At 67.3% G+C, this 57,249-nt stretch carries 56 protein-coding genes and 1 pseudogene (1 of these 57 only partly in view); 21 read left to right on the top strand and 36 right to left on the bottom strand.

What is annotated here, in order from left to right; all coding sequences use genetic code 11:
* From ACTHL4_RS04945 to ACTHL4_RS04935, 3 genes and pseudogenes are all read left to right on the top strand, one after another.
* Positions 1-841, top strand: a pseudogene (locus ACTHL4_RS04945) (DUF3427 domain-containing protein); it begins 2,230 nt to the left of the window's first position.
* A 270-nt stretch (positions 842-1,111) separates the two neighbouring features.
* Complete coding sequence (locus tag ACTHL4_RS04940; RefSeq protein WP_440281625.1) at positions 1,112-1,843, top strand: MBL fold metallo-hydrolase; 732 nt, start codon at positions 1,112-1,114, stop codon at positions 1,841-1,843.
* The gene (locus tag ACTHL4_RS04935) at positions 1,798-2,703 is read left to right on the top strand and encodes a DUF4262 domain-containing protein (protein WP_440281624.1); all 906 of its coding nucleotides are present in this window, start codon (positions 1,798-1,800) and stop codon (positions 2,701-2,703) included. The genes ACTHL4_RS04940 and ACTHL4_RS04935 overlap by 46 nt, the downstream gene beginning before the upstream one ends.
* 144 nt (positions 2,704-2,847) lie before the next feature.
* On the opposite strand, the gene ACTHL4_RS04930 is transcribed toward ACTHL4_RS04935, so the two are convergent.
* From ACTHL4_RS04930 to ACTHL4_RS04900, 7 genes are all read right to left on the bottom strand, one after another.
* Complete coding sequence (locus ACTHL4_RS04930; protein WP_440281648.1) at positions 2,848-4,047, bottom strand: Ig-like domain-containing protein; 1,200 nt, start codon at positions 4,045-4,047, stop codon at positions 2,848-2,850.
* A 198-nt stretch (positions 4,048-4,245) separates the two neighbouring features.
* Positions 4,246-4,404 (bottom strand): hypothetical protein, encoded by a 159-nt coding sequence (locus tag ACTHL4_RS04925; protein ID WP_440281623.1) that lies wholly within the window; start codon positions 4,402-4,404, stop codon positions 4,246-4,248.
* A gap of 94 nt (positions 4,405-4,498) precedes the next feature.
* On the bottom strand, positions 4,499-4,855 hold the full coding sequence (locus ACTHL4_RS04920) for a hypothetical protein (RefSeq protein WP_440281622.1): 357 nt from the start codon (positions 4,853-4,855) through the stop codon (positions 4,499-4,501).
* Entirely contained in the window at positions 4,852-5,553 is a 702-nt protein-coding gene (locus ACTHL4_RS04915) for a dienelactone hydrolase family protein (RefSeq protein WP_440281621.1), read from the bottom strand. The genes ACTHL4_RS04920 and ACTHL4_RS04915 overlap by 4 nt, the downstream gene beginning before the upstream one ends.
* Before the next feature lie 13 nt (positions 5,554-5,566).
* On the bottom strand, positions 5,567-7,927 hold the full coding sequence (locus ACTHL4_RS04910) for a xanthine dehydrogenase family protein molybdopterin-binding subunit (protein ID WP_440281620.1): 2,361 nt from the start codon (positions 7,925-7,927) through the stop codon (positions 5,567-5,569).
* A gap of 29 nt (positions 7,928-7,956) precedes the next feature.
* Positions 7,957-8,427, bottom strand: coding sequence for an HNH endonuclease family protein (locus ACTHL4_RS04905; protein ID WP_440281619.1), 471 nt, complete (start codon positions 8,425-8,427; stop codon positions 7,957-7,959).
* Between the two features lie 329 nt (positions 8,428-8,756).
* Complete coding sequence (locus ACTHL4_RS04900) at positions 8,757-10,103, bottom strand: HNH endonuclease (RefSeq protein WP_440281618.1); 1,347 nt, start codon at positions 10,101-10,103, stop codon at positions 8,757-8,759.
* 161 nt (positions 10,104-10,264) lie between these two features.
* Here ACTHL4_RS04900 and ACTHL4_RS04895 point away from each other — a divergent pair, with 161 nt between their 5' ends.
* Positions 10,265-10,738, top strand: coding sequence for a DUF6328 family protein (locus ACTHL4_RS04895; protein WP_440281617.1), 474 nt, complete (start codon positions 10,265-10,267; stop codon positions 10,736-10,738).
* 87 nt (positions 10,739-10,825) lie between these two features.
* Here ACTHL4_RS04895 and ACTHL4_RS04890 read toward each other — a convergent pair whose 3' ends face one another.
* Positions 10,826-11,296, bottom strand: coding sequence for a hypothetical protein (locus ACTHL4_RS04890; protein ID WP_440281616.1), 471 nt, complete (start codon positions 11,294-11,296; stop codon positions 10,826-10,828).
* Positions 11,297-11,326: 30 nt separating this feature from the next.
* Entirely contained in the window at positions 11,327-12,748 is a 1,422-nt protein-coding gene (locus tag ACTHL4_RS04885) for an amino acid permease (RefSeq protein WP_440281615.1), read from the bottom strand.
* Positions 12,749-13,208: 460 nt separating this feature from the next.
* Between ACTHL4_RS04885 and ACTHL4_RS04880 the strand changes: the two genes are divergently transcribed.
* Positions 13,209-14,039, top strand: a complete 831-nt coding sequence (locus ACTHL4_RS04880; RefSeq protein WP_440281614.1) for a hypothetical protein — start codon at positions 13,209-13,211, stop codon at positions 14,037-14,039.
* 415 nt (positions 14,040-14,454) lie between these two features.
* A complete protein-coding gene (locus tag ACTHL4_RS04875) occupies positions 14,455-14,631 on the top strand; it encodes a hypothetical protein (protein ID WP_440281613.1) in 177 nt (58 codons plus the stop codon).
* A gap of 63 nt (positions 14,632-14,694) precedes the next feature.
* Here the strand turns inward: ACTHL4_RS04875 and ACTHL4_RS04870 are convergent, their stop codons facing one another.
* Together ACTHL4_RS04870 and ACTHL4_RS04865 are read right to left on the bottom strand one after the other, a co-directional pair.
* Positions 14,695-15,963, bottom strand: coding sequence for an amidohydrolase (locus tag ACTHL4_RS04870; protein ID WP_440281612.1), 1,269 nt, complete (start codon positions 15,961-15,963; stop codon positions 14,695-14,697).
* A gap of 56 nt (positions 15,964-16,019) precedes the next feature.
* Positions 16,020-17,552 (bottom strand): AbgT family transporter, encoded by a 1,533-nt coding sequence (locus ACTHL4_RS04865; RefSeq protein ID WP_440281611.1) that lies wholly within the window; start codon positions 17,550-17,552, stop codon positions 16,020-16,022.
* A 237-nt stretch (positions 17,553-17,789) separates the two neighbouring features.
* Here ACTHL4_RS04865 and ACTHL4_RS04860 point away from each other — a divergent pair, with 237 nt between their 5' ends.
* A complete protein-coding gene (locus ACTHL4_RS04860; protein ID WP_440281610.1) occupies positions 17,790-18,776 on the top strand; it encodes a D-cysteine desulfhydrase in 987 nt (328 codons plus the stop codon).
* Positions 18,773-19,438 (top strand): aspartate/glutamate racemase family protein, encoded by a 666-nt coding sequence (locus tag ACTHL4_RS04855; RefSeq protein WP_440281609.1) that lies wholly within the window; start codon positions 18,773-18,775, stop codon positions 19,436-19,438. Before ACTHL4_RS04860 ends, ACTHL4_RS04855 begins: the two co-directional genes overlap by 4 nt.
* Here ACTHL4_RS04855 and ACTHL4_RS04850 read toward each other — a convergent pair.
* Positions 19,422-20,294 carry a LysR family transcriptional regulator gene (locus tag ACTHL4_RS04850; RefSeq protein ID WP_440281608.1) on the bottom strand — a complete coding sequence of 291 codons (873 nt, stop codon included), beginning with the start codon at positions 20,292-20,294 and terminating at the stop codon, positions 19,422-19,424. The genes ACTHL4_RS04855 and ACTHL4_RS04850 overlap by 17 nt on opposite strands.
* Positions 20,295-20,400: 106 nt before the next feature.
* A complete protein-coding gene (locus ACTHL4_RS04845; protein ID WP_440281607.1) occupies positions 20,401-20,595 on the bottom strand; it encodes a hypothetical protein in 195 nt (64 codons plus the stop codon).
* Positions 20,596-20,714: 119 nt separating this feature from the next.
* On the opposite strand from ACTHL4_RS04845, the gene ACTHL4_RS04840 reads away from it, so the two are divergent.
* From ACTHL4_RS04840 to ACTHL4_RS04825, 4 genes are all read left to right on the top strand, one after another.
* Complete coding sequence (locus tag ACTHL4_RS04840) at positions 20,715-21,311, top strand: HNH endonuclease (protein WP_440281606.1); 597 nt, start codon at positions 20,715-20,717, stop codon at positions 21,309-21,311.
* Between the two features lie 389 nt (positions 21,312-21,700).
* A complete protein-coding gene (locus ACTHL4_RS04835; RefSeq protein ID WP_440281647.1) occupies positions 21,701-23,383 on the top strand; it encodes a DNA/RNA helicase domain-containing protein in 1,683 nt (560 codons plus the stop codon).
* A 20-nt stretch (positions 23,384-23,403) separates the two neighbouring features.
* Positions 23,404-23,688, top strand: coding sequence for a hypothetical protein (locus tag ACTHL4_RS04830; protein ID WP_440281605.1), 285 nt, complete (start codon positions 23,404-23,406; stop codon positions 23,686-23,688).
* 466 nt (positions 23,689-24,154) lie between these two features.
* Positions 24,155-24,817, top strand: a complete 663-nt coding sequence (locus tag ACTHL4_RS04825; RefSeq protein ID WP_440281604.1) for a nuclease-related domain-containing protein — start codon at positions 24,155-24,157, stop codon at positions 24,815-24,817.
* Here ACTHL4_RS04825 and ACTHL4_RS04820 read toward each other — a convergent pair.
* Both ACTHL4_RS04820 and ACTHL4_RS04815 read right to left on the bottom strand, forming a co-directional pair.
* Positions 24,814-25,005 (bottom strand): NrtR DNA-binding winged helix domain-containing protein, encoded by a 192-nt coding sequence (locus tag ACTHL4_RS04820; protein ID WP_440281603.1) that lies wholly within the window; start codon positions 25,003-25,005, stop codon positions 24,814-24,816. The genes ACTHL4_RS04825 and ACTHL4_RS04820 overlap by 4 nt on opposite strands.
* A complete protein-coding gene (locus ACTHL4_RS04815) occupies positions 25,002-25,274 on the bottom strand; it encodes a hypothetical protein (protein WP_440281602.1) in 273 nt (90 codons plus the stop codon). The genes ACTHL4_RS04820 and ACTHL4_RS04815 overlap by 4 nt, the downstream gene beginning before the upstream one ends.
* A gap of 7 nt (positions 25,275-25,281) precedes the next feature.
* Here ACTHL4_RS04815 and ACTHL4_RS04810 point away from each other — a divergent pair, with 7 nt between their 5' ends.
* On the top strand, positions 25,282-26,016 hold the full coding sequence (locus ACTHL4_RS04810; protein ID WP_440281601.1) for a T3SS (YopN, CesT) and YbjN peptide-binding chaperone 1: 735 nt from the start codon (positions 25,282-25,284) through the stop codon (positions 26,014-26,016).
* A 278-nt stretch (positions 26,017-26,294) separates the two neighbouring features.
* Positions 26,295-26,519: a hypothetical protein gene (locus ACTHL4_RS04805; RefSeq protein WP_440281600.1), complete on the top strand. Its 225-nt coding sequence runs from the start codon at positions 26,295-26,297 to the stop codon at positions 26,517-26,519.
* Here ACTHL4_RS04805 and ACTHL4_RS04800 read toward each other — a convergent pair.
* The 5 genes from ACTHL4_RS04800 to ppc form a co-directional block, all read right to left on the bottom strand.
* The gene (locus tag ACTHL4_RS04800) at positions 26,483-27,499 is read right to left on the bottom strand and encodes a glycine betaine ABC transporter substrate-binding protein (RefSeq protein WP_440281599.1); all 1,017 of its coding nucleotides are present in this window, start codon (positions 27,497-27,499) and stop codon (positions 26,483-26,485) included. The two genes, ACTHL4_RS04805 and ACTHL4_RS04800, sit on opposite strands and share 37 nt — an antisense overlap.
* The gene (locus ACTHL4_RS04795; RefSeq protein ID WP_440281598.1) at positions 27,499-28,311 is read right to left on the bottom strand and encodes an ABC transporter permease; all 813 of its coding nucleotides are present in this window, start codon (positions 28,309-28,311) and stop codon (positions 27,499-27,501) included. Before ACTHL4_RS04795 ends, ACTHL4_RS04800 begins: the two co-directional genes overlap by 1 nt.
* Positions 28,311-29,567, bottom strand: a complete 1,257-nt coding sequence (locus tag ACTHL4_RS04790) for an ATP-binding cassette domain-containing protein (RefSeq protein ID WP_440281597.1) — start codon at positions 29,565-29,567, stop codon at positions 28,311-28,313. The genes ACTHL4_RS04795 and ACTHL4_RS04790 overlap by 1 nt, the downstream gene beginning before the upstream one ends.
* Entirely contained in the window at positions 29,567-30,208 is a 642-nt protein-coding gene (locus tag ACTHL4_RS04785) for an ABC transporter permease (protein WP_440281596.1), read from the bottom strand. The genes ACTHL4_RS04790 and ACTHL4_RS04785 overlap by 1 nt, the downstream gene beginning before the upstream one ends.
* Before the next feature lie 449 nt (positions 30,209-30,657).
* Positions 30,658-33,441: a phosphoenolpyruvate carboxylase gene (ppc, locus tag ACTHL4_RS04780; protein ID WP_440281595.1), complete on the bottom strand. Its 2,784-nt coding sequence runs from the start codon at positions 33,439-33,441 to the stop codon at positions 30,658-30,660.
* A 141-nt stretch (positions 33,442-33,582) separates the two neighbouring features.
* Between ppc and ACTHL4_RS04775 the strand changes: the two genes are divergently transcribed.
* The 5 genes from ACTHL4_RS04775 (at position 33,583) to ACTHL4_RS04755 (ending at position 36,187) form a co-directional block, all read left to right on the top strand.
* Positions 33,583-33,900: a hypothetical protein gene (locus tag ACTHL4_RS04775; RefSeq protein ID WP_440281594.1), complete on the top strand. Its 318-nt coding sequence runs from the start codon at positions 33,583-33,585 to the stop codon at positions 33,898-33,900.
* Positions 33,897-34,205 carry a DUF4031 domain-containing protein gene (locus ACTHL4_RS04770; protein WP_440281593.1) on the top strand — a complete coding sequence of 103 codons (309 nt, stop codon included), beginning with the start codon at positions 33,897-33,899 and terminating at the stop codon, positions 34,203-34,205. Before ACTHL4_RS04775 ends, ACTHL4_RS04770 begins: the two co-directional genes overlap by 4 nt.
* A 57-nt stretch (positions 34,206-34,262) precedes the next feature.
* Positions 34,263-34,727, top strand: coding sequence for an SRPBCC family protein (locus tag ACTHL4_RS04765; protein WP_440281592.1), 465 nt, complete (start codon positions 34,263-34,265; stop codon positions 34,725-34,727).
* Positions 34,728-34,746: 19 nt separating this feature from the next.
* Positions 34,747-35,163: an HIT family protein gene (locus tag ACTHL4_RS04760; RefSeq protein ID WP_440281591.1), complete on the top strand. Its 417-nt coding sequence runs from the start codon at positions 34,747-34,749 to the stop codon at positions 35,161-35,163.
* Positions 35,164-35,338: 175 nt separating this feature from the next.
* The gene (locus tag ACTHL4_RS04755) at positions 35,339-36,187 is read left to right on the top strand and encodes a universal stress protein (RefSeq protein ID WP_440281590.1); all 849 of its coding nucleotides are present in this window, start codon (positions 35,339-35,341) and stop codon (positions 36,185-36,187) included.
* Between the two features lie 8 nt (positions 36,188-36,195).
* Here ACTHL4_RS04755 and ACTHL4_RS04750 read toward each other — a convergent pair whose 3' ends face one another.
* From ACTHL4_RS04750 to ftsZ, 15 genes are all read right to left on the bottom strand, one after another.
* Complete coding sequence (locus tag ACTHL4_RS04750) at positions 36,196-38,328, bottom strand: S9 family peptidase (RefSeq protein ID WP_440281589.1); 2,133 nt, start codon at positions 38,326-38,328, stop codon at positions 36,196-36,198.
* Between the two features lie 145 nt (positions 38,329-38,473).
* A complete protein-coding gene (locus ACTHL4_RS04745) occupies positions 38,474-39,286 on the bottom strand; it encodes a carbohydrate ABC transporter permease (protein WP_440281588.1) in 813 nt (270 codons plus the stop codon).
* A 92-nt stretch (positions 39,287-39,378) separates the two neighbouring features.
* Positions 39,379-40,362: a carbohydrate ABC transporter permease gene (locus ACTHL4_RS04740; protein WP_440281587.1), complete on the bottom strand. Its 984-nt coding sequence runs from the start codon at positions 40,360-40,362 to the stop codon at positions 39,379-39,381.
* The gene (locus tag ACTHL4_RS04735) at positions 40,355-41,659 is read right to left on the bottom strand and encodes an ABC transporter substrate-binding protein (RefSeq protein WP_440281586.1); all 1,305 of its coding nucleotides are present in this window, start codon (positions 41,657-41,659) and stop codon (positions 40,355-40,357) included. Before ACTHL4_RS04735 ends, ACTHL4_RS04740 begins: the two co-directional genes overlap by 8 nt.
* Positions 41,660-41,759: 100 nt before the next feature.
* Positions 41,760-45,326 carry a DNA polymerase III subunit alpha gene (gene dnaE, locus ACTHL4_RS04730; RefSeq protein WP_440281585.1) on the bottom strand — a complete coding sequence of 1,189 codons (3,567 nt, stop codon included), beginning with the start codon at positions 45,324-45,326 and terminating at the stop codon, positions 41,760-41,762.
* A gap of 199 nt (positions 45,327-45,525) precedes the next feature.
* The gene (locus tag ACTHL4_RS04725) at positions 45,526-46,356 is read right to left on the bottom strand and encodes a hypothetical protein (RefSeq protein WP_440281584.1); all 831 of its coding nucleotides are present in this window, start codon (positions 46,354-46,356) and stop codon (positions 45,526-45,528) included.
* Positions 46,357-46,777: 421 nt separating this feature from the next.
* Positions 46,778-47,707, bottom strand: coding sequence for an RluA family pseudouridine synthase (locus ACTHL4_RS04720; RefSeq protein WP_440281583.1), 930 nt, complete (start codon positions 47,705-47,707; stop codon positions 46,778-46,780).
* Entirely contained in the window at positions 47,700-48,365 is a 666-nt protein-coding gene (gene lspA / locus ACTHL4_RS04715) for a signal peptidase II (RefSeq protein WP_440281582.1), read from the bottom strand. The genes ACTHL4_RS04720 and lspA overlap by 8 nt, the downstream gene beginning before the upstream one ends.
* The gene (locus tag ACTHL4_RS04710) at positions 48,329-49,222 is read right to left on the bottom strand and encodes a TraR/DksA family transcriptional regulator (protein WP_440281581.1); all 894 of its coding nucleotides are present in this window, start codon (positions 49,220-49,222) and stop codon (positions 48,329-48,331) included. The genes lspA and ACTHL4_RS04710 overlap by 37 nt, the downstream gene beginning before the upstream one ends.
* 255 nt (positions 49,223-49,477) lie before the next feature.
* Positions 49,478-50,545: a DivIVA domain-containing protein gene (locus ACTHL4_RS04705; protein WP_440281580.1), complete on the bottom strand. Its 1,068-nt coding sequence runs from the start codon at positions 50,543-50,545 to the stop codon at positions 49,478-49,480.
* Between the two features lie 91 nt (positions 50,546-50,636).
* On the bottom strand, positions 50,637-50,915 hold the full coding sequence (locus ACTHL4_RS04700; RefSeq protein ID WP_440281579.1) for a YggT family protein: 279 nt from the start codon (positions 50,913-50,915) through the stop codon (positions 50,637-50,639).
* A gap of 69 nt (positions 50,916-50,984) precedes the next feature.
* Positions 50,985-51,491 carry a cell division protein SepF gene (locus ACTHL4_RS04695; RefSeq protein WP_440281578.1) on the bottom strand — a complete coding sequence of 169 codons (507 nt, stop codon included), beginning with the start codon at positions 51,489-51,491 and terminating at the stop codon, positions 50,985-50,987.
* A gap of 65 nt (positions 51,492-51,556) precedes the next feature.
* On the bottom strand, positions 51,557-52,267 hold the full coding sequence (locus ACTHL4_RS04690) for a YggS family pyridoxal phosphate-dependent enzyme (RefSeq protein WP_440281577.1): 711 nt from the start codon (positions 52,265-52,267) through the stop codon (positions 51,557-51,559).
* Positions 52,260-53,012: a peptidoglycan editing factor PgeF gene (pgeF, locus tag ACTHL4_RS04685; protein ID WP_440281576.1), complete on the bottom strand. Its 753-nt coding sequence runs from the start codon at positions 53,010-53,012 to the stop codon at positions 52,260-52,262. Before pgeF ends, ACTHL4_RS04690 begins: the two co-directional genes overlap by 8 nt.
* Before the next feature lie 50 nt (positions 53,013-53,062).
* Positions 53,063-54,355: a cell division protein FtsZ gene (gene ftsZ, locus ACTHL4_RS04680; RefSeq protein WP_440281575.1), complete on the bottom strand. Its 1,293-nt coding sequence runs from the start codon at positions 54,353-54,355 to the stop codon at positions 53,063-53,065.
* Positions 54,356-54,700: 345 nt separating this feature from the next.
* Here ftsZ and ACTHL4_RS04675 point away from each other — a divergent pair, with 345 nt between their 5' ends.
* On the top strand, positions 54,701-55,705 hold the full coding sequence (locus ACTHL4_RS04675) for a TlpA family protein disulfide reductase (protein WP_440281574.1): 1,005 nt from the start codon (positions 54,701-54,703) through the stop codon (positions 55,703-55,705).
* 105 nt (positions 55,706-55,810) lie between these two features.
* Positions 55,811-56,305, top strand: coding sequence for a hypothetical protein (locus tag ACTHL4_RS04670; RefSeq protein ID WP_440281573.1), 495 nt, complete (start codon positions 55,811-55,813; stop codon positions 56,303-56,305).
* 186 nt (positions 56,306-56,491) lie between these two features.
* Here ACTHL4_RS04670 and ACTHL4_RS04665 read toward each other — a convergent pair whose 3' ends face one another.
* On the bottom strand, positions 56,492-57,058 hold the full coding sequence (locus ACTHL4_RS04665; protein ID WP_440281572.1) for a LuxR C-terminal-related transcriptional regulator: 567 nt from the start codon (positions 57,056-57,058) through the stop codon (positions 56,492-56,494).
* Between the last annotated feature and the right edge of the window lie 191 nt (positions 57,059-57,249).

The following is a 57,249-nucleotide window of genomic DNA, read 5'->3' as shown; positions in this document are numbered from 1 at the left end:
GCGGTCCGGTCGCTCGTGGACCCGGCTGCGTCGAGAATCAGAATTCGAGACACGACCGAAAGGTCCTCGTGAGGATGAACTCACCAAGCGTGGTCGGTCGTTGACCCACATCGGTGACCGACCCCGCGCATCGCTCTACGGTTCGATTCTCCGCAACGGCATCGACGCAACATGGACCCCGACCGAACGTCGCCTTGCTGAGATGCTCTTCTTCACGTTGTGGCCCGGCGGTGGCGGATTCAACAGCATTGCGGAAGGCCTGCGGTCGCTGGCCACAGACATCGTGGCTACCGACGAACTGTCGACCATCGTGGACCTCAGCTTCGAAAGCGCACGACGAACGACCTACGGGCTCACGGGCGATCTCACTGCGGTGCCGCTTCAGGTACACGGACGCTACCGGAGGGAGGAGGTTCTCGCGGCGCTCGGAAATGCAAGCCTCCCGAAGCCGCCGAATAACTTCCGAGAAGGCGTATTGTGGGTGCCCGACCTCAACATCGATGCCTTCTTCGTGCAGCTGAAGAAGTCGGAGGCGGCGTTCTCCCCGACGACCATGTACCGGGACTACCCGATAAGTCCGACCTTGTTCCATTGGGAATCCCAGAGCCGCACGACCATCTCATCTCCGACCGGGCAGCGCTACCTCAACGGGACGAGCAACGTTCTACTCTTCGTGCGTGAGTCCGCCGAGGATGAGTACGGCACCGGGGCGCCATACCTCTTTCTGGGGCCCGCCAGCTACGTCAAACATGAAGGCGAACGTCCGATCTCCATCACCTGGGAACTCGCGACACCAATGCCCGTCGACTTCTTCATCGAAGCGAAGGTCGCCGCGAGCTAGTCGGTCCGCCTTCTCGGGCTGGAGCGCAAGCCAAGACTCGCCGCCCGATGCCCAAAGCTCCGTCATCTTTCGGAAGGGGCTCGTGACGCACACGGTTGTGGTGCCGAAGTCGACACGCCGGAGAGACCGTCATACCTCGAGTAGGCCCTCAAAGATGAAAGCGACAAACTTCCCGAGCATCACATCCTCGCACGTGGCCCATCTGACGAGTGCAGACTCGTTGCGATTCCGCGCGTCCCGGACGCCGACACGCGCGGAACAATCGCACCCATGAAACTGCATCAGGTCATGACCAATGTCTTCCTCGTGGAGGGCATAGCGTCCAACTGGGTCCTCGTGCGTGACGGCCGAGACCTCACGCTTATCGATGCGGGCTATCCGAAGGACATTGACGGACTCGTCGCGTCGGTGGCGCAACTCGGTCACCGGATCGAAGACATCCGCGGTGTGCTCATCACGCATGCGCACGTCGACCATATCGGCGCCATACCGGCGCTGCTGGCGCGGCACGCGGTCCCGACCTACGCCGGCGAACACGAGTTGCCGATGCTCGAGGGTGAACGGCACGAACAGGCCACCACGTGGGACGTCATCTCCCGGTGCTGGCGGCCGCGTGTTGCGAAGTGGGCGGTCACGATCGCGCGTGCTGGAGCCCGGACCAGCATCCAGCTACCGGAAACCCGAGCGCTGCAGGCAGACTCGCGGTTGGACCTGCCCGGCGCACCGCGCGCAGCGGCGTGTCCGGGCCACACGTCCGGCCACACCGCGTACTTGCTCGGGGAGACCGGCATCGTCGTCACCGGCGACGCGCTGATCACCGGCCATTCGATCGTCGCGCGCACCGGACCGCAACTCGTGCCCGCGTTCTTCAGTCACGCCCCGGCTCAGATGAACGCCGGACTTGATGCGCTGGCGAGGCTGGACGCCGACACCGTCCTGCCCGGGCACGGCCCGGTATGGCGAGGGCCGTTGACGACCGCCATCGAGCAAGCCCGCAACTGACCTGTGGACAAGCAACTCCGTGGCCGGCCTCGTCTCCGGTACAAAAGGGGTCATCGGATCGAGGAGGCGCAATGTCAGCCGACAACGAGCAGTGGATCGGGCCACTACCGGCGGCACCAGGTTGTGACTGCCACATCTGCCGGCCCGACGAGGACTACGACGCGCAGGATCGTCGCGTCATCGACACCGTGCTCGAACACGGCTGGCAAGTCATCATGGTGGCCGATGACATCGGGTGCGACCGCCCTGATCACCATGACTGGGAGGGGCCCGAAGACCCCGACCCCATGCCGGCGTTCGCTTACACGATCGGCCTCGGGCACCGAACGGGGCATCCGGAGTTGCTGATGTCGGGTCTCGACACCGGCCTCATGCATCACTCGCTCAATGCCGTCGCTCGGCGGATCATGGGCGGGCTTCGCCTCCGTCCAGGGGACGCACTCGAGGATGTCCTGGCCGGAGTTCCGGTGGCAGTCGAGGAAGCCAGCGATGCCGCCCTCCGGGAGACCGTCACGTGGTCCGGCTGGTTCCACCGTCGCAAACCGGACGCGCTGGCGATCGTCTGGCCCGATCGCAATGGCGTGTTCGCGTGGCAACCGGGGCCCCCGACATACTCGATGAGGTCCAGCCGCGCCGATGGCGTGTCCCCATCCGGCACACGGGCGGTCTGGCGGTCGATCCGGCCTGGGACTTCCCGGTCCTGCCGGACCACCGAGTGTTCTCTTGCACGCACGTCGTCGACGGCGGCGGAGCCGTCCTGTGGGCGGCCCGGCAATCGGATGGGGTCCGCGGCGAGGACTGGAGCGTTCACTGCGGCGCGGCCGGCCACGAGCCCGACGACATACGACTGGTGCACCTAGCTCGTCTGATCCGCTCGGCGCCCAGTCTTCGTGGACTCAGCAGGCTCGGGCTCGACACCGAGGCGTGCCGCCAAGGACCCGACTCTGCCTGGGAGACAGCCACACTCGCCACGTGAACCGTCCACTTCCGGTCTGCTCAATCGCTCAAGTCAGCGCCGACATGGCCTGCCACTGCTTCCACGACAACGCCCAGTCGTAGAGCTCGGTGCGGGTGTCGGCCAGCTTGACGTCGGTGCCGCGCACGTCGATCGGGTCACCGTAGATCGCGGTCTGGTAGTACGCCTTGCCGTCCGCCGGCGACAGGTTGATGCAGCCGTGCGAGACGTTCGTTTTCCCTTGGTACTGCACGGTGTCCGGGTTGGCGTGGATGAACTGGCCGTTGTTGTTGAACCGCACCGCCCAGTGCTCGATCTCGTCGTAGTGGAACAGCTTCGACTTCATCTCGATCGTCTCCTTCTTGTCGGTGACGATGTTGATGCCGGTCCGGGTGTTGCGGCGCGGGTCGGAGTCGAGGCCGTATGACGCGGGGTAGGTCGCTACCTTCGCGCCGTCGCGGTAGACCACGATGTTGTGCGTGCGGGCATCGGCGATGACCACCTGCGACCGGCCGATCGTGAAGTGCCAGTCGAGGTCCTGCACGCCGGTGACACCGCCGCCCCAGTCCAGGTGTGCCAGCGGCAGCACGACGTGGACCTCGGTGTGCGCCGGCCAGTACTCCTTGGTGCGGAAATGCACCGCCGAGTTGGGCGCGTTGTCCGGCAGCCAGGCCCACGACCCGACGGCCGGCTGCCACGCGGCGTTCGAGCCCACCGGGCGCATCAGCACCTGCAGGTGCTTCTCGACAGCGGCCCGGTCGGTGACCTTGGCTCCGAACTCGACCGCGATCGGCGCCGCGATGCCGACGACCTTGTCCACACCGATGTTGGCGGTCGCGCGAACCGTGCGGGTGGCGGGTGTCGACGTCACGGTGCCCTCGCTGCTGGCTCCGGCGGGCGTGACCGCCGTCCAGGACCAGGTCGCCCCGGGGCCGATCGGTCCGGCGCTGACCCACGACCGCGCATCCGGAGCCAGGGTCCCCTCGACCGCAGCGCCGTCGGCATCCTGCACCGAGAACGATCGCAGCGGTGCGGACGCGGCGAGCGTGACCGGCGCGCCGAACGCCACCGAGCCGCCCTGCAGCCCGGCGACCGTCATGGCCGCTGGTGGCGGCGGCGCCTTCGAGGTGGTCGGCGCGGGACGCGTGCCCAAGGGAGCGGTCTTCCCGGATGCGCCGGTCCCCTGCGCCGTATGGCGGTCGCCGCACGACGCGACGCCCATCGTCGCCGCGGCGAAGGCAGCACCCATCGCCACCCGTCGACTCACTGCACCGGACACGCCATACCCCCGAGGTTCTCGAGCACTTGCACTCGCCAACGTATGACGCGCCCGGCCCGGATTCGAAATGGCACGCGCCGCTCACAGCGAATCGACATCCAATCGTCACCGCCCTGATAGCCGCCCCTCCTGCCGGACAGGCAGTGCCAGCCTCGAACCACTCATCCGTCATCCGGCCGCCGGCATCTCGACTCCGAGCCAGCGGTAGCCGATGGACGGAGCTGTCGTGGTGACCCACTCCTCATCGGTCCACTCGGCCCGGTGGTTGTCGCGGTTCTCCCGGACCTTCGCGATGAACTCGTCGCGGTCGATGCGGACGATTCGCATGGCGTTCCTCCTGCTTCTGCCCGGCGGTTCCGGACTCATCAGCGAAGACGGCGCCGGAAGAAGTATGTCAATGCAGCAGATTCCGCGACGCGAGCTAGCCTTTCGTGCCGAGCTTCCACCACGCCCACGCCGCGGTGCCGCCGGCGACCGCGGTGACCACCAGCGGTATGACGCTGCCGCCCTCCCGTTGCGCGTACTGGCCGCGGACCGTGCCGGCGGAGCGCCAGGACAGGATCGACCGGTCCGACTGCGCGGACAGCACCGCGGTGTTGCTCTGGAACGAGCCGGTCGAGAACATCGACATCGCGGAGCCGAACGACAGCAACGACGCGAACGAGTCGACCGATCCCACCGAGAAGGCCGACTGTACGGACCCGATCGAGCAGAACGACTCCGCCGAGCCGATGCTGAGCACCGAGTTGCGTGAGGCCAGCGACCATCGTGAGGTCATCGCCCGGCCACCGGCAGCTCGGTCGCGAGAAAGTCCACGGTGTTGCGCCAGGCCGCAGCCGAGGCTTCGGCGTGGTGGAACATCGGGTCGGGGTTGTCGAAGGCGTGGCCGGCGCCGTCATACGTCTCGAACCGCACGCCGTCACGGGAGACCGCGGCACGGATACGTTCGACGGTGTCGGTGGTCAGGTAGTCGTCGGCGAGTCCGAAATGATGCAGGCTCGGTGCAGTCACCTTGTCCGCGAGGTCGAGCAGGCCCGGGATGGCCGAGCCGTAGTAGCTGACGAGGACGTCGACGTCGGTGGACGCGGCGACGTTGAAGGCCAGGCCGCCGCCGAAGCAGAAGCCGAAGACGCCCACTCCGCCGTCGACGTGCTCGTCGTCGCGTGCGGCGGCGACGGCGCAGATCCCGTCGGCGACGGTGGTCAGCCAGTCGAGGCTGTTCATCAGCCCCATCGCCTGTTGCAGCACGTCGTCGCGGGTGTCGTCGATCTCCGCATCGTCCAGGCGCCAATAGATCTCGGGCACCAGCACCACGTAGCCGAGGTCGGCGAGATCGCTCGCGCGTGCCTTGATGTAGTCGGTGACGCCGAAGATCTCCTGGAAGAGCACGAGTCCGGGCCCGGTGCCGGCCCCGGGCAGGAAGCGCAGGCCCGGCATCGAGCCGTCGTCGGTGGGTATGTCGATCCGCTCGCTCATTCCAGCAGTGTCCTCAGATCCCGGCGGCGTTGTCCACGCCGCCGCGCACGGGCAAGTCGTCGAACACCGGCGGCGGGTCCCGCCACAGCTGCGGTGCGGCGCCTGATCGGGCGTCCTGGATGGCGCGCCATACCCGTTGCGGGGTGCACGGCAGGTCGATGTGGCGTACGCCGAGGTGACTCACGGCATCGACGACGGCATTCTGCACGGCCGGCGTCGACCCGATGGTTGCCGACTCGCCGATTCCCTTCGCGCCCAATGCATTCAGTGGCGTCGGTGTCATGGTCGACGCGGTCTCGAAGTCGACCAGGTCCATGGCGCTCGGCATGGCGTAGTCGGCCAAGGTGGCCGTCATCGGTTGCCCGTCGGCGTCGAAGACCACCTCCTCGTAGAGTGCCTGCGCGATGCCCTGCGCGAGCCCACCGTGCTGCTGGCCCTCGACCAGCAACGGGTTGAGCACCCGGCCGCAGTCGTCGACCGCGACGTGCCGCAGCGGCCGCACGTGGCCGGTCTCGGTGTCCACCTCGACCACCGAGACGTGCGCGCCGAAGGGGAAGGTGGCGCCCTCCTGAGTGACGTCGAGCCCGACGCTGAGCTCCTCCCCCGCCTCCCGGGCCGCGACGGCCACCTCGGCCCAGGTCACGGTGACGTCCGGCACCCCGGTGACACCGAAGGTGCCGGCGTCGGTCAGTTCGGTGTCGTCGACCGCGGCCTCGAGCAGCGACGCGGCATGCCGGCGGGCCCGGTCACGCACCGCGACCGCCGCCGATGAGACGGCGCTACCGCCCAGCTGCAGCGACCGCGACCCGCCCGTCCCGCCGCCGCGTGGCACGACGGCGGTGTCCGACTGGACGTAGCTGATCTTGTCCATCGGGATGCCGAGCGCGTCGGACACCAGCATCGAGAAGGCCGTTGCGTGCCCCTGCCCGTGCGCGGACGTGCCCGAGGAGACCGTTGCCGTGCCGTCGTCGTGCACCGTCACCGAGCCGAATTCGGAGCCGCCGCCGGGTGCGGTGACCTCGACGTAGACGGCGACCCCGATGCCGAGCTGCACCGGGTCGCCGGTGTCGCGGCGCACCGCCTGCTCCTTGCGCAGTGTGTCGTAGTCGGCCAGCCGCAATGCCTCACGCAACGGCAGGTCGTAGTCCCCCGAGTCGTAGGTCGCACCCATCGGTGTGGTGACCGGAAAGGTGTCGGGGTCCAGGAAATTCCGGCGACGCAACTCCACCGGGTCGATGCCGAGCTCGTCCGCCGCGATGTCCATCATGCGCTCGATGTGCGCGGCGGCCTCCGGGCGGCCCGCGCCGCGGAACGCGCCCATCGGGGCGGTGTTGGTGACCACGGTCGCGGCGTCATACGCGACCACCGGGACGTCATACACGCCGGGCACCATGAGGGCGGTCATGTGGATCGGCAGGGCACCGCCGAAGCCGGCCCAGGCACCGGCGTCGCCGATCACCCGCGCGCGCAGTCCGGTGATCGTGCCGTCGCGAGTGAGACCGAGCTCGTAGTAGCCCACCTGGCCGCGACCGTGCATGGATTGCAGGTTCTCCGAACGGGTTTCGACCCAGGCGATGGGTGCGCCGAGGGCACGGGCCGCACCGATGACGGCGGTGTGTTCGGCGATCAGCCCGGCCTTGCCGCCGAAACCACCGCCGACGTGCGGAGCGATCACGCGCACCCGGTCCTTGGCGACGTCGAACTCGGTCGCGACCATGTACTGGAAGCCGTGCGGCATCTGCGTCGAGACGTGTATGACGAGGTCGTGCTGCTCCGTCCCGGCCGGTTCGACCACGATCGCGTTGCCCTCCATCGGCATCACGGCGACGCGCTGGTTGAGCAGCCGCGCGCGTACGACGATGTCGGCGTTGCCCAGTGGATCGCCTTGTGCCGCCGAGCGATTGCCCGCGACGAGGTTGGTGCCGAGCTCGGGGAACTGCAGCTCGGCGTCCGGCGCGAGCGCTTCCTCGGGGTCGATCGCGGCGGGCAGCGGGTCGTAGTCGACGTCGACCAGCTCGACCGCGTCCGCAGCCGCGGCAGGGTTCCGCGCGACGACCAGCGCGACCGGTTCGCCGACGAAGCGCACGCGATCGATCGCCAATGGCGGCCGGGGCAGCTTGTCGTGGACGACCATCAGTCCATGGTGCGGCGCCAGCGGAAGATCGGCCGCGGTGTAGACGCCGACGACGCCCGGCGCGGCGGCCGCTTCGGTCGTGTCGATGCTGCGAATCTGCCCGTGCGCCAACGGTGAGCGGACGAACGCCGCGTGCAACAGCCCGTCCAGCCGGAAGTTGCCGACGAAGGTCGAGTCGCCGGTCACCAGGGCGGCGTCTTCGACCCGGCGGACCCTGGTCCCGAGGATTGAACCTGCCATGCAGCAGACGCTACGCCTTGCGCAAGACCTCAGGCGCACTTCGCGAGCACTCGGGCGATGGCTTCGTGCTCCGCCTTGGTCACCCACAGGTGATAGGCCGCTTTCACGGTCACTTGCTTGGCGACATACGTGCAGCGGTAGGCCTTGTTCTCAGGCAGCCAGGTGGCAGCGTCGCCGTCTCGTTTCGACATGTTGGCGTGCCCGCTGACGGCGAGCAGGTTGCGTGGGTCGTTGGCGAAGTTCTGTCGCTGTGCGGGCGTCAGCTGCTGCGCGCCCTTCTGCCAGGCGTCGGACAGCGCGACGACATGGTCGATCTGGATGGCGTTGCTCGTCCCGACGCCGCGCCGGAAGCTGATCCGCGTCCGGGTGTAGGGATCGACGAGAACACCGGTCAGCACGACACACCCGTGCGTGTTCGGTTTGAGCGTGATGTCGGTCAGATCGCGCCGCAGGATGTCGTTGCGGGTGTCGCAGCCGTTGTGGCCGAGTGGCACGCTCACGTCATCACTCCACCGAGTGCCGAATTCCGTGCGGTCGTAACCGGTTTTGGGTGCTCGTCCCTTCACCGGCAACTTCGCGAGCGACCGCACGGCGTGTGCGACGGCGGCGTCGGACATCGCCGGCGAGCTCGCTGAACTCGATGAGCTCGCGCTCTGCGTCGGAGCCGGGGCGGTCGAGGTCACGACGTGGGTGACCGTCACGGTCCTGGTCACAGCCGACCCGGAGGCGCTGCCTGTTGCCGACATACAGCCGGCAAGAGCGCCGCAGAGCAGCCCCGCACTCGTGATCCCCACCACCGCCCCGCGCACATCCACGGGACAGTCCTATCTCACAGCCTGTCCGGCTCCGATCGTGGGTCGCCGCGGTCGATCGCGTGCTGGCTCACGGTGTGTTTCCAGATGATGTCCATCAGCAGGCGTTCGGGGTGCGAACCGGTGGGCGGTGGCAACCCTGGCGGCGCAGGCGGCCGACTGCGTGCCATGAATCCTGCTGTGTGAGTGGTTGTTTCGCCGCCATCGCCGCTGACCTGATAGTCCGGGTGCTCCTTGATGTAGTTGCACCGTGCGCAGAATCCCTGACCGTTGCGTTCGGTCGTCGCGCCACCGGCGGCGTGGGAGCGGATGTGGTCGGTATGCCGGATCGGCGCGCCGCACCAAGGAGCGCGGCACACCTGGTCACGCAGCAGGATCAGCAACGCGAGCAGTCCCGGATAACGACGTGCGCGGGAGTCCATGCCGACGATGTCGCCGGTGCCCGGTTGGGTGAACAGCCGGCGGATCCTGGGACCGGTGGGGTCACCCGTGCCGATCCACTCGCGAGCCAGGTCGGCCGGGACCGGCCCGTAGCCGGGTAGGTGCGCGGGTGCCTCACCGGTCAGCGTGTCCCACGGCATCAGCAGATCGACGCACACGTCGAGGTTGGCCTGTGCGTGGGCCCGGCCGGTGACGCGCTGCACCAGGGTGTCCGCCATGGCCTGCCCTCGCGGTGCGTCGGACTCATCGGCGGCGGCACTCAGCACTGCCTGGCACGCCAACGCCTCCTTCACTGGAAGCAATGCAGTCAGGAAGGCCATGCAGTCCGGCCCCGGACGCACGCTCACCCGCCGGTCGGACTCGGCCTTCAGCCGTCGCTGACGGATCGTTTCGGGGTCCAACTCAAAGGTCTGCTCGCGAACCGCTCGGATCAGCTGTTGGGAGGATGCAGTGCCCAGCAACGGGGCAATGGCAACGTCGACGGCTGAGCGATCGGTGCCAGACAACGCGGCGGTCTCTCGAGTCAAGCGCGCGGCGTCCGCCTCGCTGAGTATGCCGGCAGTCAACGCTTCCAGAGCATGTGGCATGTCGTCGACCAGCGCGTGCGCTACCGCGACGAACGCCGACCCTTCTCGCGGCGAGCAGCGACGCGCGAATCCAACGTGCGCCCCGATCAGTCGTCGGGTCTCGTCCCGGGTGACTCCACGCGGGACGTCCCGGTCCTCCTGCGCGTCGTGCGCAGCGACCACGAGCCGCGCCGCTCGGGCGCTGAGTGCGTTGCGCAGCTCGTCGATCGCGCGCAACTCCTGGAGCGGGTCATCGGTCGCGATCTCCTCGTCGAGCCGGTCGTGGAACGCACGCACCGCGGTCGCGTCTAGCACGCAGGCTGCGCCCTCGCCCTCTCTCCGCGATTCGTCGTTCATGTGTTCGAGTATCTCACGAATCCACTTGACGCACAACGCTTTTCAGCGTCAACAGTTATCCACATCCCCTCGATGTCCGCCCCGTAGCACGCGAAGGATGTGGACAAAGATCGTCCGCCCCGTGGCTGGTTGATCCACGTCCGGACCAGATACCGTGACGCATGCGCAACGCTGACCGCGACGAGACACCGGCCGAACGCGCCGACCGCAACTGGACCGAGTTGCTGCAGGAGCTGCGTGTCACGCAGACCGGCATCCAGGTGCTCGCCGGGTTCCTGCTGACTCTGCCCTTCCAGCAACGTTTTTCGCAGCTCAGCCGCTGGCAGACCGGCCAATATCTCGCCGCGGTCTCGTGCGCGGTGATCTCGGTGATCCTGCTGGTCGCGCCGGTGAGCGCGCACCGGTGGCTGTTCCGCCGGCACGAGAAGGAGGTGGTGGTGACCTTCGGCGACCGGCTGGCCAAGGCCGGGCTGACGATGCTCGCGGTGACCATCGTGCTGACCGTGTTCTTCGTCTTCGGGGTCGTCGCGGGCCAGACCGCCGGGGTGGTCGTCGCGGCAGTCGTAGCGATCGCGTTCCTGGCGCTCTGGGTGCTGCTGCCCTGGCGGCAGGTCCGCGCTGAGCGCGTCCGCTGATGGTGCGCCCCCGTCACGGCCGGCGCAGCGCTTCCTCACCAACAATCGCAAGGACTTCTCGATGTCGATCTCGGGCATCGACATCGTTCATCCGGACGAACTTTGACGCGCTCCCCAGCCCTGCAGGATCGTGACGACGTCCTGGGTGGTGCGGTAGCTGGACCCGGCCCACGACCCGGCGGACCGCCAACGCGCCAACTTGCTGGTGCTCGGCTCGATGGTGACCTCACCGAGCTGCGGCAGCTCGGCGTGGAACGTCGTCGCCATACTCGAGGGGCGTTGCACCCGTAGCTGATTCGCCGGCATCGACCAGGCCGGCGACCGGGCACCGTCCGGGGTGAAGGAGACCTGTCCGTCATACACCCGCAGTTGGCCCCAGCCGCCCGAGAAGGTGCCGGGCGTACGCACCCGGGCGAACCAGACACCGGTGCCGGCGGCGACGTCGTAGCCGGCGCTGCCCCGGGCAGGCGACCTCCGTATGCCGCGTGCCATCAGCAGCACGGCGCCGACCACCAGGATCAGCGGCAGCAGCATGAGGACCCAGGTGACGGCACGCATGCGCCCAGGGTGGCACAACCACGGCCGAGGTCAGTCGACCGTCGCGTAGGCCTCCTGCTTGTCCTGCGCCCGCATCCGCTGAAGCTTGCGCCGCACGACCGGCCAGAAGAGCACCAGCACGCCGGTGGCGACCAGGCTGGTCCAGACCTGGGTGCGGCCGGTGTCGGTCGTCAGCATGATGATCACGACGGCCAGGACGCCGGCGATCAGCAGCGCGTTGAGCCACGGGAAGAAGCGCACCTTGACCTGCAGGGCGTCCGCTTCCTCCGGGCTCATCTTCTGCCGCAGCCGCAGCTGGGTGAGCGCGATGAAGACGTAGACGAAGAGCGCGACGAGGCCGGCGGAGTTCATGATGAAGTCGAAGATGCCGGAGTTGGGGGCCACGAAGTTGGCGATCGCGGCGATGACGCCGCCGATCGTCGAGGCGAAGACCGCGACCACCGGGACGCCGTTCTTCGCCTGATAACTCACGGCTTTGGGCGCCAGGCCCTTGTCGGCGAGCGCGGCGAACATGCGCGACGCGGAGTAGAGACCGGAGTTGAGCACCGACAGCACCGCCGAGAAGATGACCAGCTCCATGATGTTGGAGGCGGCCGGGATGTTGAACTTCTCGAAGAGCACGGTGAACGGTGCGTTCGCGACACCGGTCGCCTCGGGCAGGTCCTGCCACGGGATCGCCATGGTGATGATCAGGATCGATCCGACGAAGAAGAGCAGCACGCGCCAGATGACGGTGACGGTCGCGAGTTTGACACCCTTGGCGGGGTCCTCGGACTCGGCGGACGCCATGACGGCGATCTCGGTGCCGAAGTAGGAGAAGATCACCAGCGCCACCCCGGTGAGTATGGCGCCGAAGCCCTGCGGCGCGAATCCCCCGTGCTGCCAGAGGTTCTGCACAGTGAAATCACCGTCCGGCCAGAGGCCGAGCACGAAGAGGGTGCCGACGACGAGGAAGACCACGATCGCGATGACCTTGATGCTGGCCAGCCAGAACTCCGCCTCACCGAAGGACCGGACCGAGATCAGGTTGCTGACGACGAAGACGGCCAGCAGCAGCAATGACCACAGCCAGGACGGCAACCATTCGAGCCAGCCGTGCAGCGTGTGGCCGCCGATGACCGCCTCGTAGGCGAGCACGCCCACCCAGAAGTACCAGTAGAGCCAGCCGACGAGGTATGCCGCCCAGTCCGCCATGCCGACCCGGGCATATTCCATGAACGAGCCGATCTCCGGCCGTGCCGCGGCCATCTCGCCGAGCATCAGCATCGCGAGATAGACCAGCAGCCCGCCGACGAGGTAGGAGACCACTGCGGCCGGCCCGACCGAGTGGACGATGCTGGAGGAGCCCACGAAGAGGCTCGAGCCGATGATCCCGCCGAGCGTGATCATCGTGATGTGTCGTGGCCGCAGCTTTTTCGGCCCGTGCTCGGGCGTCGTGTTCGCTTCACTCACAGTTGTGTCCGGCTCCCTTTCTCCTGCGGTGACCGAGAGTTCGCGAGGAACGAGCGAACATCTCGAGGTCCCGCCCTCCAAACTTTGTCGACAATCGAATGTGGCACACCGGAAGTGCGTGCGTGGCGTATGCAATCACCCATCTCAGATCGCGGCGCAGCCGCCCTCGCCGGTCGAGTAGCGCCGCCTCGCTGGTCGCGCCACGCCGCCTCGCCGGCCTCGCTGGTCGAGTAGCGCTGGAGGAGCGAAGCGGGGGAAGCGCGTATCGAGACCCGAGGCACCCGCAACCCTGAGCATCCCTATTCAAACGACGCGAAATCCGAGACCTGCGGTACCCCTGTTGCAGGGGTTATTGCGTCCCGGCTCCGCGATCGCATTAATCCTCGGCACCCCTTCTCGCAGGCGTACTCCGGAAAGGTTCGGCCGCGTCACCCGGCCGTCCGCAAAGGAGGCACCACCCATGAAGAGAAGTTTGCGGCTCAGAGGCGCGACGTCCCTGGCTGTCGCTGGAGCGTTGATGCTCCCTGCGGGTATGGCGTCGGCTGCGCCATACACCGGCCACCACCACCGCCCTCGCGCCTACACCTGCCATGGCGGCACGATCCATTCCGGCACCTACGCGTCGGTCACCGTGACCGGGAATTGTTCGGTGCCGGCGAACGCCCACATCACCATCAAGGGCAATCTGACCGTGCGCAACGGCGCCATGCTCGATGCCGACAGCGCACCGTCCACGGTCACCGTCGGTCGCAATGTGATCGGCTGGCCCGGCTCCTCGATCGGCCTGGGCTGCACCTCCGCGCACGGTGGGTGCACCGCAGGTGGTCCGGACGGCAACGGCCCGTATGCCGGCCAACAGTCCACCGTCCTGATCAAGGGCAGCGTCTGGCTCAACCGGGTCTACAACGCCGCACTGGACGGCATCACCGTCCGGCACAGCGTCACCTCGCTCGGCGGCGGCTCCGGCATGAATCCGCCTGGCTTCATTCCGTTCTCGGTCAAGGACGACGTCATCGGCGGCGACCTCACCGTCATCGGACTGACGTCGGTGTGGTTCGGCGTCATCCGCAGCACGATCGGCGGCAACGTGACACTGATCGACAACTACCTGCTCGACCCCGACGCCAACGAGGTCGTGCACAACTCCATCGGCAAGAACATCATCTGCTTCAACAACTACCCCGCGCCGCAGTTCGGCGACGCGGTCGAGGGTCAGCCCCCGGGCTACCAATACAGCACCGTCGGCCGTCGCGCTGTCGGTCAGTGCGGCTTCGTGACCGCTCCTTCCTGACATCAGCTCCATGGAAGCCCTGGCCGCGCACAGTCGCGACCAGGGCCTTCCACACACGCTGATCGAATGCCCGCAACTGCACGCTGATCGAGTGCCCGGAGGAGCGCAGAGGAGGAGGGTGTATCGAGATCAAGTGCGCGGACCCAAGCTCGCTGGTCGAGTAGCTCGTGAGGAACGTGCAAGCGCCCACTCGTTGGTCGAATAGCTCGTGAGGAACGAGCGAGCGTATCGAGATCCGCATGGCCGCCTCCGGGAGCTCCGAGCCGGGCCGCACTGGCGACCGGGACAGTCGCACGCGAGATGGTCGGCGGCCAGTGGCGAATGTCGAAATCTTTGCGCAACAAGGCGCCGACGACGACGACCTGGTCCACCGGTCATTCGCACATCAAAGACCAAGCGATGCGCGTAACCTGCCTTGCTCACGTCAAGCGCGAAGCGACTGTTCAGCGAGGTGCCCGCCGGGCCGGCAAACGGTTTGGACCACGACTGCGTTATCGCGCTCGACAATGTGCTGACGATCCCGAGTCACGGCCTCGGCCGCACCATCGGCTTCCTGCATCCGCGCCAAGAGCACGATCGCGCCATGCCGTGATTCGCGCGTATGAACTGGAAGTGCCGATCCTGGGATAACACGCATCAGGAAGTTATCGCCTCGCTACAGCAGCGCCTGGTCCCCAGCGGTGCGCAGCAGCTTCTCGAGCAGGGCGACGCCAAGGTCGAGCGAACTTTCCTCGATGTCGAACCGCGGACTGTGATGCGGATGCCGATTGCCCGCGCCGATCTGGATGTAGTCCGCGACGCCGCCACGCTCGGTCACCCGCCGCATGAACAGGCTCGCGTCGTCGGTGCCGGACATCTTCCCGAGCACCTCCGTCGTCGCACCGAGCGACGCGGCGATCTGCGAAACTCGCTCTGCCAGAGCGTGATCCGAAGCCATTGTCGGACACCCACCCGTTTCGATGACCTCTGCCCCACAGTCGAACGCCGCGGCGGAGTTCTCGATTGAGCGCACGATGCGCTGACACAGATCCGCCATGACCGCGTCGTCGACGGCCCGGCCCTCCGCGGTCAGCTCTGCCCACGACGGGATGATGTTGACGCTCTCGCCACCGTGCAGCGTGCCGACGTTCACCCGCGTGTCGGCGGTCGAAAAGCGGGGCTGCGCCAGGACTGCGAGGGTGGCGGCCGCGGCAGCAGCCAATGCATTGCGACCCTCCTGCGGAGAGGCCGCAGCATGCGCGGCCGCACCCGCAAAACGAGCACGCAGCTTCGTCGTCGCGAACGAACCGGAGGACCCACCGACGACGTGCCCGGTGGGCAGATCCAGACCTAGATGTATGGCGAGCATGTGGTCGATCTCGTCGACCACGCCGGTGCCGATCATGCTGCGGGCGCCGCGCCCACCCTCTTCCGCCGGTTGGAAGATGATCCGCAAGCTGCCCGGGAACATCGGATCCTGCACGAGCCGCTCCGCCAGTTTCAGGCCGATCGCGGCATGTCCGTCATGCCCGCACGCGTGCATCACGTCACTCACCGACGATACGAAGCCGTTCCCCGCCGGGAAGTGATCCGGTTCGGTCGACTCCTGGATCGGCAGTGCGTCGATGTCCACCCGTAGACCCCACCGAGGACCGGGCCGGTCCCCCGGCAGGTCGGCGATCACGGCCGTGCCGGACTGTCGGATGCGGGTGGTCCACCCCGCATCCGCTCCCGTCCGGACGGCGAAGTCCGCCGCCGCCTCGAGAGCGATCTCTGTCGGGTAGTCGACGACGCCCGAGGTGTCGATGACTGCGTCGCCGGTCTGCGGCTCGATCCCGATCGCCTCCAGCGTCTGTGCGATCCGCGCAGCGGTCCGAATCTCGCAGAACGCCGGCTCGGGGTGCTGGTGGAATTCTCGGCGCAGCGCAATGATGTCCACATTCATGATGTGCTTTCGTCCTCTTCGTTGGTCATCGTTTCATTGAGTTACTGGCTGCCGTGCTATCCGCCCAGGAAAATGGATGTCCCGGGACCCGTCGGTATTCGTGCGAAATAGAAGATGGCGAGAGTCGCCGTCCAGATGACCGCTACCGGCAGGACGAAAAGCATCATGCGGCTGAAGATCATCCCCAGGGTGAAGCGCGGATCCCATCGTTTGGCCTGTTCGTGAAGCACATACACATAGGGGTTGACCGGCGAAATTCCGTGACTGAGGCAATCGCCGACACGGTAGGTCGCCTGCGCCACCGCGGGCTCGAGCCCGAGGCGGGTGTAGATCGGCACCAGGATCGGCGACAGCACGGCCCACAGCGATGAGCCAGAGGTGATCAGCAGCGCCAGGAGGGCGCAGAAGACGATGGTGATGACGATGACGCCGAAGCCGCCGATGTGCATCGATCGCAGCGAGTTCACGGCGTGCAATGAGATCCAGGTGCCCACATTGCTCCAACCGAACATCGCCAGGAACTGCCCGGCCGAGACGGCAATGAGGATGTACGTCGCCATACTCCGCAGCGCGTCGGCCATCATCGTCACCAGGTCCTCCGGCCGCGTCACCGTCCCGACGACTACGCCGTAGACGGCGCCCACCACGAAGAATGCCAGGGCAAGGATCGGGACGATGCCGGTGAAGAACGGTGACACGATCAGATCCCCGTTCTTGCCCTGCAGGGGCCCGCCCGGGACCAGCCAGGCCGCCAGGATCACCGCGAGCACGACGGCGAGCGCGACCAGTGCTGCCGTCAACGCCTTCCGCTCACGCTGCGAGAGTCCGGCCGACAATTCGGCGGCGTCCCCCGCAGCATCCGGATCGAACTTCGGCAAGCTCGGCTCGAGCCAACGCACCAGCACGAAGGTGGTCGCGATCGGGATGACCAGCCCGGACGCGGCTTGGAACCAGTAGTTCATGAGCACGGACGTGTTGGCGTTAATACCGTGCGGTACGGCGCTGGCCGTGAGCGTGGAGAGGTTCGCGTCCAGCGCTCCGATCAGGACGCCGGACGCGTAGCCCGTCATCGTGCCGCCGAAGCTGCCGAGCAACCCAGCGAGCGGGTGACGGCCCGCGGCACGGAACACCAGCGCCGCCAGCGGGGGCAAGACGATGACCGACGCATCCCCCATCACGTGGCCCTGACCGGCGACGAACATCACGGCGAAGGGCACCAGCTTCGCCGGCACGTGCGCGAGGAAGGCCACAACGGCGGCCTTGAGGAAGCCGGTGCGTTCGGCAACGCCCACACCGAGTAGCACGGTGAGCACCACACCGAGCGGCGGGAATCCGATGAAGTTGGCGACGAAGGTGCTCAGCAGATGTTGCAAGCCCGCGATGGAAAGGATGTTGTTGACCGCGACCGTCTTGTCGGTGCCTGGCGTGGTCACTGTCGTGTGCGTGGCCGCGAGGATCGCGCTCACGATGCCGGTGGCGATCAGGAGATACCAGAAAAGCCAGAAGGCACTGGGAACCTTGTTACCAACGCGTTCTACGGCCCGGAATGCTGGGCCGGGTTCAGTGGTGTGGGTTTCTGTTGCGGTCACTGATTCTCCACTCGAAATCGGCTGTCGCGGCCAAGGGAAATGTGAAGCGAGCGCGATTTACGGTCAATTGATCGCTCGCAGTGAAGCTATTCGACGCGTCACTCTAAGTTGACGGAAATCCGACCGTCAACGGTTTCCCGACTGTTAATGGCCGGTATGCGTGAGACGCATGAGCGGTGCTCAGGACGCATTGGACAGCAAGTACGTGAGTCCACTATTGATAGCTGCGTGGTACAGATGACGCGATTCGCTCGCACCCAACTCGGACATTTCCCTACTCCGCTGGAGCCGCTGTCGCGGCTGACCGGCCTGTTGCGTGAGCAGCATGGTCAGGTCCCTGACCTATGGATCAAGCGCGACGACTGCACGGGCCTGGCGACCGGTGGCAACAAAACCCGCAAGCTGGAGTTCTTGGTCGGCGACGCGTTGGCGCAGGGCGCTGACACGCTGATCACCCAGGGTGCAACGCAGTCGAATCACGCCCGGCAAACCGCGGCCGCGGCGGCCGCGGCCGACATGGATTGCAAGATCCTGCTGGAGCAACGCCAGGTCCGTGACGAGGAGTACGAAAACTCCGGCAACGTTCTGTTGGATGAGTTGCTAGGCGCCCAGATCGTGCGCCGGCTGCCGGCCGGCACGAACATGCAGGCTGCGATGGAGGAGCTGGCCGACGAGCTACGCGCCGACGGCAAGCACCCCTACGTCATACCGGGTGGTGGTTCGAACCCGATCGGCGCCCTGGGCTATGTCGATTGCGCTCCCGAGCTCGATGCGGCGCCGGTTGCTGTCGACTGGGTCGTCCACGGGACCGGAAGCGCCGGCACGCAGGCAGGCCTGGTTGCGGGCCTGGCGACCGTCCGGAGCCGGGCCAAGGTGCTCGGCGTCAGCGTCCGCCAGCCCGAAACCAAGCAGGTTGATGCGGTCTTCGGCCTTGCCGAACGCACCGCGGAGCTCATCGGTGGCACCGTGCGCCGGGACGACGTGCTCGTCGACGATCGCTGGGTCGGTGGCGGGTATGGCGTACCGACCGATGAAATGGTGTCCGCCATACGGCTGCTGGCCTCGACCGAGGGAATCCTGCTGGATCCGGTCTATTCCGGAAAGGGCTTCGCCGGGCTGCTGGGCAACATCGCCGACGGCAAGTTCGCCGCGACCGACACCGTGGTCTTCCTGCACACGGGCGGCAGTGCGGGGTTGTTCGGCTACCGGTCGACATTCCAATGACCGAGCCGCTCGTCGGAATCCTGGGCGGTATGGGCCCGGCGGCCACCGCGGCGTTCTACGCGAAGCTGGTCGCCCGGACGCCGGCCATCCGCGACCAGGACCACCTGCGGGTGGCCATCTGGGCGGACCCGACAGTGCCCGATCGGGTCGCCGCTCTGCTGGACGGCAGCACCGATCCCTATCCGCTGATGCTCGCCGGAGCGCGACACCTGCAGTCGCTGGGGGTGACGATCGCGGCGATGCCGTGCCACACCGCGCACGCGTTCCTGCCCCGGCTGATCGCCGACACCGGGCTGCCGTTCGTCGACATGGTCGCGGAGACCGCTCGCGTGCTGCGGCAGCGCGACGCACGACGGGTGGCGCTGCTCGGGACGCGCGGCACGCTGGCCTGCGGGATCTATCAGGAACGACTGCAAGACTTCGACCTCGCGATCCCCGATGAGCAGGCGCAGCAATCGGTCGATGAGGCCATCGCAGCGGTCAAGCGGGGAGCCCCGGCGGAGGGTGCGCGGCACCTGTCCGCGGCGCTTCCGGATGTACCGTTGACCGTGCTGGCGTGCACGGAGCTGCCGCTCGCGGCCGACCGGCTGACCGGCTCGCCGGGCGAATTGTTGGATCCGACGGACCTGCTGGCGGACGCACTGATCACGGAGTGCCGCTGAGCTCGCCTGCGGTCCGCCATACGGCGTCGACCGCGGGCGATGCGGCGCCGCCTCGTAGCCGATAGAGCCGGATCTCCAGCTCAGCCGTCAGCGACGCGTCGCCGATTTGCGAAACACCTTGCCCTGCAAGCGATTCCGGTAGCCAACCGACGCCAAACCCGGTGGTCACCATGGCCGCCAGGGTAGCGGTCAGGTCGCTCTGCATGACCGGTTCGAGATGCAATGTGGGCGTAGCCACCACGATGCGCTCGGTAACCCGGCCGAGGAACGACCCGACGCCGTGGGTGACGGTCGGCACCGGCGCAGCGGCTGTCCCCGGCAGATCAAACGTCGCGTCAATCGCCCGGTATGGCGCCAGCTCGTCACGACCGACGACAAGCCACTCGGCATCCGGACCGAGCATGCTGACCGGTGTGCCTCGGTCGGCGTAGGCCAACAACAGGTCGCAGCCGCCATGCAGCAACGCGTCGTAGCCGTTCAGGGTGTTCGTCGGCAGCAGCACCACCGGTCCCCCGTCGCACTTCGTCCACCATGGCGCGAAGAAGGTCGTCGCCAGTGTATGCGTGGCGAGCACACGCACGGCGTTGCGCGGCGACCGTTGACGCCCGCGGAACTCCTCCCGCAGCGCGGTCAACTCACCCACCGTCTTCATCGCACCGGCGCGCACCGAGACACCCGCCGCAGTCAACGCCACCGGGAACGTCGACCGGTCGACGAGTTCCTCGCCGAACCACAGCTCAAGCGCGCGAATCCGCCGGCTGAACGCCGGCTGGCTGATGTGCTGCGCGTCCGCGGCCCGGGTGAAGCTCTGGTGTTCCACCAGCGCCAGGAAGCTCTCGAGCCAGGCAACATCCACAACCGAAGTCTAGGAGCGGACCTGCCGCGGGGCCGAGCACTTGGCGAGAAGGCGCACGCCACCACAGGTAACGAATCGCGTAGCCCCACCACTGCCATGGCAAGCTTCATTCACGTTGTCCCCCGCTGACGATCTCGGGTTGCGCACTGCGGCGCTCGATTGGTTGCGTGTGCGCACCAACGACGGTCTTGGTGCGCTGACGTCGGACGAGATCGGCGAGTTCGCGTTCCAGGGCGAACGGTTCAGGCTGATGGACGCCCAGCGCGGCATTCGCCCGCGATTCTGTCGTCGGCTCTGTCAATCCGCACCACCTATCGTCCCGGGGGGCTCGCGCGTTCGTATGACGACGACCTCGGCCCCGATGGGCTCGTCCGATACAAGTGGCGTGGACAATATCCTGATCACGCTAAGAACCGGGCGTTGCGCGAAGCCATGCGGCAGGGCGTGCCGCTGATCTGGTTCTGGGGCGTCGGAACCTCCATCTACAAGCCCATCTTCCCGATCTACCAGATCAACGACGATGCTGAGCTGCAGCAATTCGTCGTGGCTACGGACGGCTTGCAGCACCTGCAGGCGACCGGGTCGAAAGTCGAGGAGGTGATGCGTCGTTATCTGCGCGCCGAAACCACCCGCAGACCCCACCAGCCGGTGTTCCGCAGCATGATCATGCGGGCCTACAACACGCGGTGTGCTGTCTGCGAGCTCAAGCACAGTGTGCTGCTCGACGCTTCGCATATCGTGGAGGACAAGCATGAGTCCGGCGTCGCCGCAGTCCCAAATGGCCTGGCCTTGCGCAAGATCCATCATGCCGCGTATGACGCTGGGATCCTCGGTGTCTCATTTCGCTTGGTGGTCGAGATCCGCGACGACATGCATCACGAAGTCGACGGACCGCTCCTCGAGCACGGGCTCAACGGACTACATCGACAGCCACTTCGCGTCATACCGTCACGGCGTTCGGAACACCCGGATCCTGAGTTGCTGGAGCTCCACTACTCGCGGTTCCGCGCGTCTTGACCCTCAGCGATGAATCTCGATGTTCCAGCAACGGGACAACCCCGACCTCTGAATCCGGCAACCTCGGGACACGCAGTTGGAAGTGGGGGCCTCGTCCCTGGCGGCCGATAGAGTCGATGAAGTAATCGCGGCCCGACGGGCTTCCGCCGCAGGACATGCCCCCAACCCGCACGAGTCATTCGTGCTGCCTGGGGACACCTGCCTTGACGCTTTACCGGACATCCGCCGATGGATTTTCTGCAATCGAGCACCGCTTCGTGGAACTGCTCACCGAACACATGAAAGCGGCGACGGGCCGACGACCGAGTCCATCCGAAGCGAACTCGTGGGGGCGGAGCATCCCGGCCCTTCGCGCTGACCTCTTGTCGGCCGGGCTCGGCAGCGTGGAGATGTTGATCGAGCACCAGTTGCCGCTCACCAGTAAACGAGCGGATGTCGTTCTCGTCGGCGAGAATCCGCGGAGCGGCGGACCGTCATACGTGGTCGTCGAGCTGAAGCAGTGGAGCGAGGCAACGACCTACGAGGACGACCTCAACCTCGTGACTGTTCCTGCGTACGGACGGCCGGTGACGCACCCTGTGCTCCAGGTCCGTGACTACTGCGACTACCTCGTCGACTTCACCGTCGCACTGGCGGACCGCAGCCATGCGGTCGCCGGCGCGGCATACCTGCACAACGCCACGAGCACCGGGGTCAGCGACCTCCAGCGACTCCCTGGCGACCAGCGCGGACGAATGTTCACTGGCGACCGGCGTGGGGAGTTTGTGGACTACCACAAGAGCCGGCTTGCGCCCGGCCGGCCGGGCGCGTCATACGCCGACGAGCTGTTGCACAGCCGCATCGCACCGTCTCGCCAACTACTGACGGTCGCGGCCGAGGAGGTGCAGAAGCGAGAGATGTTCGTCCTTCTCGACGAGCAGCGCGATGCCTACAACTTCGTGCTGCACTCGGTCGAGCGTGCCCGACGCGCGAACTGCAAGTCGGCCGTCGTCGTCACGGGAGGTCCCGGCAGCGGCAAGAGCGTGATCGCGCTATCGCTGATGGGTGAACTGATGCGGCAAGGTCGAGCAGCGATGCACGCGACGGGTTCGCGCTCGTTCACGCTGACGTTGCGCAAGGTCGCGGGCAAGCGTTCGCCTCGGGTCCAGAAAATGTTCAAGTACTTCAACTCATTCATGGATGCCGAACCGAACGATCTCGATGTGCTCATCCTCGACGAAGCCCACCGGGTGCGAGAGACGTCGGTCAACCGGTGGACGAAGTCCGCACTGCGCACTGGACGGCCCCAGTTGGACGAACTGTTCTCTGCCGCAAGGGTTCCCGTCTTCCTGTTGGACGAGAATCAGGTTGTGCGCCCTGGCGAACAAGGGACGGTCGAGGATATCGAGAAGTACGCCGCAGAGCACGGCATCGATGTGCAACGAATCAGTTTGGACGACCAGTTCCGATGTGGTGGTTCAGAGGCCTACGTCGAGTGGGTGCAGCGGCTGCTCGGGTTGCACCGAGGCGGTCCTGTCCCCTGGGAGGGTGACCCACGCTTCGATGTGGAGGTCGTCGACTCACCGTTCGAGCTTGAGCACATCATGGAGCAGCAACGGGCCGAGGGATTCGGGGCCCGGATCACCGCCGGCTACTGCTGGAAGTGGAGCGATCCGAACAAAGACGGCACGCTGGTCAACGATGTCGTGCTCGGCGACTGGTCGAAGCCATGGAACCTCAAGGGCGAGCGATCGGTTGGAGGTGCGCCGGCCGCGGCGTTCTGGGCCAGTGACCCGGCCGGATTCGGGCAGGTCGGCTGTGTGTACACGGCTCAGGGCTTCGAGTACGACTACGCCGGTGTCATCATCGGCCGTGACCTGGTGTGGCGACGTGACCGGTGGGTTGCTGATCGCACCGAGAACAAGGATCCAGACTTCCGCAACGCGAAGACCGTCGGCGATGACCGCTTCGACGAGTTGGTCCGCAACGTCTACAAGGTTCTGCTCACCCGGGGCATGCAGGGTGTTGCCATCTACTCCGCCGATCGCGAGACGCGGCAGTTCCTCAAGACACTCGTCGAGCGAACGAGGTAGGCGCCCTGCAACATGCGTGTGTGACCGAAGAATGGACAACCGTCCCACCCGCACGGAAACTCGATGGCGAAGAGCCGCTCGATGGTGTGAATGTGAGGGTCATCGACTTTTGGCGCTTCGCGATGTCAGACCTGCGGATGAACAACGTTCGTGGCGATCTCGCAGAATTTCTCGTCGCGCGCGCCGTCGGCGCAACGGGTCCTCGCGTTGGGTGGGATGCATACGACGTCCTAGCTCCGGACGGCACGCGCATCGAGGTGAAGCATCCGCATACCTGCAGGTCTGGGAGCAACGACGCCCCTTGAACATCTCGTTCTCAGGTCTTCGAGGCCGTACGTGGTCACCACGAGAGGGCGAGTCTGCCGACGCGACATACAACGCTGACGTCTTCGTGTTCGTGGTCCAGACGGCGCGAGCGCACGATGGTCGAAGGACTCGGACAGCGATCTCTTGGTCTGGGAGCACTGCAGCGCCTGGCGGGCGACGGTCTCCCTCACTCGGAACTCGCAAGCGCTGCGCGAGCGACAGCCGCAACTCAGCGAGATGGTGAGCGCTGAAGGGCGGCGGACGGAGTCTAGGAGAGCACCACGCGCCGACCGGCGGTCTTCCCAGCAACTCTAATCCGCGACAATGAGTCACAAGTGGACCATGTCCACCTCGCCTGCCTGGACCTCTGCGTAGGTGAATAGCGGCGGGCGTCGTGACGGCGACTTCCTCGAACGGGGTCAAGAGAAGGCTGCATCCATATCGGCGAAGGCGTAGCGTCTCGTCATGCAGCATCGGGATCCTTCAGATTGCGGTCAGGCAGACGTCGCCGGCCGGTCCGCGCGCCGCGAGTTCGAGCGAAGGCGGCAGCTACGGCGCGAGCGCGTTGCCTCTCGCGGCCGAGTTGCACGGGTATCAGCTGCAGTCACCCCTGAACCGCAGAGCACGAAGGCCTGGGACCAGGGCGCGAAGGGTGAAGAACTGGTCGGCGCGCGGCTGGACCGGCTGCGCGAGCACGGTGTCGGCATACTGCACGATCGCCGGATCCCACGGCGCGGCAACATCGACCATCTAGCCGTCACCCCTGCCGGAGTCTGGGTCATCGACACCAAGCGTTACCAAGGCCGTCCACAACTCAAGGTGGAAGGCGGGTTGTTCCGACCACGGACCGAGCGCCTGGTGGTCGCCGGACGAGACCGGGACAAGCTCGTCCTCAGCGTTGAAACCCAGGCTGCCCGGGTACGAGAGGTGCTCGGCGACGTCCCAGTCACCGGTGCTCTCTGCTTCGTCAACGCCGACTGGCCGCTCATCGGCGGATCGTTCGTCACGCGAGACATCCACGTGCTGCCGCCGCGGGCGTTGGTGAGGACCCTGGCCCGATGCTCGGCTGGCGCGGTAAATGTAGCGGATACCGTGCGCCTCCTCGACCGCCACTTCCGTCCTGCCTAACGCGTGATGGGCGGGTTCAGTGAACTCGCCGAGCCCGCCCAAAACAGTGCCGCCGGGCGGCCACGGCCGCGTCGTACCTCGCCGGTCGGCTCCACGAAGCCGTCGGTGCCGGTCACCTTGCGATAGAAGCTTGCAGGATCGAGCGTGGCGCCCCACACCGCTTCGTAGACGGCCCGCACCTCGCTCACCGCGAACTTCTAGTTGAGGAAACTCGTTGCGAGCGCGGCGCGGAATACTCAGGATTCGAGAGAGCGCGCTCGACTCCGTCTTCCAGTATCTGCGCGTGATCGAACGCGAGCCGGCGATGCAGCGCCTGATCCACCGGCACCGAGAATGCGTCCTCGGCGTCGGTGCCAAAGACCGAGTCCGGCAGGTTCGCCGCGAGCGCGAGGTGCGCGACCGAGACGTCACCGATCGGTCCGTGGGAGCTGTTCGAGCGACGCCTGTCGGCATACATCTCGACGATGTTCGACGCGGACGACAGCCTGCAGCTCTACATACCGCGATTCGCCGAGGTCGACCCGTGGGTGATCGACATCCACACCGTGCCGGAAGACCAAGTGATCCGCATCGACTACACGTGGGACGAGGTCTACCTCCGAGCTGACGACCCGGCCGACACCATCCACCGGATGCGCACCGTGCTCGAGGGTGGACGTTTCCGGATCTCCCATCCCCAGTTGCTCACCGTCTCCGCCGACGGTCCGGCTGCGGCCGGAGTCGGGATCCTCGGGCTCGGAGTTCGGGGCACCGTGCCCTCGCTCGACGACGAGGCTGTCCCGTCACTGGTCACCAGCAACCGCGATCAGCTGCTGGGCGCGCTGCTGGCCCACGCCCGCACCGCGTTCGACGACGAGATCGAGCTCGACGAGGACGAGGATCTCCCGCTCTTCATCAACGGAGTGCGCCTGTGGGCCGGTGTCCCCACATCGAAGCCGTCGATCATGCTCTTCACCCGCGTCGTCGACAACGTGCACTCGCGGCGGCAGGCATGCGTCGATGTCAACGTGCTCAACCGGAGCAATCTGTGGTCTCGTTGGGTGGTCCGGGACCACTCCGTCTGGCAGCACTTGTCGATCCCGTCGTTCATCTTCCAGCCTGACGTGTTCGACGAGATGCTGCAGCTCTTCACGTCCGACTATCGGTCCACCCAGCTCGACCTCGCGGATCGGCTCGGTGGGCAGCCGGCGTCCGGATGAGACTGACGGCTCCAGCAGAGAAACAGGAACGATGGCGAACATCTTCGTTCTTGACATAGATGATGACCCAGCGCGTGTAGCTCGTGGCGCAGCAGTTCGCTGCGCGACAGCCTCCACGACGAAGTCACGCGAGGCGCCTCGCGCACGATCGCCTGCTCCGCTCGCCCAGCAGATCGTAGGAGCCGTCGCCGACCCGCACCTGCTGCCCGTGAGAGGCCCTTCGAGACGCCGCTCGTGCCTCGCGGCTCCTCAAGGCACTCGATCTCGATACGTCGCTCGTGCCTCGCGACTACTCGATCAGCGTGCTCGTGTCTCGCGACTACTCGATCAGCGTGCTCGTGTCTCGCGACTACTCGATCAGCGTGCTCGTGTCTCGCGACTACTCGATCAGCGTGCTCGTGCCTCGCGACTACTCGATCAGCGTGGTCGTGCGCTCCTCCGGCACTCGACCGGCGCGCTGCGTGGACTACTTGATGAAGTGTTCCTTCTTCAGCCAGTCGTAGGCGACGTCGGCCGGTTCCTTACCGTCGACGTCGACCTTGGCATTGAGCCGCAGCAGCACGTCGTTGGTGAGCTTCTTGCTCACCGGCGCAAAGATTTTCGCGATCTGCGGGTACTTCTTCATCGTCTTCTCCTGCACCACGAAGGAGACGTTGTACTTCGGGAAGAAGTTGCGGTCGTCCTCCAACACCTTCAGGTGCAGCGCCACGATGCGGCCGTCGGTGGTGAAGACCTCCCCGAAGTTGCACTTGCCGTGCGCCGTCGCGTCATAGATCGCGCCCGTCTGATACACGCGCAGATTCTTGCGCGGGACACCGCTGCCCAGCGGCACGTCATACTTCTTCAGCATGCCTTTCAGACCGTCCGGGCGGTTGATCAGCTCCGACTCGACGCAGAACGTGCGCTGCGACTTCGGCACCCTGGCCAGCTGCGACAGTTTGGTGATGTGGAACTTCTGCTGCACCTTCTGGGTCACCGCGAAGCCGTAGGTGTTGTTCATCGGCGCCGGCGGCAACCACACCAGCTGGTTCTTCTTCAGGTCCTCGTCGCGCACCGCGACATACTGCTTGTGCTCGTCCGGGATCGGCTTCTCGTGCTGCAGGTAGGTGATCCAGCCGGTGCCGGTGTATTCCCACATGCCGTCGATCTGCCCGTCCAGCATCGCCTGTCGCGCGGACGCCGAGCCGGGGATGTTGGTCAGGTCGGTGACTTTCGCACCGGCCGACTTCAGCAGGATGATCGCCATCTTGCCCAGCAGGATGTTCTCGGTGAAGTTCTTCGAGCCGATCGAAAGCGACGCACCGCCAAGCGATTTCGTCTGTGCCAACGACCCGGCCAGCTCCGCCGACGGCACGTAGCCGCCCGCCGTCGCCAGCCCGAGGCAGCCGGTGGTCGTCATCGCCACCACCGCCGCACCCGCGACGGCCGCCAGCGTCCTGCGGCGCCCCGCCCGAGATCGTGTATGGCGCAAGGTCATTCGCATCAGATCCCCTTCGGACGGACCAGCAGCTCCAGCACCCGGCCGAACCACTCCACCAGCAGCGCCAGCAACGCGATCAGCACTGCACCGGCAACCATCACCGGATAGCGGTAGAGCGTGATGCCGGCGGTGATCACGCCGCCCAATCCGCCGGCGTTCACGAACGTCGCCAGGGCGGCCGTGCCGACCACCAGCACCAGCGAGGTGCGGATGCCGGCCATGATGACCGGCAGGGCCAGCGGCAACTCCACCCGGAAGAGCACCGCACCCATCGAAAGTCCCACTCCCCGACCGGCTTCCACCAGCGTCGGGTCCACGCCCTGCAATCCGGTGATCGTGTTGCGCAGCACCGGCAGCACGCCATACAACGTGAGCGCGGCAATGGCGACCCAGAAGCCGGTCCAGCTCGACAACCAGATGAACAGCAGCACGATCAGACCGATCGACGGCGCCGCCTGGCCGGCGTTGGCCACCCCGACGACCACCGGAGCCAGCACCTTCAGGCCGGGCCTGGTGAGCGCAATGCCCAGCGGCACCGCGATCGCCACCACGATGGCCGACGCGACGATGGTCAACTTGACGTGCTGCCACAACTCCAGCCGTACCTCGCGCCAGGCAAGGGAACTCGACTCGACGTAGTCCAGCGACGCGGTCTGCCGCCACCACACGTAGAGCAGGAAGCCGACGATCACCAGCACCGGGATGGCGAAGAGCTCGATCGCCATCCCGCGGCTCATCCGGCCGCGCCGGTGGCTGCCGGTGGCCGGTTCGACCTCGGCCGTCTCGGTCTCGGGGGTGCTGGTGTCGATGCTCATCACGCCTGTCCCTGCTCGAGCTCCTCGTCGGTCGGCGCGATCGAGATGCGCTCGGCCGGGTGCTCGTCCGTGCCGCCGGCCGAAGGAGCAGTCTCGGCCTCGGCCTCCCGCTGCATCGCCTCGATGAAGTCGGTGACCGTCCGGAAGTCGACCACACCGAGGTAGGCGTCGCGGTCGCCGGTCACCAGGGCGCCGCCGTGCCCGCTGACCAGCATGGTGTCCAGCGCGTCGTTCAGCGTCGCCCGCGTGTCCAGGGTGACCGGGTCTTTGTCGGGATCGACGATCGTCGCGCCGGTCAGCTGCCGCAGCCACGGCCAGCCGCGCGGCCGGTTGCGGCTGTCGAGCACGATGACCGCGTTGTCCCCGTTGGCCTCGGCACGCCTGCGCACCTGCGCGGTGTCCTCCCCGATGGTCGCCGTCGTCGGCATACGCAGCTCGAGATCCGAAACCCGTGCCAGGCTCAGGCGTTTCAGCGACGACCCAGCACCGACGAAGTCCTGGGCGAAGTCGTTCGCCGGGGTGCTCAGGACCACCTCCGGGGTGTCGTACTGCGCGATGTGCGCGCCCTCCTGCAGGATCAGCACCCGGTCGCCCAGCTTGATCGCCTCGTCGATGTCATGGGTCACGCAGACGATCGTCTTGCGCAGTTCGCGCTGGATCGACAGCAACTCGTCCTGCAGCCGCTGCCGGGTCATCGGGTCGACCGCACCGAACGGCTCGTCCATCAGGATCACCGGCGGGTCCGCGGCCAACCCGCGCGCCACACCGACACGCTGCTGCTGACCGCCGGACAGTTCGCGCGGGTAACGGCTGCGGTACTTGGCCGGGTCCAGGCCGACCAGATCCAGCAGCTCGTCGACACGTTCCTTGATCCGGGCGGAGTCCCAGCCGAGCAGCTTCGGCACCAGCGAGATGTTCTTGGCGACCGACATGTGCGGGAAGAGACTGCCTCCCTGGATCACATAGCCGATGGTGCGGCGCAGCTCGTCGACCTTCTTGCCGCGGATGTCCTCGCCGCCGATGCTGATCGTCCCCGATGACGGCTCGATCAACCGGTTGATCATCTTTAAGGTGGTGGTCTTGCCACACCCCGACGGCCCGACGAACATGACGATCTCGCCGGCCGGCACCGTCAGGCTGATGTTGTCGACCGCCGGAGCCTTCTGGCCGCGGTAGATCTTCGTCACGCCGTCCAGCCGGATCTCGGCGCCGCTGACCTGCTCGCTGCTGGCCGTGGTGGTCTCCAGAGCTGTCATCAGACTCGCACTCCCTTTGAGGTGGTGAGCCGCCCGAGGAGGAGCAGCAGGACGTCGAGGATGAGCGCCAGCACGACGATCCCGATCGTCGCGGACAGCGCGTAGTTGAGGGCGTTCTTGCCGCCGACCTGCGCCAGGCCGGTGAAGATCCAGCCACCGAGGCCGGGTCCGAGGACGTATGCCGCAATGGCGGCGACACCCATGCACATCTGCAGCGACACGCGGATCCCGCTGAGGATCACCGGCCAGGCCAACGGAATCCTGATGCGCAGCAAGGTCATCGGTTCACTCATGCCCATGCCGCGAGCGGACTCGATCAGCGTCGCGTCGACCCCCTGCAGACCGACCACCGCGTTGCGCAGGATCGGCAGCACGGCATAGAACGTGACCGCGACCAGGGCCGTGGCGGAGCCGAGGCCCGTGATCGGCAGCAACAAGCCGATCAGCGCCAGCGACGGGATGGTCAAACCGATCGCACTCACCGCGTTGGCCACCGGCTCCAGCTTCGGCAGCCGCGTCACGAGCACCGCGAGCGCCACCGCGATCACCGTCGCGAAGATGACGGCCAGGATCACCAGATAGGCGTGATTCCACGCATTGATGAGGAACTGGGCACGGCGGTCTGCCAGGAAGTCCCACACGGCTTGCCTCCCGACGGGTCCTGAGCGAAGCGTGTGACGCACTCCGCAGTTGTTTGATCCGTCAATAACTCAAGCACACCGCCAGTCAGCTGCCAAACAGCAAACTCGTTCCCGCGGCACAGTTTTCGATTTTGTATGCCGCATGGAGCGCCTCGGGAGCACGAGCCATGTGCCGCCTTTGGCGTTGTGCGTCAACGCTTCTCGGCGGCTTCGTCCGAGACTCGCAACGCCGTGAAACCGCGTCCGGTATCGGATTGGTCACGATCTGGCGGGGATTCGCGTGTCGGTCGATCCGGCCGCGGGTCGAGGCCGCATCCAGACCACTCCGCGTGAGAATGGGCCTTGATCTCGATACACCTCCTCCGCTGCGCTCCCCCGGCACTCGATCAGCGAGCCGGCGCTCCCCCGGCACTCGATCAGCGAGCCGGCGATCGATCGACGTGGGCCGGTCAGCCGGAGTTGCGCAGCGCCGTGGCCAGGCCGTTCATGGTGAGCAGGATGCCGCGTTGCACCTGCGGGTCGTCGTCGCCGTTGCGGTAACGGCGCAGCAATTCCACCTGCAGGTGGTTCAGCGGTTCCAGGTACGGGAAGCGGTTGAAGACGGAGCGCTTGAGGTTCGCGTTGTCCCACAACAGGTCCTCGTGACCGGTGACCCGGGCGAACATCTGCAGCGTCCGCCGGTGTTCGTCGACGATCTTGGAGAAGACCCGTTCGCGCAGCGCTTCGTCCTCGACGAGCCGTGAATACCGTTCAGCGATGCCGAGATCCGACTTGGCCATCACCTGGGCGAGGTTGGACATCACCGTCTGGAAGAACGGCCAGCGCTCGTAGTAGCCGCGCAGCGTGGCCAGCCGTGACTCGTCGTCGCCGACCCACTTCTCCAGCGCGCTACCGGTGCCGTACCACCCCGGCAGCATCACCCGCGACAACGACCAGGACATCACCCACGGGATCGCCCGCAGGTCGCTGATCTTCGTGGTCGCCCGACGCGAGGACGGACGGGACCCGATGTTCATCGCCCCGATCTCGGCCACCGGGGTCGAGGTCGTGAAGTACTCCACGAATCCTTCGGTGCGGTGCACCAGGTCGGCATACGCATCCTTGGCGAGGGCGGCGATCTCGTCGAGCGCGGCATAGGCGTCCGCGGTATCGTCACCCAGGCCCTCGACGTCCAGCAGCGACGCCTCGATGGTGGCCGCCAGCAGCGTCTCCAAGTTGCGGGTCGCGAGCGGCGGCTCGGCATACTTCGCCGCGATGATCTCGCCCTGCTCGGTCAGCCGCAACGAGCCACGCACCGCACCCGGCGGCTGCGCCAGGATCGCCTCGTAACTGGGGCCGCCACCGCGACCGACCGTGCCGCCGCGACCGTGGAAGAGCCGCAACCGGATGCCGGTCTCCCTCGCCGCCTCCACCAGGTCGAGCTCGGCGCGGTAGAGCGCCCAGTTGGCCGCGAGGTAGCCCCCGTCCTTGTTGGAGTCGCTGTAGCCGAGCATCACCTCCTGCAGGCCGTCCTTGGAGTCCACCAGTTGCCGATAGACCGGCACCTCGAGCACCGCCCGCATCGTGGCCGCCGAAAGCTGAAGATCCTCAATGGTTTCGAAGAGCGGCACGATGTTGACCGAGCAGGTCGCGCCGGCGCCGCCGACGCCTGGATCCAGCAGACCTGCCTCCTTCAGCAGCACCGCGGTCTCCAGCATGTCCGACACCGAGGTGCACATGCTGATCACGTGGTTGGGCACCGCCTCGGTCCCGAACGTGCGCACCGCGCGAGCCGCGGCAGCCGTGATCGCCAACTCCTTGGTGGTCTGCTCGCCGAACTCCGCACCCGCACCGATCAGCGGGCGCCGGTTGGTCAATTCCGCCGTGAGCAGCTCGACCCGCGCGTCCTCGTCGAGCGACAGGTAGTCCGAGTGCACGCCCGCCCAGGCGAAGACCTCCGCGATGGTCTCCTCGTTGATCCCGGAATCCTGCCGCAGATCGAGTCCGTAGAGGTGGAATCCGAAAGTCCGCACCGCTTCGCGCAATCCGAGTAACCGGTCGTCGGCGATCAACGCGCCGGAGCCGCTGCGCAATGCCGCGTCGATGACGTCCAGATCGGCAGACAGCTCCGCCGCCGTGGTGTATGGCGCGGCGCCCGACACCTCCACCGCCGCCTCGAACCAGCCGCCGAAGAACGCGCTGTGGGTGGCCGACAACCGTCCGCGGATCCAGCCGATCACCTGCCGGAACGGTTCGTCCGAACGCTGGTCGGTGGTGTTGTGCGCGGCGAGCTCGAGCAGCTCCGGTGTCGTGGGCGTCATTCGGATGGAGAAGGAGAACTCGTCCTCCAGTGTCTCCAGTTGCCGCAGATAGTGCTGCAACGCGGTCTGCGAAGCACGCCCGGTCGCAGTCGCGACGACCTCCGCGGTCACGTTCGGGTTGCCGTCGCGATCACCACCGATCCACGAACCCGCCCGAAGCACAGGTTCTTTCGCGAGATCGGCCGAGGGGTAGCGCGCCCCGAGTTCTTCGCGCACACGAGCGTTGAGCTGCGGCATCACCTCCAACAGCGAGGCCTCGAACCACCGCAGGCCGACCTCGATCTCATCGGTGATGTCGACGCGCTGCAACCGGACCAGTGCGGTCTGCCACAACGTGATGATCTGCAGCCGGATGACCCGCTCTCCCGCCGCCAGTGCGGCCGGGGTGAGATTGCCGTGCTCCCGTTGCCGCATGACGTCCTTGATGCGCGACTGGGTCTGGAAGACCGTGCGGCGGCGCGTCTCGGTCGGGTGTGCCGTGATCACGGGCACCACCGTGGCGCCACCGAGGGCGTCGCCGACGGTGGCCTCGTCCAGCTGGGCGGCATCCAGCTTCGCGAAGGTCGCCGCGAGCGAACCGTCCACCGGCGGCTCCCCGGCATCCACGTGCAGTGCCCGGCGCCGCTCCCGGTGCAGGTCCTCGGCCAGGTTGGCCAGCAGCGCGAAGAGGCTGAAGGCACGCACGATCTTCATCGCGCGCTTGGTCGGCAGGCCGTCGAAGATGGCCGCGAACTCCTCGCGGTGCTCCTCGCGACGTCGCACCGCGAACGCCCGCGTTCGTGCTTCCTCGACCAGCGCGAGGACCTCCTCGCCCTCCTGGTCGCGGATCACCTCCCCGAGGATCCCGCCGAGCAGGCGAATGTCCTCACGTAACGGCTCGGAAGCCGCGCGTCCCTGCTCGGTGACGTCGAAAGCCAGCATGTGATCGAACATGGCCCCCAGCATGGCGCCTCCGCGCCCATCATGTGGTCGTTCGTCTCGCGACGTGAGCAAACTCGCATCGCGACGTCGCCCCTCTGCGCTCCACCGGCGACACGGCACACCGGCGATCGCCGAGCGGCTAGCCTCGAGTCGATGACCTCCGATGCCGCCATCACGGTGACTGTCGCCCCGCACTGGGTGAACAGTCTTTTCCTGCGTCCCGCGGCGCGGCCGGTCGTGCAGCTCGACGGCGACGATCACGTTGTCCGGTGGGGCAAGGCAGTCACGCTCACTGTGCCCGCCGGCCCGCACCGGATCCGTGCGTTCTTCCGCTACCGCGGTACACAGACCGCGCTCGGGTCGACGCAGCGCGACATCGACGTCACCTCCGGGGACGCCTGGCACCTCGTCGCCACGCACGGCTGGACCAACGGGTCGGGCCTCAGCTTCACCAGGGTCGACCGCACGTGACCGTGCTCATCGACCCACCCAGCTGGCCGGCGCACGGCACGCTCTGGTCGCACCTGGTCAGCGATGCGTCGTACGACGAACTCCACGCATTCGCAGGGACGCTCGGCATACCTCGTCGACTTTTCGATCACGACCACTACGACCTGCCCGAGGACCGGTATGCCGCAGCAGTCGCCGCCGGCGCGACCGAGGTCACCGGGTCCCAGTTGATCCGCGCGCTGATCTCCAGCGGGTTGCGGGTGCGCGAGCGGGACCGGCACGAGGACACGCACTCGGACACACACGTGCACGGGCATGGGCACTGAATCGGCGCGGTGGGTTGGTAGGTTCGACGGAACGCCCTCGGAGCAGCAAGGATTCGCATGTCAGCAAACCTCGAGGTCTCCATCGAGATCAGCGCCACCCCGATGCAGGTGTGGAACGTCGCGTCCGACCTATCCCGGATGCCGCGGTGGAGCCCGCAGACCCGCCGCGTCATCGTCCGCGGCGGACCGCTTCGGCTGGGCAGCAGGATGATCAACCTCAACCGGCGCGACGTGCGGGTCTGGGCCACCCGCAGCACCGTCGTCGCCTTCGAACCGGGCAAACGGATCGCCTGGGAGATGAAGGAGAATCACGCGACCTGGAGCTTCGACCTCGAGCCGCTGGACGACAACACGCGGATCCGGCTCATCGAGCGCCGGGACGTCTCAGCCGGCATCAGCAAGGCGTCCCGGCTGCTGATCGACACGTTCCTGGGCGGCGAGGACAGCTTCGAGCGCGAACTCACCACCGGCATGCGGCAGACGCTGCAGCGCATCCGCAACGACGTCGAACTCGCTTCGTAACACGGGGATTCCACACACCATGAGCACCTGCGTCTTCTGTCAGATCGCGGCCGGTGAGGCGAGCGCGCACGTGGTCGCGCGCACCGAGCACACGGTCGCCTTCCTCGACAACCGGCCGGTCTTCAAGGGGCACGTCCTCGTCATACCCACTGACCACGTGGTGACGCTGCCGGAGCTGCCGGACACCGTGCTCACGCCGTTCTTCGCGGAGGTCCGCCGCATCGCGGCCGTCATACCCGACGTGCTGGATGCGCAGGGCACCTTCGTCGCCATGAACAACAAGGTGTCCCAGAGCGTCGCCCACCTGCACTGCCACGTGGTGCCGCGCACCAAGGGTGACGGGCTGCGCGGCTTCTTCTGGCCGCGGGTGCGGTATGCCGAGGGTGAGCAGGCCGACTATGCGGCGCGGCTGCGCGGAGCCCTCTCCCAGGTGTGACCGTCCGCAGCCGGCAGTACCCCGGCATTACCGTGCCGCCGATCAGATCGTTACCAGCGTCCGCACAGGGTTAGTGCTTAACTTGAGAGAGGCGGGGGCGCGCCCCGCGACGACGGTCGACCGTCACGGCGACCGCCGCCCAAGGTCGACTCGGAGGTCAACCATGGAAGGCTCAGTGCAACCCGGAAGCGTCGTCGTAGGGATCGACACCTCCACCTCTTCGATCACCGCCCTGGACTGGGCGGCGGACTATGCCCACTCGACGCACTCGCCCATCCACCTCGTGCACGGCTTCAGTCACGACCGGCCGGATCTGATCTTCAATATGGGGGCCGAGCCGGAGAAGCTGTATGCCGCCGGCGAACGTGTGCTGACCCGCGGTCGCAACCGAGTCCTGTTGAAGGACGCGCGAATCCCGATCACCACCTCGCACCCGGACGGTTACCCGGCCGCGGCTCTGGTGCGCGCCAGCACCCACGCGAAGCTGGTCGTGCTCGGCTCGCACGGCGACAGCATGCTGCACATCTCCTCGCTCGGGGAGACAGCGCATCAAGTGGCAGCCCATGCCAAGTGCCCGGTGGCGGTCATCCGCAAGGAGTCGGAGGCGGCATACGGCCGCATCACCGCCGGCGTCGACCGTTCACCGCACAGCCGCAAGGCGCTGGCCTGGGCCTTCACCGAGGCCGAGCGCACCCACGCCGACCTGCACGTGCTGCACGTCTGGCAGCCGGACGACGCCAAGGATCCGGGCCTCGGCAGCGCCGACTGGAAGTCCTACATGGCCAGCGCGCGATCGCAGATCGAGGCGTCCGTCGGCGGACAGCAGGAGCTGCACCCGGGGGTGAAGGTGCTCACCGAGCTCGTCGACGGCAACCCGACGCGCGCGCTGGTCGACAAGTCGCACGAGAGCGACCTGGTCGTCGTGGGTGCACGCGGGATCGGCGGCTTCGAGGGACTCACCCTCGGACGTGTGGCGGTCGACCTGCTGTCGCACGCCACGTCGCCGGTCCTCATCATGCACTGACGAGGGCGCTAACTCGTGCTGGTCGTCCCGGACCCGCTGAGTTCGGTCGCGCCCAGCCGGTCCAGCAGGAACGCGAAGCCGAACGACGCCTGCTCCCAGCTGTCGTAGCGACCGCTCCGGCCGCCGTGCCCGGCCACGAGTTCGGTCTTGAGCAGGATCGGCCGCGCCGGGTCGGCCTCCACGGTGGCGCGCAGCTGCTGCACCCACTTGGCCGGCTCGACGTAGAAGACCCGGGTGTCGTTGAGGCTGGTCGTGGCCAGGATCGCCGGATAGCGCGTCGCGCGGATGTTCTCGTAGGGCGTGTAGGACTTCATGTACGCATACACCTGCGTGTCCGCGATGGGGTTGCCCCACTCCTCCCACTCGCCCGCCGTCAGCGGGAGCGACGGATCGAGGATGGTGGTCAGCGCATCGACGAACGGCACGTCGGCGTGCACGGCGGCATACAGCTCCGGCGCGAGGTTGACGACGGCGCCCATCAGCAACCCACCGGCCGAAGCGCCTTCTGCCGCAAGGCGATCTGGGTGCACCCAGCCGAGGTCGATCAGCGCGCGGGACGCCGCGACGAAGTCGGTGAAGGTGTTGCGCTTGGCCAACAACTTGCCGTCGTCATACCAGCTGCGGCCGAGTTCGCCACCGCCGCGGATGTGCGCGACCGCGTAGACGACACCGCGGTCCAGCAGGGACAGCCGTGCCGCGGAGAAGTAGGGGTCGACGGACACCTCGTAGGAGCCGTAACCGTAGATGTACCCGGGGTTGCTCCCGTCGGCGGCGACATCTCGGCGCCGAACCAGCGACACCGGGATCCGGGCGCCGTCCTGCGCGGTGACCCACAGACGTTCCTCGACATACAGCTGCGGTTCGAAGCCGGGCACGTCGCGCTGTTTGAGCAGCGTGAGGTCGCCGCTGGTGGCTGCGTAGTCGAGCACGCTGCTGGGGGTGAGCCACGACGTGAGCGCCAACTGCACTGTGTCCGTGACGTATTCGGGGTTGTTGCCCAGCGCGAGCGAATGCAGCTGCGGCTCCACCGGTATGGCGCGTGGCTCGGCCAGGATGCCGTCGAACGCCTTGGGCAGCAGCCGCAGGGTGCGCAGCCCGTCGTGCCGCATCGAGACGATCACGAAGCCGGCGAACGCGTCGACGCCGAGGATCCGGTCACCGTCCGCACCGGTCATGACGGTGCGCCAGTGGTCGCGCCCGGGCGTCGCGATCGGAGCCTCGGCCAGGTCGAAATCGACGCGGTCGGCGTTGTGCACGACGAGGATCCGGTCGCCGTCGACCTCGACGTCGTAGTCGAGACCCGGCACCCGCGGCTGCACGACACGCACCGGTCCGGTCGGATCGGTCAGGTCGAGCAGATGCGCTTCCGTCGTGGTGCTGGAGCCGATCATCACGATCAACCAGCGCTCGTCGCGGGACTCCCCGATCATCAGCGAGAACTGCTCGTCGTCCTCGCGCAGCACGAGCACGTCCTGGTCCGCCGGCGTGCCCAGCTCGTGGCGCCATACCTCGTGGGCGCGCCAGGCATCGTCCCGCCGGGTGTAGAACAGGTGACGGCCGTCGATCGACCAGACCACCCCGTTGCCGATCTGCCGGACGTCGTCGTCGATCACCGACCCGGTGGCCGCTTCGCGCACCGACAGGTCATACAGCTCGCCGCCGGTCACGTCCAGCCCGACGGCCACCCGGGTGCCGTCATGACTCACCGCCAGGTCGGACAACTCGAAGAAGTCGTGCCCGGCCGCCTCCGCGTTGCCATCCAGCAGCACCTGCTCCCCGGGCAGCGGCTGCCCCGGCTGCGGGTCGGGGCGGTCCGCGCTCGCGACATACGGCACGCGCACGTGGACGGCATACTGCTCGCCCTCGATGGTCCGCGTGAAATACCACCAGTCCCCCATCCGCACCGGCACCGACAGATCGGTCTCGCGGGTGTGCGCCTTGATCTCCCCGAAGATGGTGTCCGCCAACGGCTTCAAGCGGTCGGTGACGGCTGCGGTGTAGGCGTTCTCGGCCTCCAGATGGGCGATCACCTCGGGCGACTCCTTGTCACGCAACCACTCGAAGTCGTCGACGAACGTGTCGCCGTGAAAGCTACGAGTGGTGGGCTGGCGGCGTGCCTGCGGCGGCTGCGGAGAAGTCACCGCCTCAGCCTACGAGTGCGTTCCGGAACGTCGGCAGCGGTCTCGATCGGTCGTGCACCCATCCGGGCCGATCCGCCCACCGAACCGGCGACCGTTGCCGGTTGTGCACCGGAGTACTTCTTGAAACCCGGCTTGCGCACGACAACTACTCGTTGATCCCGGTCTGCTCCACGCCCGCAACGATCCAGCGCTGCAGGAAGAGGAACATCAGCAACAACGGCACCATCGACACCAGCGCGGCGGTGAACATGCCGGACAGATCGACTGACTGCGCCGTGATGTATGTCGACAGCGACACCTGCACCGTCCACGCCGACTGGTCCTGGCCGATGACCAGGGGCCAGAGGAAGGCGTTCCAGCTGCCGATGAAGGTGATGGTGGCGATCGCCGCGGTGAAGCCCCACGAGTTCGGGATCACGATCGCGAGGAAGGTGCGCATCGGTCCGGCTCCGTCGATGCGTGCCGCCTCCTCCAACTCCTTGGGAAAGCCGAGGAAGTACTGCCGGAAGAGGAACGTCGCCAGCGACTGGAACAACCCCGGGATGATCAGGCCGCGCAACGTCGACACCCAGCCCAGCGAGGACACCATCACGAAGGAGGGCACGAAGGTGACCGCTGCCGGGATCAGCAGCGTCGCAACGATCAGGTAGAAGACGGCGTTGGCGTAGCGCACCGTGGACCGCGCCAGGCCGTAGCCCGCCATACCGGAGATGACCAGCACCAGCACCGTCTGGGTGACCGCGATCGCCAGTGAGTTGAGCATGCTGCGGGCCAGCGGCACGGTCGAATTGTTGAAGGTGTCAGCGAAATTCGACCAGTGCGGGCTGGACGGGAACCACGTCCAGTGATCGATGCCGACCAGTTGCTGCTCGCTGGACAACGCACCGCGCAGCAGCAGGTAGAACGGCACCAGGAAGATCAGCGCGGCCACCGACAGCACGACGTAGCGCACGGTCACACCGGGAGCGCCGCGGAGTCTTGCAGATGCAAATCGGGATCCCCGCGAAGTATCGGAGGAGCGGAGCGGGGGAGAACTTCGTGGGGTGATATTCACGTCTCTCGCCTCCCGATGCCGGTGAACCGTCCCTGCAGCAGCGCGAAGATCGCGATGAGCAGGGTGAGGATGACGGCGCCGGCGCTCCCGTCGCCGAAGTCCTGCCCGTTGCCCAGCGCAATGTTGAACAGGTAGACCAGCGGCGGACGGGCGTATGGCGGGTAGCCTCCCGTCGTCGACAGCACGTTGTAGAACTCGTCGAACGCCTGGAACGCGTTGACCAGCAACAGCATCAGCACCGCGGTCGACGTGGCGCGCAGTTGCGGGAAGGTGATGTAACGGAACGCCTTCCAGCCGGTCGCACCGTCGAGTGCGGCCGCTTCGTAGAGCTGTTGCGGCACGCGTTGCAGTGCAGCCAGGAAGAGCACCATGAAGAAGCCGACCTGCAGCCAGAGCCGCACGGTGACCAGCACCAGCCAGTACCACGGCGGATGCACCACCGACAACCAGGCGATGGGCGGGCCGCCGAGCCAGCCCAGGACCGTGTTGACCATGCCCGCGGCCGTGCCGCCGAAAAGCGAATGACGCCAGATCATCGCCGCCACCACGTAGCTGCATGCGGTCGGCAGGAAGAACACCGACCGGAAGAACGCCTTGCCGCGCCGGACCCCGTTCACCAGGACCGCCAGCGCGAGGGACAGCACGAAGGTCGTCGGCACGATAAACGCCGCGAACACCACGAACGTCAGCAGACTGGACCGGAAGCTGGGATCGCCCAGCATGCGCCGATAGTTGTCGAACCCCACGAAATGCGTGGGGGTGACGGTGTTCCGGGCGTCGTAGAAGCTCAGCCAGACGCTCCACAGGATGGGTATGACGACGAAGATCAGCAGTCCGGCGACGAAGGGTCCGACGAAGATCCAGAACCACAGGTGCGGGCTGTCGGTCCACTTGCGGCGCGGACTGGCCGGCCGCACCTGCCCTGCGGCGCCCGGCCCGGTGGCCGGGCCGGTGGCCGGGCCGAGAGCCGGCTCAGCCACCGATCCTGCGCAACTCGGCGTCGACGACCTTGGCGACACCGGCCAGGCTCGAGGTGGCGTTGGCGCCCGAGCGGACGATCTTGTCGACCGCGTCGGTCATCGCGGTGGCCGACTTCGGCGACCACAGCAAGGGTGTCTGCGGGTGGCCGTAGCTCTTCAGGTAACCGGCCGCGGTCTTGGCCTCGCCGGACTGCAGTGTGGTGGCCTTGCCGATGAGGCTGGTGCGCGAAGGCACGTGGAAGCCGTAGCTCTGTGCGAAGTCGAGCTGGTCGGCGGTCTGGTCGACCCACAGCCACTTGACGAACGCCTTCGCGGCGGCGACGTCCTTGGCCTTGGCACTGACGCAGGAGGCGTAGGCGCCGACCGGGACCGACGGCGTGCCGGAGGACCCGATCGCCGGGAACGGCAGCACTCCGAAGTCGTCGCCCAGCTTGTCCTGCAGCATCGGGAAGTTCCACAACCCGGTCCACTGCATCGCGGTCAGGCCGCTGGTGATGGCGCCCGGGTCCGACCAGTCGGTCGGCGCGCCCAGCAGCAGATGACCGGAGCTGAACAGCTGGTGGAACGTGGTCAACGCGTCCGCCACATCTGCGTTGGCGAAGTCGGGTTTGCCATCCTTGAGGTAGTCGTGCCCGCTGCTCCACAGCACCGGGCCGGCGAGGATCCCGGCGCCGCCGTCGTTGCCGAGGAAGAGACCCTTCACCTTGCCGGTGGTGAGTTTGCTTGCGGCAGAGACCAACTCGTCGAGGGTCTGCGGCGGCTGCACACCGGCGTCCTTCAGCATCGACTTGCGATAGACGAACAACTGCATGTCGACGACCTGCGGGACCCCGTAGATCTTCCCCTTCCACGTCATACGTTCCAGCAGCGAGGGGGTGAAGTCGCTCTTGGCGTCGCCGTAGACGTCGGTCAGGTCGACGACCTGCTTGCCGGTGATCATGTCGATCGTCGGGCCGTTGCCGTATTCGAAGACGTCCGGGCCCGAGTCGGTCAGCAGTGCGGCCGCCGACTTCTGGTCGTAGTTGCCCGGGATCCACTGCACCTCGACCGTGGCCTTCTTGTATGCCGCGGCGTAGCGCTTGACCGCCTGCTCGGTGCCCTGCTCGCCGTACTGGTGGTACCACTGCGAGATCGTGCCGCCGCCACTGCCGCTGCTGCCGCCGGTGCCACCTCCACCGCCACTGGAACGGCCGGTGTTGCCACCGCACGCGGCGAGCGCGCCGGCAGCCAGGATGCCGCCGCCGGCGGCCAGCAGTTGACGCCGCGACGGCGTGCTCGACTTCGAATAACGCTGCATGATCGGAAACATATCGTTCCGAAGGGTGATCCGGCCGGATCGGGGTCGGTCTCGATACGCGGGCTCGTGCCTCACCCGCTACTCGACCAGCTTGTGAGTGCTACCCCACCAGGCAGGCCGGCCCGAGCAGCGCCTTGAGATCGCCGAAGAGGGCGGGTGACGCGGTCACCCGCAGCCCGTCGTCGAGCCGCACCGTGACCGAACGACCGGGCTGGGTGAGTTTCAGGTGCACCTCGGTCGCGCCGGGGTGCTCGCCGAGGACACCCTTGAGCCGGTGGGCGAGCCCGTTGTTGGCCCGCACCAACGGCAGGGTGAGCACCACCGGCCCACGCACGTCGCCCTTGAGCTCCGGGATCGTCATCTCCTGCGCGGACAACGAGATCGAGTCGTCGCGCTCCATGACCCGGCCCTTGACCACGCAGACGGTGTCGGGGCTGAGCATCGTCGAGACCGTCATGTAGGTCTTGGCGAAGAATAGCACCTCGACACTGCCCTCGAGGTCCTCGACCGTCGCGATCGCCCACAGCTCACCGCGCTTGTTGCGCTTGAGCTGCAGGCCGGTGATCAATCCCGCGATGGTGATCATCGCGCCGTCCTTGGGGGCGTCGTCCCCGCGCAGCTTCGCGATCGAGATGTCGGCGTGCTGCGCCAGGACGTGCTCGATGCCGAAGAGTGGGTGGTCGGACACGTAGAGGCCGAGCATGTCCCGCTCGAAAGCCAGCTTGGTCTGCTTGTCCCACTCGATCTCCGGGATCGGCGGCAGCGCCGCCAGGCTGACACCCGCGTCGTCACCGAACCCGGCGAACAGGCTCTCCTGGCCCTGCTCGCTCTTCTTGGCCTCGTCGGCGAGCGAGTCGACATACGTCTCGTGTATGGCGACCAGGCCCTGACGGGTGTGCCCGAGATCGTCGAAAGCGCCTGCCTTGATGAGGGATTCGATGGTGCGCTTGTTACAGACCGCGGTGCCGCCCTTGCGCAGGAAGTCCTCGAACGAGGAGAACTTGCCCTTGGTCTCCCGGGCCCGGACCGTCGCCTCGACGACGTTGTCGCCGACGTTGCGCACCGCACCGAGGCCGAAGCGGATGTCCTCACCGACGGCGGTGAAGTCGTGGGCGGACTCGTTGACCGACGGCGGCAGCACCTGGATGCCCAGCTTGCGGGTATCGGCCAGGTAGATGGCCATCTTGTCCTTGGAGTCCGCGACCGAGGTCAGCAGCGCGGCGGCGTATTCGGCCGGATAGTTGGCCTTCAGGTAGCCGGTCCAGCAGGACACCAGGGCGTAACCGGCAGCGTGCGACTTGTTGAACGCGTAGCCGGCGAACGGCAGCATGACGTCCCACAGCGCCTTGGTCGCTTCCGGCGAGTAGCCGTTCTTGGCCATCCCGGCGGAGAAGTTGTCCCACTCCTTGGCCAGCACCTCCGGCTTCTTCTTGCCCATGGCCCGGCGCAGCAGGTCGGCGCCGCCGAGGGTGTAGCCGGCCAACTCGCGGGCGATGGCCATGATCTGCTCCTGGTAGATGAGCAGGTGGTAGGTCTCGCCCAGGATGCCGTCCAGTGCGTCCTTGAGCTCCGGGTGGATCGGCTCGACCGGCTTGCGGCCGTTCTTGCGGTCGGCGTAGTCGGTGTGCGCGTTGGCGCCCATCGGACCGGGCCGGTAGAGGGCGAGCACAGCGGTGATGTCCTCGAAGCCGGTCGGCGCCATCTGCCGCAGCAAGGTGCGCATGCCGCCGCCGTCGAGCTGAAAGACGCCCAGCGTGTCACCACGGCCGAGCAACTCGTAGGTCTTCGGATCATCCAACGGGATGGTCTCGGTGGTGACCTTCTCACCGCGGTTGGCCTCGATGTTCTTCAACGCCTGGTCGATGATGCCCAGGTTGCGCAGCCCCAGGAAGTCCATCTTGACCAGGCCCATCTCCTCACACTGGGGGTAGGAGAAGCCGGTGATGATGGTGCCGTCCTTGTCCCGGCGGTGCATCGGGATCAGGTCGAGCAACGGCGCCGAGGACAGGATGACCGCGGCGGCGTGCACGCCGGTGCCGCGGATCTTGCCCTCCAGGCCGAGCGCGGTGTCGAAGACCTTCTTGACCTCGGGTTGGGCCGCGATCATCGCGCGGAAGTCGACGCCCTCGGCATACCGCGGGTGCTTCTCGTCGTAAGTCGCCGACAGCGGCACCCCCTTGCCCTGCACGTCGGGCGGCATCGCCTTGGAGATCTGGTCGCCGAGGCTGAACGGGAAACCGAGGATGCGGTTGGCGTCCTTGATCGCCGCCTTGGCCTTGATCGTGGAGAAGGTGTTGACCTGGGCGGTGTAGCCGGCGCCGTACTTCTCGGTGACGTAACGCACCATCTTGTCGCGCTGCCGGTCGTCGAAGTCGAGGTCGACGTCGGGCGGGCTGATCCGCTCGGGGTTGAGGAACCGCTCGAACAGCAACCCGTGCTCCAGCGGGTCCAGCTCGATGATCCGGGTCAGGTAGGCGACCAGGGACCCGGCCGCGGAACCTCGGCCCGGGCCGAGCGGGATGCCGTTGTCCCGGGCGTGCTGGCAGATGTCGGAGACCACCAGGAAGTAGGACGAGAACCCCATCGGCTCGATGACCGACATCTCGGTCTCGATCCGCTCCCAGACGCCCTCCGGCGGGTTGTCGCCATACCGCTCGACGACGCCGGCCTTGATGCGCTCACGCAGGAACGACGCCTGAGTCTGGCCCTCCGGGACATCGGGGAACTGCGGCATACGGTCGACGTGGGTGAAGACCTCGCTGTAGTCGCCGATCATCTCGGCGACCCGCATCGTGTTGTCGCAGGCCTCCGGCAGCTCGCGGAAGAGCTGGCGCATCTCGTCGGCGGACTTGAGGTAGTAGCCGGTGCCGTTGAACTTGAGGCGACCCGGGTCGTCCTTGTTCTTGCCGACGCCGATGCACAGCAGGTCGTCGTGGCTGTCGGCCTGGTCCTCGGTGACGTAGTGGCTGTCGTTGGTGGCCAGCAGCGGTATGTCGAGCTTCTTGGCGATGTCCAGCAGACCCGAGCGCACCGACCGCTCGATGTCCAGGCCGTGGTCCATCAGCTCCAGGAAGTAGTTGTCCTTGCCGAAGATGTCCTGGTATGCCGCCGCCGCCGCGAGCGCCTCGTCGAACTGTCCGAGGCGCAGCCGGGTCTGCACCTCGCCGGACGGGCAGCCGGTGGTCGCGATGATGCCCTTGGCGTGCTCGGCCAGCAGCTCGCGGTCCATGCGGGGCTTCATGTAGTAGCCCTCGAAGCTGGCCAGCGAGCTCAGCTTGAACAGGTTGCGCAGGCCGGGGGCGTCCTGCGCCCACATCGTCATGTGCGTGTAGCGACCGCCGCCGGAGACGTCCTTGCCGCCCTCACCGTCGACATTCGCGTCGCGCTTGCCGCCCGGCGCCCAGAATTCCTGCTTGCGCGAGAACCGCGTGCTGGGTGCGACGTACGCCTCGATGCCGATGATCGGCTTGACCGGGGAATCCTTTGCGGCACCGAAGAATTCGTAGGCCGCGAACATGTTGCCGTGGTCGCTCATCGCGATCGCCGGCATGCCCAGCCGCTCCACCTCCTGGAACATCCGCCCGACGTTCGCGGCACCGTCGAGCATGGAGTATTCGGTGTGCACGTGCAGGTGCACGAAGTTGGCGGAGGCGGCAGGATCGGACATCGCGACGAGTCTAGATCGGGCCTCCGACAGCGTCGTCAGGACTCGCTCGGCTGTGACGGATGAGGCCGGTGGTATGGCGGTGAGGGCGGCTCGTCATACCAGCGTCGGCGTGCCCAACTCCCGACCGTCGCGACTTACGCACGCGACGCGGGCCGATCCTGCACACAACCCGCGACCGTCGCGGGTTATGGACGCCGGCTCAGCCGTCGCGGGTGAGGTCAAACTCCTCGAGGACGTCACGGAGGTGGCAATTGACGGCTTCCGCGAGCTCATCGGTGAAACGTTCCGGTCGGCCGATCAGCACGTGATCGCTGTCGACAGGCAGCAAGTGCACGACATCCCCGCTCAACTGCCCGCGCACCCGGAATCTGGACAGGGCCGGCGGCATGTCGCCGACTTCCACGAGCCAGTACGGGGTCGCACCGAGACACAGCAGGACCGCGTAACGCTCGGGCGCCGGCAGGCCGACACCGTCCCATTCGCTGCTGACGGGCAGTCTCCAGATGGCGTGCAACTGCATCCAGCGGCGGATCGTGCGAACGACATCGACCACGAAGAAAATTGCGGCCAGTGCCCACAACAGCGTGCGGACGTAGGGTACGTCGACGAGCATCGCTGCCCCCACCCCGCAGAGGGGCATCCACCACGCGACCGATGTCACCGCGTCGAGCACGTCGGTCCGTGACGACGGCTGCGTCCGCCGATGCGCCGGAGCAGCGTCCCAGCCCTGCACCCCCGTGATCTGCGCCGCAAGTCCGAGCACCGTGTCCGGCAGCACCGACTCACGACCGACGGGGGAAGCCACGCTCAGCGCGGGTCGTTTCATCGTCTGATCCGGGTGACTCTCGAGAACCGGAAGGGGACTGAGGACGGTCGTGCGACGTGGAGAACGCGCACGCCACGCACCGAAACCGAGGATCAATCCGGCCACCACCAGCATGGTGCTGTCGATTCCGACGATCTCGCTTCGTTCGCCCGAAAAGGCTTGACCAGCAAACGGTTCCGGCTGAGCGACGATGGGCACCGTCATACCGGACTGACCCGCATCGTACGAGCCGCAGTCGACGTGGGTGAGTCGTGTCCGCTCGCCATGGGTCCACTCGACCAAGCACGAACGACCCGCCGCGCCGGGTCGGTGTAGCGCTCCAAACGCCACTGCCCGTCAAAGTCACCGGCCGGCTCGACGATCCGGCAGGTGACCGGACCGGTACTCAACGGGAGCGCGAAAACGCGCTTCCACGTACGTACCAACAGCCGATCGCCGTCCCGACTCAGTCGTGCGCGGCGCAGCCGCCCGCCGGACAGCGACACCCTGGCCGCCACGGAGACTGTCTTCCCGGCATCGGCTCGCCGACACCGGTATGCCGCCAGCCGTTCGCGGATCGTCTCGAGCGAGAGACAGACGATCACCGTCCCGCCGAGGCCCAGTATCGCCGTGATGACGAACTCGATCATGCCCTCGCGACGTCCAGCGCGTGCGCCAGGTCCTGCGGGTAGGGACTGTGGAAGGTGACCCACTCCCCCGAGCCGGGGTGCGTGAAGCCGAGTTCGGTGGCGTGCAGCCACTGCCGGTCGAGGCCGAGCCGCTTGGCGACGGTCGGGTCGGAGCCGTAGAGCGGGTCGCCGACCAGAGGCCGGTGCAAGGCCGAGAAGTGCACGCGGATCTGATGGGTGCGGCCGGTCTCCAGGTGGATCGTGAGCAGGCTCATCGACCGGAACGCCTCGAGCAGTTCGTAGTGCGTGACGCTCGCGCGTCCGGACTGCATCACCGCGAACTTGTAGTCGTGGCCGGGGTGTCGGCCGATCGGTGCCTCGATGGTGCCCACGACCGGATCGGGCAGGCCCTGCACGAGCGCGTGGTAGGTCTTGTCGACGGTGCGGTCCCGGAACGCCTGCTTGAGCACCGTGTAGGCCCGCTCGCTCTTGGCCACGACCATCAGCCCGCTGGTGCCGACGTCGAGCCGCTGCACGATGCCCTGGCGTTCGGCCGCACCGGAGGTCGAGATGCGGTAGCCCGCGGCGGCGAGGCCACTGACGACGTCGGGGCCGTTCCACCCGACGCTGGGGTGTGCGGCCACCCCGGCCGGTTTGTCGACGACCACGATCTCGGTGTCGTCGTGCACGATCCGCAGGCCCTCCACCAGCTGCGGCCTCACCTCGGCGACCCGTGGGCCGACCCGATCCGGCATACGCACCTCGAGCCACTGGCCGGCGCTGACCCGGTCGGACTTGCCGACCACCTTGCCGTCGACCGTCACCTCGCCGTCGGCGGCGAGTTGCGCCGCCTGGGTGCGGGAGAAGCCGAGCACGCGGGCGAGTGCCGTGTCGACGCGCTCGCCCTCGAGCCCGTCGGGTATGCCGAGAGCCTTGACCTCACTCATCGGCGGTGTCCGCCTCGTCACGGCCGGCGCTCTTCCGACCGGCCTTCCGCCGGTCCGACCCGTCACCGTCGGCACGGCGTCCGTCGATGCCGATGCCGAGGAACGCCAGCAACGCGATCAGGCACGCGGCGGTGACCACGCAGCAGTCGGCGACGTTGAACACCGGCCAGTGGGGCAGCTGCAGGAAGTCGACGACGTGACCCTTGCCACCTCCCGGCGCGCGGACGAACCGGTCGGTCAGGTTGCCCAGTGCCCCGCCGATCAGCAGCCCGAGCGCGCACGCCCAGGGCTTGCTGCGCAACCGACGCGCGATGAAGATCGTCGCCACGATCACCACCGCTGCGATGATCGTGAGCACCCAGGTCGCGTTGGTCGCGATCGAGAACGCCGCACCGGGATTGTGGGTCAGCTGCAGCTGCAGCACGCTGCCGACCACCTGCTGAGGGTGTGCCGGGTCCAAGGCCGAGGACGCCCAGGCCTTGGTGCCCTGGTCGAGGCCGTACCCGACCAGGGCCACGCCGACGAGCAGCGCGATCAGCTGTGCCGAGGGTCGCTTCTGGGGCGCCGGCGGGTCCTGGGACGTCCCGGTGGAGCGCTGCCCGGCGGCAGGATCGTCGGGAGTCAGCGCCGCTCCTGCTGCGCCTTGCACGTCAGGCACAGCGTCGCCCGAGGGAATGCCTGCAGCCGGAGCTTGCCGATCGCGTTGCCACAATTCTCACAGACTCCGTAGGTGCCGTCGTCGATGCGTTCGAGCGCATGCACCGATTGTTCCAGCAGGTCGCGGGAGTTCTGCGCGAGGGAGTATTCGTGCTCCCGCTCGAACGTCTTCGCGCCGGCGTCCGCCTGGTCGTCACCGGCGCCGTCGCCGCTGTCCTTGATCAGGCCGGCGATGTCGGTCTCGAAGCCGTTCAGCTCGGTGGTGAGCCGCTCGACGTCGCCCGCCAGCTCGGCCCGGACCGCGGCGAGTTCCTTGGGTGTCCAAGGGGATTCGTCGTCCCGGACCTTCAACTTGCGGGGTGCGGACGACGTGGTGGTCTTGTCAGCAGTGGTTTTCGTGGCGGCCTTCTTCGTCGGGGCCGCCTTGGCGGCGGCGGCGGTCGTCTTCTGAGTCGCCGGCGACTTCTTGACCGGCGGGGTCTTGGTGGTATGACGCGCCTGTCCGGCGGCCCTCTGGGGTGCTGCCTTCTTCGGTGTCGTCTTCGTGGGTGTCGTCTTCGTGGCTGCTGTCTTCGCGGCGGCGGACGCCTTGGTCGCGGTTGCCTTCTTGGCGGTGGCCTGCTTCGCCGGCGCCGCCTTCTTCGCCGGCGACTTCTTGGCTGCCTTCGCCGGCGCCGCCTTCTTCGCCGGTGCGGCCTGGGCCGCCGACTTCTTGGCAGCCGACTTCTTGGCAGCCGGCTTCTTGGCCGTCGCCTTCGCCGGTATGGCGGCAGCCTTCTTCGGGGCGGAGTCGGCGGAGCCGTCGCGACCGGTCGCCTTCGCCACCACACCGGTGGCCTTGCGCAACGCGGTGGTCACCCGTGACCTGCTTTTCGATCCAGACTTCGGCGCAGACTTCGACACAGAGCTGGACGTTGCGGCCGTCTTCTTGGCGGGCATCGCATCCTCTTCTCTCGCAGCGGTCCGGTGCGCCTTGCGGTGCGTCGGGTAACCGCCCCCGAACTGGATGCGGGCAGAATAAGCGACACACTGCCGGCATACAACGAACATCGCCGGACAAGGGCGCCTCACCTTAACGGATCGGCACACCTGCCCGGCGACTTCTGCGTCGTGTCAGTCGTTGGACGTGGGCTTCTCCTCGACAGCCGTGTGGTCCAGCTGCGTCAGGTGGTCCTCGATGTAGCCGCGCAGCTTGGTGCGGTAGTCGCCCTCGAACGAACGCAACTGGTCGATGTTGCCGCTGATCTTCTCGCGCTCGGCGTTGAGTTCGCCCAGGATGCGGTTCTTGCGGTCCTCGGCCTCGCGCACCATCTTGTCCGACTTCTCGGTGCCGGTGCGGACCAGGTCGTCGTGCTTCTGCTGACCGGTGGACAGCAACTCGTCGTGCCGGCTCTGCGCGGTGGCGAGCAACTCGTCGTGCCGGCTCTGCGCGGCGCTGATCAACTCGTCGTGCTTGATGTGTGCCGAGCCGATCAGCTCGTCGCGCTTGGCGTTGGCCTCACCGACGACCTTGTCGTGGTGGGCCTGCGCGTCGCTGATCAGCCGGTCGCGCTTGGTCTCACCCTCGCGCACGTGCTCGTCGTGCAGCCGCTGGGCCAGCGCGATGACGCCGGCGGCGCCCTCGGTCGAGGCGATCGCGGCGACGTCGCCGCCCTGCGGGGTGCCCTTGGTGTCGGCCTTGGCAGCGGCCGCCTGCTGCTCGCCCAGCTGCGCCTGCTCCTTCTTGGCGGCCGCGAGGGCGTTCTGGACCTGGTCGAGCTCGGCCTTGGTGCGGGTCAGCTCGTCCTTGGTGGACTTCAGGTTGTCCTGGGCGGTCTTCAACTCGCCCTGCGTCTTGTCCAGCTCGGCCCGGGCGGCCTTGGCGGCCTCCGCGTCCTTGGCGGTCGGGACGACCTGCGTCTTGTCCGAGTCGTCGCCACCACCGACCGGGGTCAGGGCGGGCACGGCGGCGGCTGGGGAACCCTTGCCGGCCTCGGCGTCGCTGCGACCGGGAACGCCCTTCGAGCGACGGCAGTCCTCGAGCTTGCCGGTCAGGTCTTCGTTCTCGGCGTTCAGCCGGCGCAGCTCGACCACGATCTCGTCGAGGAAGTCGTCCACCTGGATCTCGTCGTAACCGCTACGACCGAAACCCTTCGGTTTGGTGAACTCCTTCTTGACCACGTCTTCTGGCGTCAACGCCATGTGTGCACCTCAGTTGAAACTTCAGGACGGAGAGCAGACGTGTCCGGATGGACCCGCGGCACTCGCCGCAACAATCGGATAAATATCGTGCTCACTGTAGGATACTGAGCAGCAAAGAGACAGCCAGGATCAGGATCAGGAAAGCCAGGTCCAGGCGCACCTGCCCCAGTCGCAGGGGCGGCACCACCCTACGCAACGCCTTGAGTGGCGGATCCGTTGTGCTGTAAATGGTTTCGGCGACCACGAGCACCGGCCCGCGAGGACGCCAACTGCGAGCGAAAACCTGCACCCAGTCCAGCACCAGCCTGCCCAGCAGCAGGATGAAGAAGACGTAGAGCAGCAGCGACACCACGGCGAGGACGGCTGACATGACTACATTCTGCGGCATCGACCTTTGGACCGACCATCAGCCCGGTGACAGTGCCGCCCGGCGCGATGCTCAGCTCTGGTTGAACAGACCGCGGCCGCTGGGACGAGCCGCCTCCGGGCCGCTGGTGGCGACCTCGATGCCGTGCGGTGACAGCAGGAAGACCTTGCTGGTGACGCGCTCGATGGTGCCGTGCAGGCCGAAGACCAGACCGGCGGCGAAGTCGACCAGGCGCTTGGCGTCGGTATCGTCCATGTCGGAGAGGTTCATGATGACCGGCACGCCGCTGCGGAAGCTCTCGCCGATCTCCTTGGCCTCGTTGTAGGTGCGCGGGTGGATCGTGTTGATGCGGCTCATCTCGGTGGCCTCCTGCCGGTGCGGTGCCGGTGCGGCCGGCGAGGTGTGCAACTGGGTGACCGGCGCGGGCTCGCGGTGGCTCTCCTCCACCGGGTAACCACTGTCCTGCGCCTCGTCGTAGTGCTCCTCGCTCCACTCACCGGCGTAATCGTCGTCGCGGTAGTGCGGGTCGGCCTCGGCCAAGCCGAGATACTCCATCGTCGCGCGCAGCTTCCCAGCCATGAACGTGCACTCCTTCTCACCGCGAGGGGCCTGCCTCGAAGGCGTTTGGTCGGTCGCGGAAGACGCTACCGGGCGGCGGGCCGAGAACCCAGGATTGCGCTGCCGACACGCAGGTGTGTCGCGCCTGCGGCGACCGCTTGTTCGAGATCGCCGCTCATGCCGGCCGACAGCCAGGTCGCGTCCGGGTGATCAGCGCGTATGACGCCCGCCACCGACGCCAGGCGTTCGAACGCCTCGGCCGGGTCGGCGTCCAGCGGTGCCACAGCCATCAGACCGCGCAACCGCAGCGCCTCGCACTCCGCGACCCGGTCCGCCAACTCGCCGGCGCCTTCCGGAGGGACACCACCGCGACCGGCGGCACCGGACAGGTCGACCTGCACCAGCACATCGAGCGCGCGCCCCTGGGCGGCGGCGGCCTTGTCGAGGGCCCGGGCGATCTTCGCCCGGTCGACGGACTGGACCACGTCGGCATACCGCACCACGTGGGCGGCCTTGTTCGACTGCAGCTGTCCGATGAAGTGCACGGTGAGCCGCTGGCGCACCTCGGTGGCGAGCTGACCGAACTTCGCGCCGGCCTCCTGGTCGCGGTTCTCCCCCACGTCGCGCACCCCGAGCGCGGCCAGGTGCTCCACGTCCGCGGCCGGGAAGAACTTGGTGACCGCGATCAGCGTTGCGTCGTCGCGTGGCCGTCCCGCGGCGGCGCAGGCGCGCTCGATCCGCTCCTCCACCTCGGCGAGGTTCGCGGCGAGGTGACTGCGGCGGGCGTCGTCAGACATGAGGGATCTTCCCGCGGCTGCGTTGGACGATGACGCCGGCGAACCGGCCGGTCCGGTGGTCGCGCCGGTAGGAGAACAGCCGATCGCTCTCCCGGCTGCAGCCCGGCACCCAGGTGGTCGGCACCTCGCGGGCGTGCAACTGCGCCACGACGCCGCCGGCGACGTCGATCGCCGGCGTGCCGGCCCAGCTGACCGTGCGGCTCTCGGGAGCGATCGCGGCGGCCTCCTCGCGCAGCGCGAGCGGCACCTCGTAACACCGGCCGCACACCGAAGGCCCCACGACGGCAACGGGATCGGTAGCTCCGTGGTGCGCCATACGGTCCAGTGCGTTGTCGACGATGCGGGCCATCATGCCCGGCCGGCCGGCGTGCACGGCGGCGATGACGCCCGCTGCCGGGTCGGCCAGCAGCAGCGGTGTGCAATCGGCCACGAGCACCGCCAGCGCGAGGCCGTATGACGCCGTGACAACTCCGTCGCCCTCCGCGTCGCGACCGCCGTGCGCGTCGACCGCGACAACCCGGTCGCTGTGTGTCTGGTGCATGAACACCAGGTCACCGGGCGCGACGCCGACGGCGGCGGCCACCGCGGCGCGGTTCTGCCGCACATGACCGGGGTCGTCCCCGACCGCGCCGCCGAGGTTGAGCGAGGCGACCGGCCCGGTGCTCACCCCGCCGGCGTTGTCGGTGAAACCGACGTCGACGGTGCTGCCGTCCGGCCCGGTCAACTGGTCACGCCACCACCACATCGGCCGTCCCGTCTTGACGAAGATCTCCGAACAACGACGCGGAGTACGGACTACTTGAGGAAGTCCGGGACGTCGAGGTCCTGGCCGTCGTCGAAACTGACCTCGCGCGGCGGGCGGTTGCTCGGGGTCTGCTTGACCGCGCCCGGGTTGGCCGGCGGCTGCGGCTGCTCGGGCTCACCCTGCTGCGGTGCGTCGCCGCCCTGCTGCTGCTGACCCTGCGGGGCACTCTGCTGGCCTTGCTGCGGCTGGCCGCCCTGCTGCGGGGCGCCACCCTGCGCAGCGGCCGGTTTGGCCTGCTGCGGGATCGCCCCGGCGGCTGCGGCCGGCGACTGCTGGCGCGGCGTCGGCGCGCCCTGGATCTGGCCGAGCGCGCGCTCGTCGGTCCGCTTGTTGGGTGCACCCCCCTCGAAGCCGGCCGCGATGACCGTCACGCGGACCTCGTCCCCGAGCGCGTCGTCGATGACGGCGCCGAAGATGATGTGGGCCTCCGGGTGCGCGGCCTCCTGCACCAGCCGGGCCGCCTCGTTGATCTCGAACAGACCCAGGTCGCTGCCACCCTGGACCGATAGCAGCACACCCTGCGCGCCGTCGATGCTCGCCTCGAGCAACGGGCTGGAGATTGCGAACTCGGCCGCCTGCACCGCGCGGTCCTCGCCGCGTGCGGAGCCGATGCCCATCAACGCCGAACCGGCGCCCTGCATGACCGACTTGACGTCGGCGAAGTCGAGGTTGATCAGGCCCGGGGTGGTGATCAGGTCGGTGATGCCCTGGACACCCGACAACAGCACCTGATCGGCGCTGTGGAACGCATCGAGCATCGAGACGTTGCGGTCGCTGATCGACAGCAGCCGGTCATTGGGGATGACGATGAGGGTGTCGACCTCTTCGCGCAGCGCGTTGATGCCCAGATCGGCCTGGTTGGCGCGGCGGCGGCCCTCGAAGGTGAACGGGCGGGTGACCACACCGATGGTCAGCGCGCCGAGACTCTTGGCGATCTTGGCGACCACGGGAGCGCCGCCGGTGCCCGTGCCGCCGCCCTCGCCGGCGGTCACGAAGACCATGTCGGCGCCCTTGAGCACCTCTTCGATGTCCTCGGCATGGTCCTCGGCGGCCTTCTTGCCGACCTCCGGGTCGGCGCCGGCGCCGAGGCCGCGGGTGAGGTCGCGGCCGACCTCAAGCTTGACGTCAGCGTCACACATCAACAACGCCTGGGCGTCGGTGTTGATGGCGATGAACTCCACGCCCTTGAGACCGACCTCGATCATCCGATTGATGGCGTTGACGCCACCGCCGCCGATGCCGACGACCTTGATGACGGCCAAGTAGTTCTGCGGAGTTGCCACGAGGAACGGCCTTTCCAGCGTTAGACGATGTAAGCAAGCAAGTATGCCGACTGCGTTCTCCACGCCGGAACGCGGCCACAGTCACCATGATGATGACGTTGATGGCGGCACTCCCCTAGCCGACACACCGTGCCGAGCGGACGGGCGCCACACACAAGCAGCATCTGCGGCATGCTACGCGGCATTCCCGGCTCCCGGCGAGTATCGACCTGTAGTTGACGGTGAAGCGCCGTGGTCGCTGTATGCCACCTGTCTGCTGCCCCGCCAGGCCTGTTCCGCCGAGTGCCGCCGGGACTGCTCGGCGGTCATTAGGATTCGACGCGTGAAGCCTGGACGTGTGTGTCGATGATCGACTGGATCGGTGCATCGTGCACCTGGCTGATCGGGGCCGTGCTGGTCAGCAGCGGACTGCTCAAGCTGGGGACGGCACCGACGTTCCAGGTGACGCTCTCGCAGTTCGGTCTGCCGCAGTGGACCTGGCAGGACATCCGCTTCGCCCGCGCCTTCCCGTGGTGCGAGCTGCTGCTCGGTCTCGCCGTGGTGCTGGTGCCGGCTCCCGTGCAGCTGGTGCCGGCCATCGGGATCCTGGCGCTCTTCGTGGCCTTCCTCGTGCTCGTCGCGCGGGTATGGCGCCGGCCGACCCCGGTCTCGTGCAACTGCTTCGGTGGGCTCGGCGACGACGTGGTCGGCGTGCGCACCGTCATACGCAATGGAGTGCTGGTGGCGCTCGCGCTGGCCGCCGTCGTGCTGCACCGGGCACCTGCGAGCGTGGTCGCCGACCGGATCGCCGGCTGGTGCTCTCCACTGCCCGCGGTGCTCGCGGTGGCCGTCGCCGCGAGCCTGGTCGTATGGCGCGCCGTCGCCGCCCGGCGGCACCGCGCGCGCCTGATCCGCACGCTGACGGTGCAGGATGTGCACGGCAACGCGCTGCCGATCGCGGAGTTCCAGGACCCGCCCACGTTCCTGGTCTTCTTCGCACCCGGGTGCGGCGCGTGCCACGCGCTGGTCGACGACTTCCGCTGGTGGCCGCATCTGCTCAAGGACGGCTACGACCTCCAGCCGGTCTTCCTCGGCACCCCGGAGCAGTTCGCCGACCAGGAGAAGTTCGCCCCGCTCGCGCCGTACGCCTGGTACGCCACCGTCGACGTCGCCCGGGCGTTCGGCATCAACGGCACCCCGGGTGGGACCACGATCGACCCGGCCAACCCGCTGGGTCACGACCCAGTTGCGGGGTATGGCGCCATCCGCAATCTGGTGCTGCGCCTCGATTGGCAGGAGGCCGCAGCGGCGATCGCAGACCGCGGCGGCGACGAGAGCGCGACGGCCGCGCCCCACAGCCAGACCTCGTAGGCCGCTACTGTCAGACGACATGCGGATGGGGCGCGGACCCACGTGGTCCGCGCCCCTTCGCTATGACATTCAGATCAGGAAGCGGAGCACAGGACGAGCGTCGCGTTGACCGATCCGGTGCTCTTCGACCCGGTGCCCGTGTATCCGGCCGGCAGCGTTGCCGTAGCGTTCAAGGTGAAGCCCACTGAGATCGACAGCGTCGTGCGGGCGGAAAGCGTAGCGCCCGGGGCCAACGGAGCGGTCAATGTGATGGTGCGGCTGGTCGGGCTCAGCACATTGACGTTGGCGGTGCCACCGGTGATCGAGAAAACACCAATGTTGGCAATGCCCGAACCGGTGATGTTGATGACGGTGCCTGCGGGAATCGGGGCCGTCGGACCGGCGGTCAGCGTGAAGCCCGGGCCCACCGTGCCGAGCACACCACAGGTGCCGCTGAGCTGGAACGCGCCGACGTCGGTCGTGGTGCTGGCGGAGGCGGCGGGTGCGGCGGCGCCGACGGCCACGACCGGGACCGACCACGCGGCACCCTTGGCGATCGTGCGACGGCTGACGCCGGACTGCTGGACTTCGGTCATCGGTGATGCCCTTTCGAAAGAATGAGGTGAACAACCGCGGCGCGACCGAATCGACCCACGAATGTTCGCGCTGGCTCCCGCCGAGGACGACACTAGGAGTGATCCGGACCTCACCCGTGCGGACTAATCACCAAGGACTAGAAAACCGGCACAGGTGCGCCGTGCCTCCGGTGGCCGGTCGTCGGTTTCCCCCGCGCCGGAACGTACGCGCTCAGCCGATCAGCATGCCCCGCGCCCGCAACTGCCGGGCCAGCTCCACCCGGTTGGCGGCTGAGCTGTTGACCTTGGCGCGGACATTGGCCAGGTGCACCTTCAAGGTGCGCTCGCTGATCCCCAGCTCGGCGGCGACGGCCGCACGCGGGGCGTCCGCGTGGTCGACCAGGTAGGCCTGGCACACCCGCTGCTCGGCCGGCGTGAGCCGCAGCGCTGCGGCGCCGAGTGCCGGCAGCGACCGCTCACCACCGGCAACCCGCAGCGCCGCGACGACCAGGTCGTGCTGAGAACCGATCACCGACACGTAGCCGCGCAGCCCCGCGTCGACCAACTCGGCCACCGTTCCGGTGTGCAGGTAGCCGCCCCAGGCGACGGTGGGGCGGCTGCGCGCGATCCGCCGCACCGCTGCCGTGCCGAGCGCCGGCAGGTCGACGACCGTGACGTCATACCGCCCGGCGCCGACCGGTAGGACGTCGTCGCTGTGCTGCCCGACCACCGCGAAGGCTCCGGGACGACGCAGGGTGCCCTCCAGCGCGTCACGGTGCAGCGCCAGCGGGCTGATCACGTCGACGCTTCGTGCAGGCGGCCGTGCGCCCGGGTCGGCCGGCACGCGCGGAGTTGAGTCCCGCATAGTGGTGTAGCGCGGTCGCCGTGATCGTCCTGGTATTGGACGTGGTGCGGCCACCGCGTGATCCTTCGAGTGAACCTCTCACAGCACTCTCGAATGGAGTCATCACGATGACCGCACCACACATT

Source organism: Flexivirga sp., assembly GCF_051955415.1.
Lineage (GTDB): Bacteria > Actinomycetota > Actinomycetes > Actinomycetales > Dermatophilaceae > Flexivirga.
The sequence above is the reverse complement of the archived record's forward strand: the minus strand, read 5'-3'. Positions and strand labels throughout refer to the sequence as shown.

Coding starts and splice junctions, on each gene's coding strand:
- ACTHL4_RS04765 (WP_440281592.1), top strand. CDS start 34,263: ATGTCAGCAAACCTCGAGGTCTCCATCGAGATCAGCGCCACCCCGATG.
- ACTHL4_RS04800 (WP_440281599.1), bottom strand. CDS start 27,499: ATGCGAATGACCTTGCGCCATACACGATCTCGGGCGGGGCGCCGCAGG.
- ACTHL4_RS04930 (WP_440281648.1), bottom strand. CDS start 4,047: ATGGGTGCTGCCTTCGCCGCGGCGACGATGGGCGTCGCGTCGTGCGGC.
- ACTHL4_RS04915 (WP_440281621.1), bottom strand. CDS start 5,553: ATGAGCGAGCGGATCGACATACCCACCGACGACGGCTCGATGCCGGGC.
- ACTHL4_RS04900 (WP_440281618.1), bottom strand. CDS start 10,103: ATGAACGACGAATCGCGGAGAGAGGGCGAGGGCGCAGCCTGCGTGCTA.
- ACTHL4_RS04895 (WP_440281617.1), top strand. CDS start 10,265: ATGCGCAACGCTGACCGCGACGAGACACCGGCCGAACGCGCCGACCGC.
- ACTHL4_RS04735 (WP_440281586.1), bottom strand. CDS start 41,659: ATGCAGCGTTATTCGAAGTCGAGCACGCCGTCGCGGCGTCAACTGCTG.
- ACTHL4_RS04795 (WP_440281598.1), bottom strand. CDS start 28,311: ATGAGCATCGACACCAGCACCCCCGAGACCGAGACGGCCGAGGTCGAA.
- ACTHL4_RS04810 (WP_440281601.1), top strand. CDS start 25,282: ATGTTCGACGCGGACGACAGCCTGCAGCTCTACATACCGCGATTCGCC.
- ACTHL4_RS04725 (WP_440281584.1), bottom strand. CDS start 46,356: ATGACGGTGCCCATCGTCGCTCAGCCGGAACCGTTTGCTGGTCAAGCC.
- dnaE (WP_440281585.1), bottom strand. CDS start 45,326: ATGTCCGATCCTGCCGCCTCCGCCAACTTCGTGCACCTGCACGTGCAC.
- ACTHL4_RS04775 (WP_440281594.1), top strand. CDS start 33,583: ATGACCTCCGATGCCGCCATCACGGTGACTGTCGCCCCGCACTGGGTG.
- ACTHL4_RS04825 (WP_440281604.1), top strand. CDS start 24,155: ATGCAGCATCGGGATCCTTCAGATTGCGGTCAGGCAGACGTCGCCGGC.
- ACTHL4_RS04855 (WP_440281609.1), top strand. CDS start 18,773: ATGACCGAGCCGCTCGTCGGAATCCTGGGCGGTATGGGCCCGGCGGCC.
- ACTHL4_RS04690 (WP_440281577.1), bottom strand. CDS start 52,267: ATGTCTGACGACGCCCGCCGCAGTCACCTCGCCGCGAACCTCGCCGAG.
- ACTHL4_RS04880 (WP_440281614.1), top strand. CDS start 13,209: ATGAAGAGAAGTTTGCGGCTCAGAGGCGCGACGTCCCTGGCTGTCGCT.
- ACTHL4_RS04890 (WP_440281616.1), bottom strand. CDS start 11,296: ATGCGTGCCGTCACCTGGGTCCTCATGCTGCTGCCGCTGATCCTGGTG.
- ACTHL4_RS04870 (WP_440281612.1), bottom strand. CDS start 15,963: ATGAATGTGGACATCATTGCGCTGCGCCGAGAATTCCACCAGCACCCC.
- ACTHL4_RS04925 (WP_440281623.1), bottom strand. CDS start 4,404: ATGCGAATCGTCCGCATCGACCGCGACGAGTTCATCGCGAAGGTCCGG.
- ACTHL4_RS04860 (WP_440281610.1), top strand. CDS start 17,790: ATGACGCGATTCGCTCGCACCCAACTCGGACATTTCCCTACTCCGCTG.
- ACTHL4_RS04790 (WP_440281597.1), bottom strand. CDS start 29,567: ATGACAGCTCTGGAGACCACCACGGCCAGCAGCGAGCAGGTCAGCGGC.
- pgeF (WP_440281576.1), bottom strand. CDS start 53,012: ATGTGGTGGTGGCGTGACCAGTTGACCGGGCCGGACGGCAGCACCGTC.
- ACTHL4_RS04700 (WP_440281579.1), bottom strand. CDS start 50,915: ATGTCAGCCGTCCTCGCCGTGGTGTCGCTGCTGCTCTACGTCTTCTTC.
- ACTHL4_RS04675 (WP_440281574.1), top strand. CDS start 54,701: ATGATCGACTGGATCGGTGCATCGTGCACCTGGCTGATCGGGGCCGTG.
- ACTHL4_RS04815 (WP_440281602.1), bottom strand. CDS start 25,274: ATGTATGCCGACAGGCGTCGCTCGAACAGCTCCCACGGACCGATCGGT.
- ACTHL4_RS04835 (WP_440281647.1), top strand. CDS start 21,701: ATGTTGATCGAGCACCAGTTGCCGCTCACCAGTAAACGAGCGGATGTC.
- ACTHL4_RS04760 (WP_440281591.1), top strand. CDS start 34,747: ATGAGCACCTGCGTCTTCTGTCAGATCGCGGCCGGTGAGGCGAGCGCG.
- ACTHL4_RS04940 (WP_440281625.1), top strand. CDS start 1,112: ATGAAACTGCATCAGGTCATGACCAATGTCTTCCTCGTGGAGGGCATA.
- ACTHL4_RS04695 (WP_440281578.1), bottom strand. CDS start 51,491: ATGGCTGGGAAGCTGCGCGCGACGATGGAGTATCTCGGCTTGGCCGAG.
- ACTHL4_RS04920 (WP_440281622.1), bottom strand. CDS start 4,855: ATGACCTCACGATGGTCGCTGGCCTCACGCAACTCGGTGCTCAGCATC.
- ACTHL4_RS04910 (WP_440281620.1), bottom strand. CDS start 7,927: ATGGCAGGTTCAATCCTCGGGACCAGGGTCCGCCGGGTCGAAGACGCC.
- ACTHL4_RS04935 (WP_440281624.1), top strand. CDS start 1,798: ATGGCGAGGGCCGTTGACGACCGCCATCGAGCAAGCCCGCAACTGACC.
- ACTHL4_RS04705 (WP_440281580.1), bottom strand. CDS start 50,545: ATGGCGTTGACGCCAGAAGACGTGGTCAAGAAGGAGTTCACCAAACCG.
- ACTHL4_RS04720 (WP_440281583.1), bottom strand. CDS start 47,707: ATGAGTGAGGTCAAGGCTCTCGGCATACCCGACGGGCTCGAGGGCGAG.
- ppc (WP_440281595.1), bottom strand. CDS start 33,441: ATGTTCGATCACATGCTGGCTTTCGACGTCACCGAGCAGGGACGCGCG.